At 64.7% G+C, this 56,330-nt stretch carries 54 protein-coding genes and 1 pseudogene (2 of these 55 only partly in view); 41 read left to right on the plus strand and 14 right to left on the minus strand.

Annotated elements, in window-relative coordinates; genetic code table 11:
- The 6 genes from AB3X98_RS23835 to fdhA all read left to right on the plus strand — a co-directional run.
- Positions 1-661, plus strand: the 3' portion of a protein-coding gene (locus tag AB3X98_RS23835; protein WP_042260300.1) for a sarcosine oxidase subunit beta family protein. The gene continues 584 nt to the left of window position 1, outside the view; the window shows 661 of its 1,245 coding nt (coding positions 585-1,245); its start codon lies off the left edge, out of view; the stop codon is at positions 659-661.
- Positions 662-729: 68 nt separating this feature from the next.
- Entirely contained in the window at positions 730-1,032 is a 303-nt protein-coding gene (locus tag AB3X98_RS23840) for a sarcosine oxidase subunit delta (protein ID WP_342946223.1), read from the plus strand.
- Positions 1,029-4,037, plus strand: coding sequence for a sarcosine oxidase subunit alpha family protein (locus AB3X98_RS23845; protein WP_368603528.1), 3,009 nt, complete (start codon positions 1,029-1,031; stop codon positions 4,035-4,037). Before AB3X98_RS23840 ends, AB3X98_RS23845 begins: the two co-directional genes overlap by 4 nt.
- On the plus strand, positions 4,027-4,662 hold the full coding sequence (locus AB3X98_RS23850) for a sarcosine oxidase subunit gamma (RefSeq protein WP_368603527.1): 636 nt from the start codon (positions 4,027-4,029) through the stop codon (positions 4,660-4,662). Before AB3X98_RS23845 ends, AB3X98_RS23850 begins: the two co-directional genes overlap by 11 nt.
- On the plus strand, positions 4,659-5,153 hold the full coding sequence (locus AB3X98_RS23855; protein ID WP_083245461.1) for a dihydroneopterin aldolase: 495 nt from the start codon (positions 4,659-4,661) through the stop codon (positions 5,151-5,153). The genes AB3X98_RS23850 and AB3X98_RS23855 overlap by 4 nt, the downstream gene beginning before the upstream one ends.
- A gap of 175 nt (positions 5,154-5,328) precedes the next feature.
- Positions 5,329-6,525, plus strand: coding sequence for a formaldehyde dehydrogenase, glutathione-independent (gene fdhA, locus AB3X98_RS23860; RefSeq protein ID WP_069267059.1), 1,197 nt, complete (start codon positions 5,329-5,331; stop codon positions 6,523-6,525).
- Between the two features lie 110 nt (positions 6,526-6,635).
- On the opposite strand, the gene AB3X98_RS23865 is transcribed toward fdhA, so the two are convergent.
- Positions 6,636-7,706 (minus strand): GlxA family transcriptional regulator, encoded by a 1,071-nt coding sequence (locus tag AB3X98_RS23865; RefSeq protein ID WP_368603690.1) that lies wholly within the window; start codon positions 7,704-7,706, stop codon positions 6,636-6,638.
- A gap of 418 nt (positions 7,707-8,124) precedes the next feature.
- Between AB3X98_RS23865 and AB3X98_RS23870 the strand changes: the two genes are divergently transcribed.
- The 13 genes and pseudogenes from AB3X98_RS23870 (at position 8,125) to AB3X98_RS23930 (ending at position 23,874) form a co-directional block, all read left to right on the plus strand.
- Positions 8,125-9,408, plus strand: a complete 1,284-nt coding sequence (locus AB3X98_RS23870; protein ID WP_368603526.1) for a serine hydroxymethyltransferase — start codon at positions 8,125-8,127, stop codon at positions 9,406-9,408.
- A gap of 50 nt (positions 9,409-9,458) precedes the next feature.
- Positions 9,459-10,430, plus strand: a complete 972-nt coding sequence (locus AB3X98_RS23875) for a dipeptidase (protein WP_368603525.1) — start codon at positions 9,459-9,461, stop codon at positions 10,428-10,430.
- Positions 10,431-10,524: 94 nt separating this feature from the next.
- Entirely contained in the window at positions 10,525-11,058 is a 534-nt protein-coding gene (locus AB3X98_RS23880; RefSeq protein ID WP_368603524.1) for a DUF5943 domain-containing protein, read from the plus strand.
- 64 nt (positions 11,059-11,122) lie between these two features.
- A complete protein-coding gene (locus AB3X98_RS23885) occupies positions 11,123-13,186 on the plus strand; it encodes an FAD-dependent oxidoreductase (protein ID WP_368603523.1) in 2,064 nt (687 codons plus the stop codon).
- A 3-nt stretch (positions 13,187-13,189) separates the two neighbouring features.
- Positions 13,190-15,118 (plus strand): (Fe-S)-binding protein, encoded by a 1,929-nt coding sequence (locus tag AB3X98_RS23890; protein WP_368603522.1) that lies wholly within the window; start codon positions 13,190-13,192, stop codon positions 15,116-15,118.
- Positions 15,119-15,122: 4 nt separating this feature from the next.
- A complete protein-coding gene (locus AB3X98_RS23895) occupies positions 15,123-16,292 on the plus strand; it encodes an FAD-binding protein (protein WP_368603521.1) in 1,170 nt (389 codons plus the stop codon).
- Positions 16,289-17,101 (plus strand): electron transfer flavoprotein subunit beta/FixA family protein, encoded by an 813-nt coding sequence (locus AB3X98_RS23900; RefSeq protein ID WP_368603520.1) that lies wholly within the window; start codon positions 16,289-16,291, stop codon positions 17,099-17,101. The genes AB3X98_RS23895 and AB3X98_RS23900 overlap by 4 nt, the downstream gene beginning before the upstream one ends.
- A 49-nt stretch (positions 17,102-17,150) precedes the next feature.
- Positions 17,151-18,392 carry an aromatic ring-hydroxylating dioxygenase subunit alpha gene (locus tag AB3X98_RS23905; RefSeq protein ID WP_368603519.1) on the plus strand — a complete coding sequence of 414 codons (1,242 nt, stop codon included), beginning with the start codon at positions 17,151-17,153 and terminating at the stop codon, positions 18,390-18,392.
- A 35-nt stretch (positions 18,393-18,427) separates the two neighbouring features.
- Positions 18,428-19,573, plus strand: coding sequence for an FAD-binding oxidoreductase (locus AB3X98_RS23910; RefSeq protein ID WP_368603518.1), 1,146 nt, complete (start codon positions 18,428-18,430; stop codon positions 19,571-19,573).
- Positions 19,574-19,685: 112 nt separating this feature from the next.
- Entirely contained in the window at positions 19,686-20,546 is an 861-nt protein-coding gene (locus AB3X98_RS23915) for a glycine betaine ABC transporter substrate-binding protein (RefSeq protein WP_368603517.1), read from the plus strand.
- 116 nt (positions 20,547-20,662) lie between these two features.
- A pseudogene (locus AB3X98_RS23920) lies at positions 20,663-21,948 on the plus strand (glycine betaine/L-proline ABC transporter ATP-binding protein); the annotation flags it as partial.
- Positions 21,941-22,837, plus strand: coding sequence for a choline ABC transporter permease subunit (gene choW / locus AB3X98_RS23925; protein WP_069267945.1), 897 nt, complete (start codon positions 21,941-21,943; stop codon positions 22,835-22,837). The pseudogene AB3X98_RS23920 and the gene choW, both read left to right, overlap by 8 nt.
- A 44-nt stretch (positions 22,838-22,881) precedes the next feature.
- The gene (locus AB3X98_RS23930) at positions 22,882-23,874 is read left to right on the plus strand and encodes a GlxA family transcriptional regulator (RefSeq protein ID WP_368603516.1); all 993 of its coding nucleotides are present in this window, start codon (positions 22,882-22,884) and stop codon (positions 23,872-23,874) included.
- Positions 23,875-24,465: 591 nt separating this feature from the next.
- Here the strand turns inward: AB3X98_RS23930 and AB3X98_RS23935 are convergent.
- Positions 24,466-25,569 carry a GlxA family transcriptional regulator gene (locus AB3X98_RS23935; protein ID WP_069267947.1) on the minus strand — a complete coding sequence of 368 codons (1,104 nt, stop codon included), beginning with the start codon at positions 25,567-25,569 and terminating at the stop codon, positions 24,466-24,468.
- A gap of 236 nt (positions 25,570-25,805) precedes the next feature.
- Between AB3X98_RS23935 and AB3X98_RS23940 the strand changes: the two genes are divergently transcribed.
- On the plus strand, positions 25,806-26,066 hold the full coding sequence (locus tag AB3X98_RS23940; protein ID WP_368603515.1) for a hypothetical protein: 261 nt from the start codon (positions 25,806-25,808) through the stop codon (positions 26,064-26,066).
- A 16-nt stretch (positions 26,067-26,082) separates the two neighbouring features.
- Here AB3X98_RS23940 and purU read toward each other — a convergent pair whose 3' ends face one another.
- Positions 26,083-26,964 carry a formyltetrahydrofolate deformylase gene (gene purU / locus AB3X98_RS23945; RefSeq protein ID WP_342946207.1) on the minus strand — a complete coding sequence of 294 codons (882 nt, stop codon included), beginning with the start codon at positions 26,962-26,964 and terminating at the stop codon, positions 26,083-26,085.
- 260 nt (positions 26,965-27,224) lie between these two features.
- Here purU and AB3X98_RS23950 point away from each other — a divergent pair, with 260 nt between their 5' ends.
- A complete protein-coding gene (locus AB3X98_RS23950; protein WP_368603514.1) occupies positions 27,225-27,743 on the plus strand; it encodes a hypothetical protein in 519 nt (172 codons plus the stop codon).
- Between the two features lie 10 nt (positions 27,744-27,753).
- On the opposite strand, the gene AB3X98_RS23955 is transcribed toward AB3X98_RS23950, so the two are convergent.
- Positions 27,754-28,353 (minus strand): LysE family translocator, encoded by a 600-nt coding sequence (locus AB3X98_RS23955; protein WP_069267951.1) that lies wholly within the window; start codon positions 28,351-28,353, stop codon positions 27,754-27,756.
- Positions 28,354-28,772: 419 nt separating this feature from the next.
- Here AB3X98_RS23955 and AB3X98_RS23960 point away from each other — a divergent pair, with 419 nt between their 5' ends.
- The 18 genes from AB3X98_RS23960 to AB3X98_RS24045 are packed head-to-tail and all read left to right on the plus strand — an operon-like array spanning position 28,773 to position 45,787.
- Complete coding sequence (locus AB3X98_RS23960) at positions 28,773-29,474, plus strand: beta-ketoacyl synthase chain length factor (RefSeq protein WP_069267952.1); 702 nt, start codon at positions 28,773-28,775, stop codon at positions 29,472-29,474.
- Entirely contained in the window at positions 29,458-30,252 is a 795-nt protein-coding gene (locus tag AB3X98_RS23965) for a lysophospholipid acyltransferase family protein (protein WP_368603513.1), read from the plus strand. Before AB3X98_RS23960 ends, AB3X98_RS23965 begins: the two co-directional genes overlap by 17 nt.
- The gene (locus AB3X98_RS23970; protein ID WP_069267954.1) at positions 30,227-30,526 is read left to right on the plus strand and encodes a phosphopantetheine-binding protein; all 300 of its coding nucleotides are present in this window, start codon (positions 30,227-30,229) and stop codon (positions 30,524-30,526) included. Before AB3X98_RS23965 ends, AB3X98_RS23970 begins: the two co-directional genes overlap by 26 nt.
- A gap of 3 nt (positions 30,527-30,529) precedes the next feature.
- Positions 30,530-30,781, plus strand: a complete 252-nt coding sequence (locus tag AB3X98_RS23975) for an acyl carrier protein (RefSeq protein WP_069267955.1) — start codon at positions 30,530-30,532, stop codon at positions 30,779-30,781.
- A gap of 8 nt (positions 30,782-30,789) precedes the next feature.
- On the plus strand, positions 30,790-31,446 hold the full coding sequence (locus AB3X98_RS23980; protein ID WP_368603512.1) for a hypothetical protein: 657 nt from the start codon (positions 30,790-30,792) through the stop codon (positions 31,444-31,446).
- Complete coding sequence (locus AB3X98_RS23985; RefSeq protein ID WP_368603511.1) at positions 31,404-33,158, plus strand: AMP-binding protein; 1,755 nt, start codon at positions 31,404-31,406, stop codon at positions 33,156-33,158. The genes AB3X98_RS23980 and AB3X98_RS23985 overlap by 43 nt, the downstream gene beginning before the upstream one ends.
- A complete protein-coding gene (locus AB3X98_RS23990) occupies positions 33,155-34,876 on the plus strand; it encodes a glycosyltransferase (protein WP_368603510.1) in 1,722 nt (573 codons plus the stop codon). The genes AB3X98_RS23985 and AB3X98_RS23990 overlap by 4 nt, the downstream gene beginning before the upstream one ends.
- Positions 34,863-36,440 (plus strand): histidine ammonia-lyase, encoded by a 1,578-nt coding sequence (hutH, locus tag AB3X98_RS23995; RefSeq protein ID WP_368603509.1) that lies wholly within the window; start codon positions 34,863-34,865, stop codon positions 36,438-36,440. Before AB3X98_RS23990 ends, hutH begins: the two co-directional genes overlap by 14 nt.
- Positions 36,437-36,877, plus strand: a complete 441-nt coding sequence (locus AB3X98_RS24000; RefSeq protein WP_368610324.1) for an acyl-CoA thioesterase — start codon at positions 36,437-36,439, stop codon at positions 36,875-36,877. Before hutH ends, AB3X98_RS24000 begins: the two co-directional genes overlap by 4 nt.
- Positions 36,878-36,918: 41 nt before the next feature.
- A complete protein-coding gene (locus tag AB3X98_RS24005) occupies positions 36,919-37,542 on the plus strand; it encodes an outer membrane lipoprotein carrier protein LolA (protein ID WP_368610332.1) in 624 nt (207 codons plus the stop codon).
- 59 nt (positions 37,543-37,601) lie between these two features.
- A complete protein-coding gene (locus AB3X98_RS24010) occupies positions 37,602-39,971 on the plus strand; it encodes an MMPL family transporter (RefSeq protein WP_368610333.1) in 2,370 nt (789 codons plus the stop codon).
- Positions 39,968-41,149 carry a beta-ketoacyl-[acyl-carrier-protein] synthase family protein gene (locus tag AB3X98_RS24015; RefSeq protein WP_368610334.1) on the plus strand — a complete coding sequence of 394 codons (1,182 nt, stop codon included), beginning with the start codon at positions 39,968-39,970 and terminating at the stop codon, positions 41,147-41,149. The genes AB3X98_RS24010 and AB3X98_RS24015 overlap by 4 nt, the downstream gene beginning before the upstream one ends.
- Positions 41,150-41,157: 8 nt before the next feature.
- Positions 41,158-41,643 (plus strand): hotdog family protein, encoded by a 486-nt coding sequence (locus AB3X98_RS24020; RefSeq protein ID WP_368610325.1) that lies wholly within the window; start codon positions 41,158-41,160, stop codon positions 41,641-41,643.
- Entirely contained in the window at positions 41,640-42,365 is a 726-nt protein-coding gene (locus tag AB3X98_RS24025) for a 3-ketoacyl-ACP reductase FabG2 (RefSeq protein WP_368607191.1), read from the plus strand. Before AB3X98_RS24020 ends, AB3X98_RS24025 begins: the two co-directional genes overlap by 4 nt.
- Positions 42,365-43,591 carry a beta-ketoacyl-ACP synthase gene (locus AB3X98_RS24030; RefSeq protein WP_368610326.1) on the plus strand — a complete coding sequence of 409 codons (1,227 nt, stop codon included), beginning with the start codon at positions 42,365-42,367 and terminating at the stop codon, positions 43,589-43,591. The genes AB3X98_RS24025 and AB3X98_RS24030 overlap by 1 nt, the downstream gene beginning before the upstream one ends.
- Positions 43,592-43,593: 2 nt before the next feature.
- Positions 43,594-44,838 carry a beta-ketoacyl synthase N-terminal-like domain-containing protein gene (locus AB3X98_RS24035; RefSeq protein ID WP_368610327.1) on the plus strand — a complete coding sequence of 415 codons (1,245 nt, stop codon included), beginning with the start codon at positions 43,594-43,596 and terminating at the stop codon, positions 44,836-44,838.
- Positions 44,839-44,873: 35 nt separating this feature from the next.
- Positions 44,874-45,329 carry a signal peptidase gene (locus AB3X98_RS24040; protein WP_368610328.1) on the plus strand — a complete coding sequence of 152 codons (456 nt, stop codon included), beginning with the start codon at positions 44,874-44,876 and terminating at the stop codon, positions 45,327-45,329.
- Positions 45,330-45,346: 17 nt separating this feature from the next.
- Positions 45,347-45,787 carry an excinuclease ABC subunit A gene (locus AB3X98_RS24045; protein ID WP_069267967.1) on the plus strand — a complete coding sequence of 147 codons (441 nt, stop codon included), beginning with the start codon at positions 45,347-45,349 and terminating at the stop codon, positions 45,785-45,787.
- 30 nt (positions 45,788-45,817) lie between these two features.
- Here AB3X98_RS24045 and AB3X98_RS24050 read toward each other — a convergent pair whose 3' ends face one another.
- Complete coding sequence (locus AB3X98_RS24050) at positions 45,818-46,555, minus strand: class I SAM-dependent methyltransferase (RefSeq protein WP_368605840.1); 738 nt, start codon at positions 46,553-46,555, stop codon at positions 45,818-45,820.
- Between the two features lie 183 nt (positions 46,556-46,738).
- On the opposite strand from AB3X98_RS24050, the gene AB3X98_RS24055 reads away from it, so the two are divergent.
- Entirely contained in the window at positions 46,739-48,007 is a 1,269-nt protein-coding gene (locus AB3X98_RS24055) for an NAD(P)/FAD-dependent oxidoreductase (protein WP_368605839.1), read from the plus strand.
- 67 nt (positions 48,008-48,074) lie between these two features.
- Here the strand turns inward: AB3X98_RS24055 and AB3X98_RS24060 are convergent, their stop codons facing one another.
- From AB3X98_RS24060 to AB3X98_RS24080, 5 genes are all read right to left on the minus strand, one after another.
- A complete protein-coding gene (locus AB3X98_RS24060; protein ID WP_368605838.1) occupies positions 48,075-48,494 on the minus strand; it encodes an ester cyclase in 420 nt (139 codons plus the stop codon).
- Between the two features lie 144 nt (positions 48,495-48,638).
- The gene (locus AB3X98_RS24065) at positions 48,639-49,205 is read right to left on the minus strand and encodes a MerR family transcriptional regulator (RefSeq protein WP_368605837.1); all 567 of its coding nucleotides are present in this window, start codon (positions 49,203-49,205) and stop codon (positions 48,639-48,641) included.
- Positions 49,202-49,618 (minus strand): hypothetical protein, encoded by a 417-nt coding sequence (locus AB3X98_RS24070; protein ID WP_083245546.1) that lies wholly within the window; start codon positions 49,616-49,618, stop codon positions 49,202-49,204. The genes AB3X98_RS24065 and AB3X98_RS24070 overlap by 4 nt, the downstream gene beginning before the upstream one ends.
- Before the next feature lie 241 nt (positions 49,619-49,859).
- Positions 49,860-50,066, minus strand: a complete 207-nt coding sequence (locus AB3X98_RS24075) for a hypothetical protein (RefSeq protein WP_368605836.1) — start codon at positions 50,064-50,066, stop codon at positions 49,860-49,862.
- The gene (locus tag AB3X98_RS24080) at positions 50,067-51,638 is read right to left on the minus strand and encodes an alpha/beta hydrolase family protein (protein ID WP_368605835.1); all 1,572 of its coding nucleotides are present in this window, start codon (positions 51,636-51,638) and stop codon (positions 50,067-50,069) included.
- A 280-nt stretch (positions 51,639-51,918) separates the two neighbouring features.
- On the opposite strand from AB3X98_RS24080, the gene AB3X98_RS24085 reads away from it, so the two are divergent.
- On the plus strand, positions 51,919-52,413 hold the full coding sequence (locus AB3X98_RS24085; protein ID WP_342946198.1) for a hypothetical protein: 495 nt from the start codon (positions 51,919-51,921) through the stop codon (positions 52,411-52,413).
- An 83-nt stretch (positions 52,414-52,496) separates the two neighbouring features.
- Here AB3X98_RS24085 and AB3X98_RS24090 read toward each other — a convergent pair whose 3' ends face one another.
- The 4 genes in view from AB3X98_RS24090 to tssH are tightly spaced (at most 37 nt apart) and all read right to left on the minus strand, a layout consistent with a single transcriptional unit that may run on beyond the window.
- Positions 52,497-52,892 carry a DUF4280 domain-containing protein gene (locus AB3X98_RS24090; protein WP_342946197.1) on the minus strand — a complete coding sequence of 132 codons (396 nt, stop codon included), beginning with the start codon at positions 52,890-52,892 and terminating at the stop codon, positions 52,497-52,499.
- A 33-nt stretch (positions 52,893-52,925) separates the two neighbouring features.
- On the minus strand, positions 52,926-53,471 hold the full coding sequence (locus AB3X98_RS24095) for a toxin-antitoxin system YwqK family antitoxin (RefSeq protein ID WP_368605834.1): 546 nt from the start codon (positions 53,469-53,471) through the stop codon (positions 52,926-52,928).
- A gap of 7 nt (positions 53,472-53,478) precedes the next feature.
- Positions 53,479-55,467, minus strand: a complete 1,989-nt coding sequence (locus AB3X98_RS24100) for a type VI secretion system Vgr family protein (RefSeq protein WP_368605833.1) — start codon at positions 55,465-55,467, stop codon at positions 53,479-53,481.
- A gap of 37 nt (positions 55,468-55,504) precedes the next feature.
- Positions 55,505-56,330: the 3' end of a type VI secretion system ATPase TssH gene (gene tssH, locus AB3X98_RS24105; protein ID WP_368605832.1), read on the minus strand. The gene runs 1,829 nt beyond the window's last position; the window shows 826 of its 2,655 coding nt (coding positions 1,830-2,655); its start codon lies off the right edge, out of view — the gene reads right to left on this strand; it ends in the stop codon at positions 55,505-55,507.

Consider the following 56,330-nt stretch of genomic DNA (forward strand, 5'->3'; position numbering starts at 1 on the left):
GCACGGCGTGGACATCATCCAGAACTGCCAGGTGACGGGCATTCGCCGCGACGGCGCGCGCGTGACCGGCGTGGATACGTCGAAGGGCTTCATCAAGGCGAAGAAGGTCGCCGTGGTGGCGGCGGGCAATACCACGACGCTCGCGGACATGGCCGGCGTGCGCCTGCCGCTGGAAAGCCACCCGCTGCAGGCGCTGGTGTCGGAGCCGATCAAGCCGGTCGTGAACACCGTGATCATGTCGAACGCGGTGCACGCCTATATCAGCCAGTCCGACAAGGGCGATCTCGTGATCGGCGCGGGCGTGGACCAGTACACCGGTTTCGGCCAGCGCGGCAGCTTCCACATCATCGAAGGCACGCTGCAGGCCATCGTCGAAATGTTCCCGGTGTTCTCGCGCGTGCGCATGAACCGGCAGTGGGGGGGCATTGTCGACGTTTCGCCGGACGCCTGCCCGATCATCAGCAAGACCGACGTGAAGGGTCTCTATTTCAACTGCGGCTGGGGCACCGGCGGCTTCAAGGCGACGCCGGGCTCGGGCTGGGTATTCGCGCACACCATTGCGAAGGACGAGCCGCATCCGCTCAACGCGCCGTTCTCGCTGGACCGCTTCTATACCGGCCATCTGATCGACGAACACGGCGCAGCCGCCGTCGCGCACTAGGCAACTTCGTTGCATGGGACCAGAGTAAGGCGCTGAAGCGCCAACTCTGGTCGACAGGAGATCCAAACATGTTGATCATTGAATGCCCGTGGTGCGGTCCCCGCGCCGAAGTCGAGTTCACGTGCGGCGGCGAAGCCGACATCGCGCGTCCGCTCGACACCGACAAGCTCACCGACAAGGAGTGGGGCGACTACCTCTTCATGCGTCACAACCCACGCGGCGTGCATAAAGAGCAGTGGCTGCACGCGCAGGGCTGCCGCCGCTGGTTCATGGCGACGCGCGACACCGTCACCTACGAGATTCAGTCTTACGAAACCTTCGGCGCAGCAAATGGGGCGCAAGGCGACAAGCAAGGGAGCACGCAGCGATGAGCCAGAAGAACCGCCTCGGCGCCGGTGGGCGCGTGAACCGCGCAATTCCGCTGAACTTCACGTTCAATGGCCGCACGTATCAGGGCTTTCAGGGCGACACGCTGGCCTCGGCGCTGCTCGCCAACGACGTGCATTTCGTCGCGCGCAGCTTCAAGTACCATCGCCCGCGCGGCATCATGACGGCGGACGTGGCCGAGCCGAACGCTATCGTGCAGCTCGAGCGCGGCGCGTATACGGTGCCCAATGCGCGCGCGACCGAAGTCGAGTTGTACCAGGGGCTCGTCGCGACGAGCGTGAACGCCGAGCCTAGCCTCGAAAACGATCGCATGGCGATCAACCAGAAGTTCTCGCGCTTTCTGCCGGCGGGCTTTTACTACAAGACCTTCATGTGGCCGCGTAAATGGTGGCCGAAATACGAGGAAAAGATTCGCGACGCCGCGGGTCTCGGCAAAGCGCCCGAAGTGCGCGACGCCGACCGCTACGACAAATGCTTCGCGCATTGCGATGTCCTCGTGGTGGGCGGCGGCCCCGCCGGCCTCGCGGCCGCGCATACGGCGGGCGCAACCGGCGCACGCGTGATTCTGGTGGACGACCAGCGCGAACTGGGCGGCAGCCTGCTGTCGTGCAAGGCCGATATCGACGGCCGTCCTGCGCTCAATTGGGTCGAGAAGATCGAAGCCGAACTCAAGCAGATGCCCGACGTGAAGATCCTGTCGCGCAGCACGGCGTTCGGCTATCAGGATCACAATCTCGTGACCGTGACGCAGCGTTTGACGGAGCATCTGCCGGTTTCCACGCGCCAGGGCACGCGCGAGCTGTTGTGGAAAATCCGCGCCAGGCGCGTGATTCTCGCCACCGGTGCGCACGAGCGTCCCATCGTGTTCGGCAACAACGATCTGCCGGGCATCATGCTGGCCTCGGCGGTCTCGACGTATATCCATCGCTATGGCGTGTTGCCGGGCCGCAATGCGGTCGTCTTCACGAACAACGACGCGGGCTACCGTTGTGCGCTCGATCTGAAGGCATGCGGCGCGACCGTCACGGTCGTCGATGGGCGCGCCCAGGGCAACGGCGCATTGCAGGCCACCGCGCGCCGCCAGGGCGTGAAGGTGATGTACAACGCGGCCATCAACTGTGCGCATGGCAAGCAGCGTGTGAGTTCAGTCGACGTGGTGGGCTACACGAACGGGCAGGCCGGCGCGCAGCAGGCCACGCTTGCATGCGATCTCGTTGCGGTGTCGGGCGGCGTCAGCCCGGTGCTGCACCTCTTCGCGCAGTCGGGCGGCAAGGCGCACTGGAGCGACGCGAAGGCGTGCTTCCTGCCCGGCAAGCGCGTGCAGGAGGAAGTGAGCGTTGGGGCGGCAGTGGGCGAATTCGGGCTTGGCCGCGCGCTCACGCAGGGCGTGGACGGCGGCATCGACGCGGCGAAGTCGCTCGGCTTCCCGCTCAAGCGGCCCGCTGTGCCCAGGGCAGCCGAGGTCGAAGAGACGCCGCTGCAGGCGCTGTGGCTCGTGGGCAGTCGCAAGGATGCGGCGCGCGGGCCGAAGCAATTCGTCGACTTCCAGAACGACGTCTCGGCAGCGGACATTCTGCTCGCCGCGCGCGAAGGCTTCGAGTCGGTCGAGCACGTGAAGCGTTACACGGCCATGGGCTTCGGCACCGACCAGGGCAAGCTCGGCAATATCAACGGCATGGCGATTCTCGCCAGCGCGCTCGGCAAGACGATTCCCGAGACAGGCACGACGACGTTCCGCCCGAACTACACGCCTGTCACGTTCGGCACGTTCGCAGGGCGCGAACTCGGCGACATGCTCGACCCGATCCGCAAGACCTGCATTCACGAGTGGCACGTGCAGCACGGCGCGGAATTCGAGGACGTGGGCAACTGGAAGCGCCCGTGGTACTACCCGAAAAGCGGGGAGAATCTGCACGCGGCCGTGAAGCGCGAGTGTCTTGCGGTGCGCAACAGCGTCGGTATTCTCGATGCTTCCACGCTGGGCAAGATCGACATTCAAGGCCCCGACGCCGCGAAGCTGCTCAACTGGGTCTATACGAACCCGTGGCTCAAGCTCGAAGTGGGCAAGTGCCGTTACGGCCTGATGCTCGATGAAAACGGCATGGTGTTCGACGACGGCGTGACGGTGCGCCTCGGCGAGCAGCACTACATGATGACGACCACCACCGGCGGCGCGGCGCGTGTGCTCACGTGGCTCGAACGCTGGCTGCAGACCGAGTGGCCCGACATGAAGGTGCGTCTCGCTTCCGTCACCGACCACTGGGCGACGTTCGCCGTGGTCGGCCCGAAGAGCCGCAAGGTGCTGCAGAGGGTATGCAAGGACATCGACTTCGACAACGCCGCGTTCCCGTTCATGTCGTATCGCAACGGCACGGTCGCGGGCGTGAAGTCGCGCGTCATGCGCATCAGCTTCTCGGGCGAGCTGGCCTATGAAGTGAACGTGCCGGCCAATGCAGGCCGCGCCGTCTGGGAAGCGTTGATGGAAGCCGGCGCCGAGTTCGACATCACGCCGTACGGTACGGAAACGATGCACGTGCTGCGTGCCGAGAAGGGCTACATCATCGTGGGTCAGGACACGGACGGCTCGGTCACGCCTTTCGATCTCGGCATGGGCGGTCTCGTCTCGCAGACGAAGGACTTCCTCGGCCGCCGCTCGCTCAAGCGCTCGGATACGGCGAAGGAAAACCGCAAGCAGTTCGTCGGGCTGCTGACCGACGATGCGCAATACGTGCTGCCCGAAGGCGGCCAGATCATCGCACCGGATGCGCAAGCGCGCGCCGACGGCACGACGCCGATGATCGGTCACGTGACGTCGAGCTACTACAGCCCGATCCTGCAGCGTTCCATCGCGCTGGCGGTCGTGAAGGGCGGCTTGAACAAGATGGGCGAGCGCGTGGTGATTCCCATGGCCGATGGCCGGCGCGTGAGCGCGCAGATCGCGAGCCCGATTTTCTACGACACGGAAGGAGTGCGTCAGCATGTTGAATGAAACGAAAGACCCCCTGCCGGTCGCGGAGCGCGTCGTCGGTGTGCGCCTGGAGTCGCCGCTCGCAGGTGCCGCGGATCTGGTCAAGGCGCAGGAGGGACGCGCCTCGAAAGCGTTCGCCATGCGTGAGCTGCCGTTTCGTGACCTCGTGAACGTGCGCGGCGAATTGAGCGACCCGGCGTTCGTCGCGGCGTTCGCCGGCGTGGTTGGCTGCGAGCCGCCGGCCGCGCCGAACACCGTCGCGCGCAGCGACCACTACGACGTGCTTTGGCTCGGACCCGACGAATGGCTCGTACGCTCGCTCGCGCCTGTGCAAACGGGCATGCTCGAAGCGAAGCTGACCCCCGTGCTCGGCGATGCCTATGCGGCGGCCGTGGACGTCGGCAGCGGCAACACGGTGATCGAGATCGAAGGCACGCGGGCGCGCGACGTGCTCTCGCGCGGCTGCCCGCTCGACCTGCATCAGCGGCTCTTCAAGCCGGGTCAATGCGCGCAGAGCGTGTATTTCAAGGCTTCGATCGTGCTGATTCCCACGGGTGACGACCGCTTCGAAATCGTCGTGCGCCGCAGCTTCGCCGATTATTTCTGCCGCATCATGGTCGACGCCGCGGCGTCGGTCGCGCCATGAAGATCGTCGATGCAGCGTTCGAGCCGGCGCTTGGCGCGCTGGGCGCAATCGGTGCGCTCGGCGCACACGACGCGCCGCTCGGGCGCGGCTGGAGCGTATTCGTCGAAGCGTTGAGCGTGCCGGCGCGCATCGGTATCTATCCGCACGAGCACGGTTCCCCGCAGCCGCTCGTGATCGACGCGCAGCTCGGCTACCGCTGCATGCCGCACGAAAAGAACGCGACGGGTGAAGCGGGCGACTGGATCGACTACGACGGCTATTGCACGCGCCTTGCCGACTTTCTCGGGCGCAAGCCGCATACGCGGCTGCTCGAAACGCTGGTGGCGGACATGGCGGCGTTTTCGTTTCGCGAATGGCCCGCGCTGGAAACGCTCAGGCTCGCGGTGCACAAGCCGAAGATCCGGCCGGGTACGCGTCGCGTGGGCGTGGGGCTCGACTGGACGCGCGCCGACTATCGGCAATGGATACGGGCCGACGGGAGTGGGCAGTAGCAGGCAAGACGCGTAGCCCGATGTCGGCGCAAAGCAAGGGCGCGTCGCTTTTTGCACATCGTCGTCTGCGGCGCTCAGGCTACGCTCGAAGCACCGTTGTCTTGCGTACAGTTTGCGCGAGGCAACGCCATCTAGTGAGCAGCGTTGCGAGCTGCATCGAACAGGAGACAGCGAGATGAGCGGTAATCGAGGCGTCGTGTATCAAGGGCCGGGCAAGGTCGAGGTGCAGAACATCGCGTATCCGAAGATGGTCGATCCGAGCGGGCGCTCGATCGGCCATGGCGTCATTCTGAAGGTGGTCAGCACGAATATCTGCGGCTCGGACCAGCATATGGTGCGCGGGCGCACGACGGCGCCCGTCGGCCTCGTGCTGGGTCATGAGATTACCGGCGAAGTGGTGGAGGTGGGCAACGACGTCGAAACGCTGAAGATCGGCGACCTCGTTTCCGTGCCGTTCAACGTGGCGTGCGGGCGCTGTGCGATGTGCCGCGAGCAGCACACCGGTGTTTGCCTGAACGTGAATCCGTCGCGCGCGGGCGGTGCTTACGGCTATGTCGACATGGGCGGCTGGATTGGCGGCCAGGCCGAATACGTGCTCGTGCCGTATGCCGATTTCAACCTGCTGAAGTTTCCGGACCGCGACCAGGCGATGTCGAAGATTCGCGATCTCACCTGCCTATCCGACATTCTGCCCACGGGCTATCACGGCGCGGTCACGGCGGGCGTGAAGCCGGGCTCGACCGTTTATATCGCGGGCGCGGGTCCGGTGGGGATGGCGGCTGCGGCGTCGGCGCGTTTGCTTGGCGCGGCCTGCACGATCGTCGGCGACATCAATGCGGAGCGGCTCGCGCATGCGAAGGCGATGGGCTTCGAAGTGGTCGATCTGTCGAAAGACGCGACGCTCGGCGAGCAGATCGAACAGATTCTCGGCAAGCCGGAAATCGATTGCGCGGTGGATTGCGTGGGCTTCGAAGCGCACGGGCATGGCGCTTCCGGTCACTCGGAAGAGGCGCCGGCTACGGTGCTGAATTCGCTGATGGAAATCACGCGGCCCGCAGGCATGATCGGTATTCCTGGGTTGTATGTGACGGACGATCCGGGTGCACGCGATGTGGCCGCGCAGCATGGCAGCCTGAGCATCCGGTTTGGGCTTGGTTGGGCCAAGTCGCATACTTTCCATACAGGGCAAACGCCTGTGCTCAAGTACAACCGGAATCTCATGCAGGCGATTTTGTTTGATCGGTTGCCGATCGCCAAGATCGTGAATGTTTCGGTTATTTCGCTTGATGAGGCGCCTGAGGGGTATAAAAAGTTTGATGGCGGTGCGCCGCGGAAGTTTGTGATTGATCCGCATGGGTTGTTGGCCGCTTAATTTTTGGTTTTGGCTTTTGGCCTTTTTTTGTGGTTTTCCTGTTTTCGCGTCGGTCTGCATGCGTTGCCCCGCACAGGGGCAACGCATGCAGACCAGCGCGAAAACAAGTTTCAAATATGAACAACAGGCGAAGGCCCAACAACAGCCGCCGCCACAGGCGAATCAGCACCAGAAAGCGGTGCAATCCGCTTCCTCCGCTCCCCAGTAGGCGCACTCCCAAAAGCATCCCGATAGCTCTTGCTAAAGTGACAAGCCGACTGAAACCCACAGGCCATCGTAATCTGCATGATCGACATATCGGTCTGCAGCAGCAGCTCACGCGCGCGCCGCAAGCGCAGCGTTAAATAGTAATGCGTAGGCGTCATGCCAAGATGCTCGTGAAAGAGCCGCTGCAACTGCCGCTGTGACATATTCGCAAGCCGCGCCAGCTCTTCACGTGAAAGCGGCTCTTCGATATTGTTCTCCATAAGAGAGATGACCTCGAAGAGCGACTTGTTCGCGGACCCGAGCCGCGCGACGAGCGGCATGCGCTGCTGGGCAGACGTATCGCGCACATGCTCGACAACGAACTGCTCGGCGATCTGCGTCACGCGAGCAGTGCCCACACGTGCCGTGATGAGATGCAGCATCATGTCGAGCGGCGCGACGCCGCCGGTGCACGTCACGCGGTCGCGGTCGATGACGAAGAGCTCCTTGAGAAAACGCGTCGAAGGAAACTCCTCCTTCAGCGCCGACATGTTCTCCCAATGGATCGCGCAAGCATACCCAGCCAGCAACCCAGACTTCGCCAGCGCATAGGTACCCGTGCAAAGGCTGCCCAGCGCAACACCCATGCGCGCAAAGCGGCGCAGCGCAGCGAGATGGCCGGGCGTGGTGGCCCGCTGCACGTCGATGCCGCCGCAGACGAACACGATATCGGGTTGCCCCACGCATTCTGCCGGGCCGGTGTCGATGGAAAGCCCGTTGCTCGACGCGACCGGGCCGCCCTCCGGGCTGATGATCGACCACCTGTAAAGCGGCTGTCCGCTCAGGTAGTTAGCCATACGAAGAACTTCGATGGCGTTCGTGAACGCGATCATCGTGAAGTCGGGCAGCGGCATGAACGCGAAGTGCGCTAACGACGCTGTGCGATCCGGCAGCATGGGGGACGATTCCTTGTGATCGGTAGCCTGATGCCCAATGGAGGCCCGGTGAGGCCCGGGGGGCCGGCTACGCTACCGCAATTTTCGAATTTGGCGGGTCCAGTGTGCCATGCGGCAAAACCCTGAGTCATCTGGTCAATAAAGCCGGACGCGGGAAATAGGACGAGAGTGCGGGATTGGTGCACTGCGATGCACGATAAATAATCTGGATTGGGAAACATGGGGCACGGGCGCACCGTTAGCGGGCGCTCTAACGTAGCCACTTGTGAAAAATGGACGCGAATGGCGGAAAAGGAAAAGAACGCGTCTGAATTTCGACGTTGAGCGCCAATTCGAACGACAAGAATAGAACCGTCGGTCCCCAGCCGGTCAAGCGGGTTCAAAGCCGCTCTCAAGCCAGTCGCGACGGGGCCTCCAGCCTTGCAGGAAGTCCTTCATTCATCGTCACGGAAGCCCTATGTCGAACACTCAACCTTTCTTCTCGCAAACGCTGGCGCAGCGCGATTCGGCAATCCGCAGCAGCATCCTGAAAGAACTCGAGCGGCAGCAGTCGCAGGTCGAAATGATCGCGTCGGAAAACATCGTGTCGCGCGCCGTGCTCGAGGCCCAAGGCTCGGTGCTGACCAACAAGTACGCGGAAGGTTATCCGGGCAAGCGTTATTACGGCGGCTGCGAATTCGCCGACGAGGTGGAAGCGCTTGCCATCAGCCGCATCAAGCAACTGTTCAACGCCGGCTTCGCCAACGTGCAGCCGCATTCGGGCGCGCAGGCCAACGGCTCGGTCATGCTCGCGCTCGCCAAGCCGGGCGATACGGTGCTCGGCATGTCGCTCGACGCGGGCGGCCACCTGACGCACGGCGCCAGGCCGGCGCTTTCCGGCAAGTGGTTCAACGCCGTGCAGTACGGCGTGAACCGCGAAACCATGCTGATTGACTACGACCAGGTCGAAGAACTCGCGCAGCAGCACAAACCCAGCCTCATCATCGCGGGCTTTTCCGCATACCCGCGCGCACTCGACTTCGCGCGCTTTCGCGCCATTGCCGATTCGGTCGGCGCGAAGCTGATGGTGGATATGGCGCATATCGCGGGCATCATCGCGGCAGGACGCCATCAGAACCCCGTCGAGCACGCGCACGTCGTCACCTCCACCACGCACAAGACACTGCGCGGCCCGCGTGGCGGCTTCGTGCTGACCAACGACGAGGAGATCGCGAAGAAGATCAACTCGGCCGTGTTTCCCGGCCTGCAGGGCGGGCCGCTCATGCACGTGATCGCGGGCAAGGCGGTGGCGTTCGGCGAAGCGCTCGAAGCCAGCTTCAAGACCTATATCGACAGCGTGCTCGCCAATGCAAAGGCACTGGGCGAGGTGCTGAAGGCTGGCGGTGTCGACCTCGTCACGGGCGGCACCGACAACCATCTGCTGCTAGTCGATCTGCGGCCCAAGGGCCTCAAGGGCAATCAGGTCGAGCAGGCGATGGAGCGCGCCGGCATCACCTGCAACAAGAACGGCATTCCGTTCGACGCCGAAAAGCCCACGGTGACTTCGGGCATTCGCCTCGGTACGCCCGCGGGTACGACGCGCGGTTTCGGCGTGGACGAATTCCGCGAGATCGGGCGACTGATTCTCGAAGTGTTCGACGCACTGCGCACGCATCCCGAAGGCGACGCCGCCACGGAGCAGCGCGTGCGCCGCGAGATCTTCGCGCTGTGCGAACGCTTCCCGATCTATACGCAAGCCTGATTCTTCACACCACCGTCTTTCAATTCCATTCGCGAGTTTCGGAGCGGCTAATGAGCACTCTGCACGACAACAGCATCATCATCGACGGCCTGAACATTTCGAAGTTCGAACGCTCGGTGTTCGAAGACATGCGCAAGGGCGGCGTCACCGCCGTCAACTGCACGGTTTCCGTCTGGGAGGACTTCCAGAAGACCGTGGACAACATTGCGCAGATGAAGCAGCAGATTCGCGAGTACAGCGAGATCATCACGCTCGTGCGCACGACCGACGACATTCTGCGCGCGAAGAAAGAGAACAAGACCGGCATCATCTTCGGCTTCCAGAACTCGTATGCGTTCGAGGACAACCTCGGCTATATCGAGGTGTTCAAGGAACTCGGCGTGAACGTCGTGCAACTTTGCTACAACACGCAGAACCTGGTCGGCACCGGCTGCTATGAGCCGGACGGCGGCCTCTCCGGCTACGGGCGCGAAGTGATCCAGGAAATGAACCGCGTGGGGATTCTCGTGGATCTTTCGCACGTGGGCGGCAAGACGTCGTCGGATGCGATCGCGTGCTCGAAGAAGCCGGTGACGTATTCGCACTGCTGTCCGTCGGGTCTCAAGGAGCACCCGCGCAACAAGACCGACGAGCAGTTGAAGGAGATTGCCGACGCGAACGGCTTCGTGGGCGTGACGATGTTCGCACCGTTCCTCAAGAAAGGCCCGGATTCGACCGTCGAGGATTATCTCGAAGCGATCGAATACGTGGTCGATCTGATCGGCGAGGACCGCGTGGGCATCGGCACGGATTTCACGCAAGGCTACAGCACCGAATTCTTCGACTGGATCACGCACGACAAGGGCCGTTATCGCCGCCTCACGAATTTCGGCAAGGTCGTGAACCCGGAAGGCATCCGCACGATCGGCGAATTTCCGAATCTCACGGCGGCCATGCAAAAAGCCGGCTGGAGCGAGACGCGCATCAAGAAGGTCATGGGCGAGAACTGGATGCGCGTGTTCGGCGAAGTCTGGGGCGGTTGATCCCCGGGCCTGACCGTGCAGCATGGAAAGGCCATCATTACCAATAAGAAACCCTAACTAAAAAACGCTCGTTGAGTCATTGGAGCCCCACGAAATGCAACCGCAACTGCCGATCGATGTCGATCCTGCCACCGGTATCTGGACCACGGACGCGCTGCCGATGCTGTACGTGCCGCGTCACTTCTTCACCAACAATCACACAGCTGTGGAAGAGGCGCTGGGCCGCGATGCGTACGCCGAGATTCTCTACAAAGCCGGCTACAAGTCCGCGTACCACTGGTGCGCGAAGGAAGCCGAGAAGCACGGCATTGCCGGCATGGCCGCGTTCGAACATTACCTGAAGCGTCTTTCGCAGCGCGGCTGGGGCCTCTTCACGATACGCGAAGCCGACCCGGCCACCGCGCGCGCGAAGATCGAATTGCGTCATTCGTCGTTCGTGCTGGCGCAACCGGGCAAGGAAGGCAAGCTTTGCTACATGTTCGCGGGCTGGTTCGCGGGCGCGATGGACTGGGTGAACGACACGACGGAAGGCGGAAAGAACGCGCCGCGTTCGCAATCGAAAGAAGTGCAATGCGCCGCCGAAGGCCACGCGCACTGCGTATTCGAAGTCTCGCCGATCGCCGCCTGAACGGCCGCGCGCCCCCCGCAATCCAGGTCACACCGAAAGACACGAACGCCAGAGGTCGTCTGCGATGCGCTACCCGAATCTGTTCAAACCCTTGACGCTCAATCAGCTCACGCTGCGCAACCGCATCGTCAGCACGGCCCACGCCGAGGTCTATGCGGAGCCGGGCGGCCTGCCGGGCGACCGCTATATCCGCTATTACGAAGAAAAGGCCAAGGGCGGCGTGGGCCTGGCCGTATGCGGCGGCTCGAGCCCGGTGTCGATCGACAGCCCGCAGGGCTGGTGGAAGTCGGTGAATCTCGCCACCGACAAGATCATCGATCCGCTCGCGCGTCTGGCCGAGGCCATGCACCGCCATGGCGCGAAGATCATGATCCAGGCCACCCACATGGGCCGCCGCTCCGCCTTTCACGGCGAGCATTGGCCGCATTTGATGTCGCCTTCGGGTGTACGCGAGCCCGTGCACCGCGGCAACGCGAAGATCATCGAGGTGGAGGAGATCCGCCGCATCATCGGCGACTTCGCGGCGGCTGCCAAGCGCGTGAAGGACGCCGGCATGGACGGCATCGAAATCTCCGCCGCGCACCAGCATCTGATCGACCAGTTCTGGAGCCCCCGCACGAACTTCCGCACCGACGAATGGGGCGGCTCGCTCGAAAACCGTCTGCGTTTCGGCGTGGAAGTACTCAAGGCCGTGCGTGAAGCGGTGGGCAAGGACTTTTGCGTCGGCCTGCGCATGTGCGGCGACGAATTCCACGAAGACGGCCTCGATCACGAGCAGCTCAAGGAAATCGCACAGGCGATGTCGGAAACGGGTCTCATCGATTATCTCGGCGTGATCGGCTCAGGCGCGGATACGCACAACACGCTCGCGAACTGCATGCCGCCCATGGCGCTGCCGCCGGAGCCGTTCGTGCATCTCGCGGCGGGCATCAAGTCGGTGGTCAAGCTGCCGGTCATGCATGCGCAGAGCATTCGCGACGCGGGCCAGGCCGAGCGTCTGCTCGCGAGCGGCATGGTCGATCTCGTGGGCATGACGCGCGCGCAGATCGCCGACCCGCACATGGTCATCAAGATTCGCGACGGCCGCGAAGACGAGATCAAGCAGTGCGTGGGCGCGAACTATTGCATCGACCGCCAGTACAACGGGCTCGACGTGCTGTGCGTGCAGAACGCGGCAACGTCGCGCGAAGCGACCATGCCGCACGTGATCGAAAAATCGCGTGGCCCGAAGCGCAAGGTCGTGGTGGTCGGCGCGGGCCCGGCGGGCCTCGAGGCCGCACGCGTGGCGCGGCTGCGCGGCCATGATGTCGTGCTGTTCGAGAAGAACGAGGCCGTGGGCGGCCAGATTCTGCTCGCTGCGAAAGCGCCGCAGCGCGAGCAGATGGCGGGCATCGTGCGCTGGTTCGACATGGAGACGAAACGCCTGGGCGTGGATCGTCGCCTTGGCGTGACGGCCGACGAGAAAACCATTCTCGCGGAAAAGCCCGACATCATCGTGCTCGCCACGGGCGGGTCGAGCTTCACGCAGCAGGTTCCGGCCTGGGGCGTGGAAGAGGGGTTCGCCGTGAGCGCGTGGGACATCCTCAGCGGCAAGGTCGAGCCGAAGCAAAACGTGCTCGTCTACGACGGCGTGAGCACGCATGCGGGCGCAGGCGTCGCCGATTTCATTTCGAGCCGCGGCTCGAAGGTCGAGATCGTGACGCCCGACGTGAAGGTTGCCGACGACGTGGGCGGCACCACGTTCCCGATCTTCTATCGCCGCCTCTATGCGCAAGGGGTGATTCATACGCCGAATTACTGGCTCGACCGTGTGTACGAAGAAGACGGCAAGAAGATCGCCGTGCTGCGCAACGAGTACACGGAGGAACAGGAAGAGCGCGCCGTCGATCAGGTGGTGATCGAAAACGGCAGCACGCCGAACGACGCCTTGTACTGGGCGCTCAAGCCCGAATCGGTCAATCGCGGGCAGGTGGACGTGCACAAGCTCTTCGCAGCCGAGGCGCAGCCGTGCCTTGCCGAAGAGCTCGGCAATGGCCGCTTCCTGCTCTTCCGCGTGGGCGACTGCATCTCCTTGCACAACATTCATGGCGCGATTTACGACGCGCTGCGGCTCGCCAAGGACTTCTGAACCATGAATCCGACCTGGCTCATTACCGCGCTGCTGTGGGTGTCGATGGCGGGGCTCGCGTTTGCGGTCGCGAAGCGTGCCGCCTTCTGGCGGGTGGGGCGCGCCGCTGCGCCCGGCTCCGTCGGCGTCGGCAAGCTGTTCAGTATCCCGAAGCGTTATTTCATCGATCTGCACCATGTGGTGGCGCGCGACCCGTACATCGCCAAAACGCACGTCGCCACCGCGGGCGGCGCCATCGCGGCGCTCGCGCTCGTGTTCGTCAACTACGGTTTCGTGCTCTATTCGCCGTGGCTCGACAAGCTGATCTTTCTCGCGGCCCTCGCCATGCTGATCGGCGTGGTGTTCGTGTGGCGCCGCCGTCACGCGAAGGCGGTGCCGGCACGCCTTTCGCGCGGGCCCTGGAATACGCTGCCGTGGCTGCTCGGTTCGTTCGCGCTGGGCGTGGCGCTCTTCATGGTCGTGCCGGCGGGCGCCATGTCGGGCGGCTTCGCGGTGCTCTGCGCGGTGCTGATCGCCGTGGGCGCGTTCGCGATGACGTTCGGTGCGGCGCGCGGCGGCCCGATGAAGCATGCCGTGGCGGGGCTGTTGCACCTCGCGTTCCATCCACGCCAGGAGCGTTTTTCGGCCACGCGCGAGGGCTGGACCGGCAACGGCACGGCCACGCCGCCCACGGCGCTGAAGCTCCCCGACATCGAAGAGAAGCAGGAATACGGCGTGGCGAAGCCCGTCGAGTTTCGCTGGAACCAGTTGCTGAGCTTCGACGCCTGCGTGCAGTGCGGCAAATGCGAGGCCGCGTGCCCCGCGTTCGCCTCGGGCCAGCCGCTCAACCCCAAGAAGCTGATTCAGGATCTCGTGGTGGGCATGGCGGGCGGCACCGATGCGGCCTATGCAGGCAGCCCCACGCCCGGCATCAAGGTCGGCCAGCATGCCGGCGCGCCGAATGCCCCGATCGTTTCAGGCCTGATCGAAGCGCAAACGCTGTGGTCCTGCACAACCTGCCGCGCCTGCGTACAGGAGTGTCCGATGCTGATCGAGCACGTGGACGCCATCGTCGATATGCGCCGCAACCAGACGCTGGTGCACGGCGAGGTACCGGGCAAAGGACCTGAGGTGCTTGCCAATCTGCGCGAAACGGGCACGGCAGGCGGCTACGACAAGGCCGCGCGCTACGACTGGTCGGTCGATCTCAACGCGCCCGTGGCGCAACCGGGCAAGCGCGTGGACGTCCTCGTGGTGGCGGGCGAGGGTGCATTCGACATGCGCTATCAGCGCACGCTGCGCGCACTAGTGAAGGTCCTCAACAAGGCGGGCGTGAACTACGCGGTGCTGGGCGCGCGGGAAACCGACACAGGCGACGTGGCACGTCGCCTCGGCGACGAAGCCACATTCCAGCAGATGGCGAAGCAAATGATGACGACGCTCGCCTCGCTGGACTTTGCGCGCATCGTCACGGCTGACCCGCACGTCATGCATAGCCTGCGCAACGAGTACCGCGCGCTTGGCGGGCGTTACGAAGTGCTGCATCACACGACCTACCTCGCGGAACTCGCCGCGACCGGGCGCATCGCGCCCAAGGCCCTGCAGGCGCTCGCGGAAAAGCGCACGACGTACCACGATCCCTGCTATCTGGGCCGCTACAACGGCGAGACCGAAGCACCGCGCAAGCTGCTCAAGACCATCGGCATCAAGGTCGTGGAGATGGAGCGCCACGGCATGCGAGCACGCTGCTGTGGCGGTGGCGGCGGCGCGCCGCTCACCGATATCCCCGGCAAGCAGCGCATTCCCGATATCCGCATCGCCGACGCGCGCGCCGTCAACGCCGAAGTCGTCGCCGTGGGCTGCCCGCAGTGCACGGCGATGCTCGAAGGCGTCGTGGGTCCGCGCCCCGACGTGCTCGACGTGGCCGAACTCGTCGCCGCCTCGCTGGAGTGAATCGATGAATACCCTCAAACGAATCGATCCGCGCCGCCCCTTCGTCATTACGGCTGCGGGCCTCAAGCGCATCACGCTGGGCGAAGCCGGCAGCGCGGACGCGAGCGATGCGCAGTGGCTCGCGCAGCACGCGCACGCGAGCGCAGCGAAGCCACGCCGCGTGGTGAGTCATCCCGATCATGTTCTGCTCGTCGTTGCGCACGCCGAACGCGGCGCGCTCGACGATCACGCGTGCCAGGCCATTGCCGCCGCCGCGCTGCTGGCCGATGCGCAAACCGAAGTCGCGCTGCTCGTGTTCGGCGAGCTGAAGGACGATCCCGGGGCGCTCGGCGTGGACAAGCTGATCGAACTGCCGGGTTTCGAGCGCCGCACGTTCGCGCCGGAAAGCCGGTTGCGTGCGCTGCAGGCCTGCGCGGCGGCGCTCGCGCCGAAGCACGTATTCCTGCCGGACAACGCCAGCGGCGACGGCGACCTCGGCCGCCGTTATGCGGCCGCCGCGGGTGCGAGCGTGGCAACTCACGTGGTCGAGATCGATGCGAAGCATGTGGGCGTGTATGAACAGGCGAAGCGCGCGTGGGCCGCACGCTCGCTGCCGGAAGTGATCCTGCTCGCGCCGAACGCCGTCGAGGCGAAGCTGCCTTTCGTCGGTGCCGGCGAACGCCTCGCGGGCGATTTCATCCGGCCGTCTACGGACCTCGCGTCCCCATACATGGATCTCGGCCTCGAATCCATCGACGCTGCCCAGGTCGCGCTCGAAGAAGCCGATTTCATCGTTTCGGCGGGCAACGGCGTGACTGACATCGCCGCGTTCGGGAGGCTCGCGGGCGCGTTCGGCGCGGCGATCGGCGCGAGCCGCGTGGCGGTGGACAACGGTCACTTCACGCGCGACAAACAGGTCGGCGCAACGGGCAAGACGGTCGAGGCGAGCGTGTATATCGCGTTCGGCATTTCGGGCGCCGTGCAGCACTTGCAGGGCATCAAGGACTGCCGCCATGTGATTGCCGTGAATCTCGACGGCAGCGCGCCGATTGCGAAGCGTGCCAACTTGACCGTGGTCGGCGACGCGCAGGGCACGATCGCCGCGCTGATCGAGCAGGTGCAAGCCGCACGCGCAAAGCGTGGCGAGGCGAGCGCCAACCGTGACGAAACGCATTCTGCAGGAGTCGCCGCATGAACGCACGCCATGATCCTCAAGGTGGAATCGAGCGCATTGCGGTGCTCGTTTCGGTGGGGCGGCACCCCGTGAGCGGCGCGCCGCGTTACAGCCGCAACGACGCGCTCGCGCTCGACCTCGCGCGCACGCTGGCCGAGCGGCATCGCGCGCGTCTCGACGTGCTGCACGCAGGCGACGCCGCCGATCCCGCGCTCGCCGAATACCTCGCGCTGGGCGCGCACGAAGTGGAGGTGCTGGCCTGCACGCCTTCCGGCGACGCGGCACGGGTGCTCGCCGAGCGCGTGCGCGGCTACGACCTCGTGCTGACCGGCACGCGCGCCGAGGGCACGCACGACAGCGGGATGCTGCCGTACCGTCTGGCGGCTGCGCTGGGCCTGCCGATCGTGGGCGGCGCGGTCGATATCGACGTCGACGTCACGACGCGCGCCGCCGTGGTGCGCCAGTTTCTGCCCAAAGGTCTGCGGCGCCGCGTGCAGACGGCGCTGCCCGCGCTGATCGCCGTGCATCCGCTCGCGAATGCCCAGCCCCGGTACGCCTATGCGCGGCTGCGCGCGGGCGCGGTACGGCCCGCGAGCGCAATGCGCGTCAGCGCCGCTGAATCGACTGACGCTTCCGCATGGACGGTTGGCCCGATCGAGCGTAAACCCGTGCGACTGGCCGCGGCGGAAAAACGCTCGGGCCACGCGCGCATGCTTTCGGCGACCACGACCGAAAGCCGGGGCGGCAACGTCGTAATTGAAGGGAGTTCGGTCGAAAAAGCACAAGTGATCCTCGCGTATTTGCGGGAGCATCAACTCATCGATTACTGATTTTGCTGGCCTGTCGGCAACGAACTGGGATGAAAAATCCGGAGCACACATGAAAGTAACGGCAGAGATTCGCGCGCTGATCGAGCGCCGCCAAGCGGGTTACAGCCTGGAGGCGCCTTTCTACCTGAGCGAGGAGATTTTTGCGCTCGATATGGAGACGATTTTCCGGCAACACTGGATCGAGGTCGCCACGGAAGCGGAAATTCCCGAACCGGGCGACTACGTGACCGTCGATCTGGCGGGCGACTCGATCCTGATCGTGCGCGACGACGACATGCAGGTGCGCGCGTTCCACAACGTCTGCCGCCACCGCGGCGCGCGCCTGTGCAACGAAGAGAAGGGATCGGTGGGCAATATCGTGTGCCCGTATCACAGCTGGACCTACAACTTGACCGGCGCGCTGATGTTCGCCGAGCACATGGGCGAGCAGTTCGACCGCTGCAAGCACAGCCTAAAGAACGTGCATGTGGAAAATCTCGCGGGCCTGATCTTCGTGTGTCTCGCTGAAGAGCCGCCCGCCGACTTCGCGGCGATGCGCGCCGAGATGGAGCCGTATTTGCTGCCGCACGACCTGGCTAGCTGCAAGGTCGCCGCGCAGGTGGACATCATCGAGAAGGGCAACTGGAAGCTCGTGATGGAAAACAATCGCGAGTGCTATCACTGCGTCGCGAATCATCCCGAGCTGACGATTTCGCTCTACGAATACGGCTTCGGCTACGCACGCACGGAAGCCAACGCCGAAGGCATGGACGCATTCGAGCGCACCTGCAACGAGCGCGCGAAGCAGTGGGAAGCGATGGACCTGCCGTCGGTCGAAATCGAAAAGCTGCTGGATGTCACGGGTTTTCGCACTCAGCGCCTGCCGCTCGACCGCTGCGGCGAGTCCCAAACGCTGGACGCGAAGGTCGCTTCGAAGAAGCTGCTCGGCGAATTCCGCACGGCCGATCTCGGCGGCCTCTCGTTCTGGACGCAGCCGAATTCGTGGCATCACTTCATGAGCGATCACATCGTGTCGTTTTCCGTGATTCCGCTTTCCGCCGGCGAAACGCTCGTGCGCACGCGCTGGCTCGTTCACAAGGACGCGCGCGAAGGCATCGATTACGACGTGGAGAACCTCACCGCCGTGTGGAACGCGACCAACAACCAGGACCGCACGCTCGTGGAGTACTCGCAGCGCGGCGCGACGAGCAGTGCGTATGAACCGGGTCCATATTCGCCGTACACAGAAGGGCTCGTTGAAAAGTTCTCGGCCTGGTATATCGGCCGCCTCGCCAGGCAGATTGGCGCATAACGCACACGCGTAAAGCAAAGAGAGCGGAGTTTGACATGATGCGAGACGCGGCCCAATTCAATCCACTCGACGCCAGCGACAGCCGGGTGACGCGCCCGGCGTTCTGGGGCGCGCTGCCCGAGCGATGGACGAGCGAGGTCGAGGAGACCCTCGTGTGCTGCCACGTATGGCAGGAAACGCACGATGTGAAGAGCTTTTTCCTGCGCTCGCCGCAGGGCCGCACGTTCTCGTTCGAGCCGGGGCAGTTCCTCACGCTCGAACTCGAGATCGACGGCGAGGCCATCAACCGGTGCTATACGATTTCGTCTTCGCCCGCACGGCCTCATACCATTTCCATTACGGTCAAGCGCGTGCCGGGCGGCAAGGTGTCGAACTGGCTGCACGACAACCTGCGGCCTGGCGTGTCGCTGCGCGTGCTCGGACCGGCCGGCGAATTCACCTGTGCGCGTCACCCCGCGCCGAAGTATCTATTCCTTTCCGCAGGGTCCGGCGTCACGCCGCTGATGTCGATGAGCCGCGCGCACCACGATCTCGCGGAGGACCGCGATATCGTTTTCGTGCATAGCGCCCGCACGCCCGACGACATCATCTTCGCGCGCGAACTGGAGCTGATCGCTTCGAGCCGCGCGAATTTCCGCACGTCGTTCGTCTGTGAACGGGTGGGCGCACGCACCGATTGGTCAGGCGTGACGGGTTTCCTCTCGCTGCCGCTCCTGAAGTTGATTGCACCGGACTTCATGGAGCGCGAAATCTTTACCTGCGGGCCCGCGCCCTACATGAAAGCCGTGCGCGATCTGCTCGACGAAGCGGGCTTTGCGCGCGAGCGCTATCACGAAGAGAGTTTTTCATTCGAAACGCTTACGGCGCAAGCCGAGGCGCCGGTGGAGCAGCCCCCCGCGGAATCGTCGGTCGAAACGGCCAGCTTCACGGTGACCTTCGCGAAGAGCCGCCGCGAGATTCAATGCGGTGCACGACAGACCGTGCTCGATGCTGCGCGTCAGGCCGGCGTGCGCCTTGCTTCGTCGTGCAGCCAGGGCATGTGCGGAACCTGCAAGGTCAAGCTCGTTTCCGGGCAAGTGGAGATGAAGCACAGCGGCGGCATACGCCAGCGCGAAATCGATCAGGGCATGGCGCTGCTGTGCTGCTCGAAGCCGCTGTCCGACCTCGTCGTCGACAAATAGCGCGCACGTCGCGCAACGACAAGAACACGTCGTAAATCGACGTTAGCGGCAGATTGTGGCGGGCGAATCTGCATAGGCACGGGGCGCTTGCCCATATCACAGGAGATCGACCATGAAGCTGGCTGGAAAACTCTTTTGGACCGGTGTGTTATCGGCGATGGTGGGCTTGAACGCCCCGGCGTTTGCCGACGGCAAGCCGACCTTGAAGATCGGTTATGTCGAAGGCTGGGACGACAGCGTCGCGACGTCCAACGTGGCCGCACGCATCATCGAGAAACGCTACGGCTATCCGGTGCAACTCGTGCCGGTGGCCGCGGGCATCATGTGGCAAGGCGTGGCGCGCGGCGACCTCGACGCGACGCTTTCCGCCTGGCTGCCCGTCACACAGGGCGCGTACTGGGCGCAATTCAAGGACAAGGTGGTCGACCTCGGCACGAATTTCACGGGCGCGAAGATCGGCCTCGTGGTGCCCGACTATGTGAGCGCGAAGAGCATCGCCGATCTGAACGCGGACAAGTCGGCGTTCGGCGGTCGCATCGTCGGCATCGACGCCGGCGCGGGCGTGATGCGCAAGACCGACGAGGCCGTCAAGCAATACGACCTCAGCTACAGCGTGATGCCGAGCTCGGGCAGCGCGATGACTGCCGAACTGGCGCGTTCGGTGGGGACGAAGAAGCCTGTGATCGTCACGGGGTGGACGCCGCACTGGATGTTCGCCAAGTACAAGCTGCGCTTCCTCGACGATCCGAAGAACGTCTACGGCGCGGCCGAGCACGTGGACAACGTGGCCAACCCCGAACTCGAGAAGAAGGCTCCGCAGGTGGTGACGTTCCTGAAGAACTTCCAGTGGAAGCCGGGTGAGATCGACAGCGTGATGCTTGCGATCCAGAACGGCGAAAAGCCCGACGCAGCCGCCGACACGTGGATCGCCGCGCATGGCGACCGTGTGAATGCCTGGGCGGGCACGCAGTAATCGCAGCAATAAAACGGCAGGGGGCTCGCCGCGGCCCCGCCAGATCAGCGCCCATCACGGGCCGCGCGCAGTGCGATTGTGCGCATGCAGCATGTGACCTTTCTGATGCGGCGCCGTGTCGCTTTTGCGCAAGCGTCTGTCGCAATTCGCCATCCCGGCAGGGATTTTTCTGGCAACTATGTAGACATACCGTGCGGGCCGGCGCCTGCCGTTCGAGGAGACGGAGTCGATGAAATCCCCCAAGATCGTGGTCGATGGATTATGCAAGGTGTTCGGGCCCAACCCGAAGCTTGCCCGTGAACTGCTCGCGAAGGGCGCGACGAAAGACGAGTTGTTCGCGAAGACCGGCTATGTGCTCGGCGTGAACAATGCGTCGTTCGAGGTGCACGAGGGCGAGATCTTCGTGCTGATGGGCCTCTCAGGCTCGGGCAAGTCCACGCTGATCCGGCTCATCAACCGGCTCGTGGAACCCACCGCCGGCAAGGTCGTCATCGACGGGCGCGATATCGCGGCCGTGCGCCGCTCTGAGCTGGTCTCGCTGCGCCGCACCGACATGAGCATGGTGTTCCAGTCGTTCGCGCTCATGCCGCAGCGCAGTGTGCTTGCGAATGCCGCGTTCGGCCTCGAAGTGGCGGGCGTGGGCCGCAAGGAGCGCGAGCGGCGCGCGCTGGCCGTGCTGGAACAGGTCGGCCTCGCGGCGTTTGCGCAGAAGCTGCCCGCCGAGCTTTCTGGCGGCATGCAGCAGCGCGTGGGCCTCGCTCGCGCGCTCGCGGTGAATCCTTCGCTCATGATCATGGACGAAGCATTCTCCGCGCTCGATCCGCTCAAGCGCAAGGAAATGCAGAACGTGCTGCTGCAACTGCAGAAAGAGCAGCGCCGCACGATCATGTTCGTTTCGCACGACCTCGAAGAGGCGCTGCGCATCGGCAGCCGTATCGCGATCATGGAAGGCGGACGCATCGTGCAGATCGGCACGCCGCAGGAAATCATCAGCAACCCCGCCGATGATTATGTGCGCGCGTTCTTCGACGGCGTGGACACGAGCCGCTACCTCACCGCCGGCGACCTCATGCAGCGCGAAGCCGTGCCGGTCATCCGCACGCTCGACGCGAAGAGCGTGGCCTCGTCGCTCAACGGCAGCGCCGACTATGCGTTCGTGCTGGACGCCCAGCGCCGCATCAGCGGTTGCGTCACGCGCGATGCGATCGGCGCCGCGCAGCCGTCGCTGAAGAAAGTCGAATGCATCACGCTTGGCACGCCGCTGGAGCAGGTGGTCTCGCGGGTGTGTGCGAACACGACGGCGCTGCCCGTGGTCGACGACGAGGGCCGCTATTGCGGCTCCATCGATCAGGCCGCCGTGCTGAAGGTCATTACGCGTAATCGAGGTGCCGCCCATGTCTGAGATCATTCCCGTCGGCCAGTGGGTCGATCAGTCGGTTCACTATCTGCTCGACCACGACGCCAACAGCTTCGACGCCGTCGGCAAGGCAATCGAGGGCTTCGCGGCGTTCGTCGAGCACGGCTTGCAGGCCATTCCCATGTGGGCGCTCATGGCGTTCTTCATCGCAATCGGCCTGTGGCGCGTGGGCTGGCGCTTCGCGATCTTCGCCACCTGCTCGCTATTGCTGATCTACGCAACCGGCTTTTGGGATCAGACCGTCGTGACGCTCGGCCTCACGCTCTCGTCAACGGTGATCAGCCTCGTGATCGGTATTCCGCTTGGCATCTGGACGGCGAAGAGCAAGCTCGTGCAAACCATCGTGCGGCCCATTCTCGACCTGATGCAGACCATGCCGGCCTTCGTCTATCTGATTCCCGCCGCGATGCTGTTCGGTCTCGGCCGCGTGCCGGGCATTCTGTCCACGGTGATCTTCGCCATGCCGCCTGCCGTTCGTCTCACGAGTCTCGGCATCAAGCACGTGAACCGCGAGATCGTCGAAGCAGGGCAGGCGTTCGGCTGCACGCCGTGGCAGCTGCTGTACAAGGTGCAGTTTCCGAACGCGCTGCCGTCCATTATGCAGGGCGTGAACCAGACCATCATGATGGCGCTTTCCATGGTCATCATCGCTTCGATGGTGGGCGCGGGCGGTCTCGGCAACGACGTGCTCGCAAGCATTCAGCGGCTGGATATTGGCCTCGGCTTCGAAAGCGGACTTTCCGTCGTGCTGCTCGCCATCATCCTTGACCGGATAACGGAGAGCTTTGGCCGGGCGCCGGGCGCGGTGAAAGCGCCGCTGTTCTCCGGACTGAAGCAACTGATGCGAGTGCGTCCCGCAGTCGTAGAGGCGTAAGCGTTGAAGTAACACGATCAACCGTCGTTCCCGAGGAGCGCAATGTGACGATCGACATCGCCGTGCCCGAGCCCGAAACGCGCACGGCATCGTCTCTCAGGCATTTCGGTTTCCTGACGTTGCAGAACTTCTCGATGATCGCGTTTTCGAGTGCGGTCGAGGTTCTGCGCATGGCGAACTACGTGGGGCGCGCGGACCATTACCGCTGGTCGATCTACTCGCTCGATGGCGCACCGGCCCGAGCAAGCAACGGCATCACCGTGCGCCCCGCGCAGGCGCTCGACCCGGCGTGCCTGCCCGACGTGCTGATTGTGTGCGGCGGCATACGCATACGCGAGATCATGAGCGACGGCGTGTGCGCCACGCTCGCCATGGTGGCGCAGCGGGGCGTGCCGCTCGGTGGTATCTGCACCGGTGCTTATGCGCTGATGGCGAGCGGGTTGCTGGACGGTTATCGCTGCGCAGTGCATTGGGAGGATCTCACGGTCCTGCATGAAGAGTTTCCGCGTGTGCGTTTCGCCGATGAGCTGTTTGTGGTCGATCGCGACCGCCTTACTTGCACGGGCGGCACCGCGCCGCTTGATCTGATGCTCGAACTCGTTGGTGCGAGTCTTGGGCAGAGTCTTGCCGCTAAGGTGTCCGAACAGTTCATTCTCGAGCGGATTCGCAGTTCGACGGATTTGCAGCCTATCCCCGTGGATGCGCGTGTGGGTTTTTCGCGTGCCGAGTTGGTGGAGGTCGTGCGGTTGATGGAGGCTAATATCAAGGAGCCTCTGTCGCTGGAGGAACTCGCGCGGCTCGTTCGGCTTTCGCAGCGGCATTTGCAGCGGATGTTCAAGGCGTATCTCAACGTTTCGCCGACGCATTATTACTTGACGTTGCGGCTGAAGCGCGCGCGGGAGCTGTTGCGGACTACCGATACTTCGATTTCTCGTGTGACCGCTATTTGTGGTTTTAATTCACCCTGCCATTTTAGTAAGGCGTATCGGGTGCAGTTTGGGCATGCGCCGAGTCATGAGCGGCGCGGCGCTGATTGATCGGATTTTTTTGTTTTTTTGGCCTTTCCTTGTTTTCGCGGCGGTCTGCCTGGGTTGCCCCTGTGCGGGGCGGCACCTACTTTCTTTGCGGCGGCAAAGAAAGTAGGCAAAGAAAGCCGCTCAAACCGCCAGCGCCTGCCACGGTTCACATCTCGCCGTACATGGTGAATGGCTCCGGAGCGTCTGTCACCACTCGCCCCAAAACGGAGTGACAAGGCGCTCATCCTTCCGGCGGCGCTGCGCGCGCCGAAGGGCATAACCTAAAACCAGTGGTGCGCGTGCATTCTCGCGAAGCTTGAAATGCCTCGTGGTTTCCCATGCAGACCCCACCGCAGCGCGCGAAGCGAGCAGCGGGATGAATGAGCGCCTTGTCACTGACATTGAAGGTGCGAGGCGACAGACGCTCCGGAGCCATTCACCATGTACGGCGAGATGTGAACTGTGGCAGGCATTAGCGGTTTGAGCGGCTTTCTTTGCCTACTTTCTTTGCCGCCGCAAAGAAAGTAGGTGCCGCCCCGCACAGGGGCAACGCATGCATACCGACGCGAAAACAAGGAAAGGCCCAAAAAAGCGCCCAACCGGCAAAAAAAGTCAATGCAACGAACCACTAACACCCACCTCAGCAAGCGCAGCACCCCCCTGCAATAGCGCATCGAGATCCGCCAACTGCACCGCATCCTGCCCACTACGTTGCGCACGAAACATAACCGGCGGCACCCCGAACTGCTTGCGAAACTCACGCCCAAGATGCGAAGCATCCGAAAACCCGCAACTAGAAGCAATATCAGCAACGGTGCGATCCGAACTCGTGAGTAACCAGGCGGCCGTCCTCAGACGCAACGCATTGGCAAACGCGCGCGGACTCTTCCCCGTCTCCGCCTTGAAAAGGCGTTCGAGTTGCCGCGGCGAGAGGTTCAGCTTGCAGGCCAGTTCTTCCAGCGGCACGTTGCGGCCAACCTGCTGCTCCATCAACAGTACGGCGCGCTTCACCTTCGGGTGCGTGGCAGGCTCGAGACCGGGCGGATGAGGCTGAGGCGCATTGCCCTTTTGCATTTCGCCGACCAGCAAAATGCGCAGCGCCTTCTGCACAGTCGCATGATCGAAGTGGCGCAGCAAAATGGCAGCGGCGACGTCGATCGACGCGCGGCCGCCCGAGCAGGTAATGCGGCGCCGGTCGATCGCGAACAGACGGTCGGCGACGATGGCATCGGCATTGACGTTGGGGAAGCGCTCGATGAAGTCCCAATAGTGGAACCAGCTCACGCAAATACGGTGACCATCGAGCACGCCGGCGCGCATGAGCGCGAAAACGCCTGTGCAGATCCCGACGACTGTCGTCTCGCCGCCGGCCGCGCGACGGATGTACTGAAGCGTCGCTTCGCTGGCGTGCGGGCCGGAGTGCAGCAGTCCGCCCACGACCACGAGATAGTCGACCGGTTCGGCTTCGGCGAAGGTTTCCCAAGGCGCGATCTGGATGCCGCAACTCGCACGCACGGGTGCGAGCGTTTCGCCAATCACGCGCCACGAGCAGCGCACTGGCTTGCTGTAGTCGCCTTCGTCGGCAGACAGACGCAGCATGTCGACGAAACCCGAGAACGCGGTCAGCGTGAAGTTCGGCAGCAGCACGATGCCGAAACGGATGCGCTCCTTGGGAGCGGCGTCGATGGAAACGGCGGTGGCGAGTGTGTCGGACATGGAGGCACAGGAAAGCGACGATGCGGTTTTAGCCAAGCTTCCCCGATAAGGCCCCGAGGCGCTTGTCGATTTCCGCCATCGATCTTCGCAAAAGCGAAGTTTTGAAGGAATACACGCAGCATGGCGGGGCGGTTCCGCCGCTCTGGCGCGTTCATTCTAGCGGCGGCGCCGCCGCTTTGGTCAACTCCCTAGCGGGCACACGCCCCACGCTGCCCCTGTCCACGAGGCCTGCTGTCATGCCGCGCACCGCAACCGTCGAACTCAACAAACGCGCCTGTCACGGCGACGCCGAAGCCGCGCTCGCCCTGCTGGAGCAGAGCATGGCGCGCGGACACGGGCGTATCGGGCTGCTGCGCTATCTGCAGGCGCGTTGCGTGGGCGCGCCGCTCGCGCAGCGGCATCACGACTATGCAGAGCGGGTGGCGAGCAGGATGAGCGAGGGCGCGTTCGCGGCGCTCGCGGCACAGGCGCAGCGCCGCCACAGCATGGCGGCGTGAACGCTCATACGCTTGCTTACAGTACGACGGTGCGGCCGTCGTTGATGAAGACCCGGCGCTCGAGAAATACGCGCACGGCGCGCGCGAGCGTCACGCATTCCACGTCTCGGCCGACGGCCAGCAGGCGCTCGGGGTTCAGCGAGTGGTCCACCCGCTGCACTTCCTGCTCGATGATCGGGCCTTCGTCGAGATCGTCGGTGACGAAGTGCGCCGTCGCGCCGATCAGCTTGACCCCGCGCACGTGCGCCTGGTGATACGGGCGCGCGCCCTTGAAGCCGGGCAGGAAGGAATGGTGGATGTTGATGGCGCGGCCGGCCAGCCTCCGACTCGTTTCGTCTGAAAGAATCTGCATGTAGCGCGCGAGAATCAGCAGTTCCGAACCGGTCGAATCGAACAAGTCGAGGATGGCGGCTTCCTGTTCACGCCGCGTTTCAGGCGTGACGGGGAGATAGTGAAACGGCAGGTCATGCTGTTTTGCGAGCGGCTCGAAATCGCGGTGATTCGAGGCAATGCCCGCAATGTCCATCTGCAGCTCGCCCATGCGCCAGCGAAACAGCAGGTCGGCGAGGCAGTGTTCGAGCTTGGACACCATGATGAGCACTTTGGGACGCACCCGCAGGTCGTGAATGGCCCAGGTCATTTCGTGCTTGCGCGCGACGCTCGCGAACTCGTCCCGCAGGCCCGCGAGATCGAAGCGCTCGCCCGCGCCGGGCTGCACGACCTCGTGAAAGACGCAGCGCAGGAAGAAGCGCGTGCTGATGTCGTCGTCGAACACCGTGAGCTCGTCGATATAGCCGCGGTGCGCGTCGAGAAAGCCGGCGACCGCGGCAACCTGCCCCGCGGCGGCGGGGCAGGATAGCGTGAGCACGTAGCGGTGCTGCGGGTCTTCGGTGGGCATGCGCGTTCTCCTCGTGTCGTGGTGCGCCCGCTGCATCTTGCGCGTCGTGCGGGGGCGCTGGCTTGATGGCGCAAGTAAGCCACCAATCGGCATGCCGCACATAGAACCCACGCGCTGTATCGAGAGAATGAATACGCCAACCCAACGCCAAACCTGCACCAGCAACAAGAAGGTCGTTTTTGCCCCTATGGCTGTCGCGTTCCTCCTATCCGCCGCTTTTTTCTCCGGCAAGCATGGGCTGCGGCGATACGGGAGCGGAGATGGAGAGTTATCTGGGTCTGCAGGCTAGGGCGTTGAACGGGCAGTGTGCCGCGCTTTTTCGCGTGCGCACATCGGTCACCGATGTGTATATGTCGGTGAGCCGCTCAAACTACGGCAACGACGAACGGGCCGTGGTCGAAGTCGACTGCGCGCGCTTCCTGAGGCTCTGGCGTGCCGACCCGCGCAGCGAGCACGCCGGGCTCGCAGACGGCAATCCGCAAATATGGCGTGCCGACCCGCGCTTCGAACTGGCGGCCGAAGGTTTCAGTTTCGGCGAAGAAGATCCGGTGCCGCTTGCGGAAGTCAGTTGCCCGGCGAGCGCCGCCGTGCCGTATGTTGCGTTCACCGATGGCGTGATGCGGACCCTCTGGCTAGCCGCTTACTCAGCGAAGTCCTTTCCGGTGGAATGCGGCGTGAAAGACGCCGAGGCGCTGCAGCGCCTGGCTGGCACGCCTGGCAGCCGCTGGTTCAGCGTTGCCGAACTCGTTCCGCCGCAAGCCGCTCGAGCCCGTGAATGACGCGATAGCGTCAGTGTGCGAGCGCCCACATGAGCGACACGGAGAAGGCGCCCACCACGACGGACGCGCAGCGCTGGAAGAACGCGGGACGAATGAACGGTGCACGACCGTTGCGCGGCGCGGCGCCAATGGCGATCCACGTCAGGCCGATGGGAATCAGCAAGACCGCGAAGATCGCCATGGCCTGGGACCACGTCATGACGCTCGCGAACGCCGCGGGCGGGAAAATCGAGCCCGCGAACAAAATGGCCTTGGGATTGAGCACCGTGGCGCTGAACAGCGTGCGCGTGCTCACTACGCCCCTGGCCGAGGTTTCGATCGAGTTGGCCGTGAACCAGAGGCGCAAGGCGAGCCACGCCAGATAGAGGCTGCTGGCCACACGCAGCACCTTCGGCAGCCAGCCCAGCGAATGCGATGCATGGGTGAAGCAAAGCCCCCAGACGGTAATCGACACCAGGTAGCCGGCCAGTTCGGCTGCGGTCAGATGCGCGGAGCGGCGCAGGCCCTGCCGCAACCCGGCGGCAGCGAGCAGCGTGTTGGTCGGCCCCGGCATGAGCAGCACGATCGCACAGCCCGAGACCATCAGCCCGATGGTGGAAATGGAAAGCATGGGAGCGACTGGGGAATAGGGTGTTCGGATGATTGAAAGCCGACTGTAGGGCGTTATGGCAGCCAGTGACGAAAACTGTCCCGCGGCGCCCGCATTCTACGGCTTGCGCCGATATATGCCTATTTCAGCCGGGTTCGATGCGCTAAACCATCGGCCGATATTCGTGATGTTGAGAGCGGCATCTGCTTTGTCCAAATGCGTGCTTATGCCACGCGCCTAAATTATTGATTTCAATGCATCTCTTGATGCGTAACAAATCATTTCAAAATATTTCTTGTTTCACCCTAAATAATTCGCGACGCCCGCCGTTAAAGCACGCACGAGAACTTTGCCCAGAAAATTTTGCGGGTCGAGGAAAAATAAACATACGCCGTTCGGGGTCGAGAGCCCGCACGCTGCGGCCGCTATCGTCAACCCCTATGCCTGATTTGTCGTGGACCATGCCCGTGGCGCGCTGGTCCTTCTGGTCTTCCGCATCGGAAAGTGTGCCTGAGGTTGCGTTCGTCGATCCGATGATGCGCCGCCGCCTGAGCGCGCTTTCGCGGATGGCGCTGAAGGTGGCGGGCGACTGCGTCGATGCGCAAACCAGGCCGCGCCTGGTCTTCGCATCACGGCACGGCGAGTTGCGCCGCACGACGGACATTCTGCGCGACATCGAAGCACACAAGCCCGTTTCACCGAACGCCTTCAGCCTTTCCGTGCTCAATGCGATGACGGGGCTGTTCGGCATCGTGCGCGGCGACCGTTCGCCGGCTACGGCCCTCTCGGCAGGGGCACAGACGCTGGGCTACGCGCTGCTCGAAGGCCATGCGCTGCATACGGAAGACCCCGAAAGCCCGGTCCTGGTCGTCTACGCCGACGAACCCGCCGACGCGCGCTACGGCACGGTCGAGCAGGAAGTGCAGCGCGGCGCGTTCGCGTTGCTGCTCGATGCGAGCGAGGCGCCGCAAGGCCGGCTCGCGTGCTCCATCGCGGAAAACAAGCCGGGCTCGGCAGCACAGGCACGCCAATTCGCTACGCAAAGTGAAGCGCTGCATCACTGCCTGAGCGGCGGCGAAAGCGCCGCGTGGCAGGGCAGCGGCGGCACATGGCAATGGAGCTGGCATGTCGGCTCGGCTTGATCACGGCTGGCGGCTCTTCGCCACCGGCTTCAGTCTCGCGTTTTTCGGCGCGTGCGGGCTGCTCTTCTCGGTGATCGTATTTCCGCTCGCAGCGGTCTGGCCGCATCGCGCTTCGCGGCAGCGCGCGGTTACCACCGTCATTCACTGGTTTTTCCGCTCGCTCGTGGCCGCCTTGCAGCGCGCGGGCGTCATGAAGCTCGACGTGGCCGGCGCAAACGCGCTGCGCTCGGGCGCACCCGCCATCGTTGTCGCGAACCATCCCACCTATCTCGACGTGGTGGTGCTGCTCGCGCTCACGCCTTCGGCCTGTTGCGTCGTGAAGAACGCGCACTGGCGCAACCCGTGCTTCTGGGGCATCGTGCGCGCGGCCGAGTACGTGAGCAACGCCGATCCCACAGGCTTCGTGCAGGACTGCGCGCGCCAGCTCGCGAACGGCTACAGCATGATCATTTTTCCCGAAGGCTCACGCAGCCCCGCGCCGAATCGCCTGCATGCGTTCTCGCGCGGCTTCGCGCATACGGCGCTCGAGGCCGGCGCGCCGGTTCTGCCTGTGCTCATGCACTGCGATCCGCCCGCCTTCACCAAGCAGATGCGCTGGTATCACGTTCCGCAGCGGCCCTTCCGCATGAGCGTGAACGTGCTGGCGCCCATCGGCATCCAGCCGCTCGCGCCGCGCGACATGCCTTCCGCACTCGCCGCGCGCAACGTTACGCGCACCATCGAGGCGCAAATCACACAGCACCTGTTTGACTATGGATACTTTAAAACTGGAAATTAAGCGGCTCCTGATCGAGGCGCTCGATCTCGAGCATCTCACGCCCGCCGATATCGACGACGACGCGCCGCTGTTCGACACCGACGGCGTGGGGCTCGACTCGATCGACGCACTGGAGATCGGCATCGTGCTGCGCCAGCGCTATCAACTGACCATCAACGCCGACGACGAAAACGTGCGCGGCTACTTCCGGTCGATCAACACGCTCGCGGCGCTCGTCGCGGGGCACACAAACGAAAACGAGGCGCTGGAAGCCACTGCAGGGAAAGGGGATTGAATCATGAACGAAGCTGAAATTCTCGACCGTATCCGCGAGATCTTTCACGAGAACTTCGATATCGATCCGGCGCGCGTCACGCCGGAGGCGCACCTGTTCGAGGAACTGGATCTGGACAGCATCGATGCCGTCGATCTGGCCATCAAGCTCCAGGAAATGACGGGCCGCCGCATCAAGCCGGAAGAGTTCAAGCAGGTGCGCACGGTGGGCGACGTGATCGTCGCGGTCGAGACGCTGCTCGTGACCCAGGCTTGAGGCGATTCGTGACGGTTCTTCGCGGGCACGGCGCGGCTGAGCCTGCCGGTGCAGGTGAAAGCGACGCAGCAGCTGGCCGGGCACGCAGCAAGTGGCGGTTGCTGGCCAGTCTCGCCTACCCGGTCGTGATCCTCTGCGCGTGGCGCTGGGATTCGCCGCGCTTCGTGGGCTTGCTGCTGCTCGTTCTGCTCTGGATGCAGCGCGTGGCCGGCACGGGCGCGCTCGCGGCAACGCTGCGCAAGCTCACGCCGGTGGACTGGGCCGTTGCCGTCATGCTCAATGTCGCCTCGGTGGCGATCGTCATCACCAATAGCGAACGGCTCATGCGCCTGTATCCTTCGCTCGTGAATATCGGGCTGCTCGTCGCCTTCGGCGCGACCCTCGTGAAGGGCCCGTCGATGGTCGAAAAATTCGCACGCCTGACCTATCCCGATCCGCCCGCGCACATCGTGTGCTATACGCGCCGCGTCACGCAGCTCTGGTGTATTTTCTTCGCTTTGAACAGTGCGTTTTCTGCCTGGACGGCGCTTGCCTGGCCCACGCGCGCCTGGTCGCTCTACAACGGCATGCTCTCCTATCTGATCATCGGTGCGCTGCTCGCCGGCGAGTTCGTCTGGCGCAAATGGATCATGCTGCCGCGTGCTGCGCGACGGGAGGCGGTGTGATCGCATTGCACGAGCTTCTCGTGGCGCGTCGCCGCGAGCCGCGCAGCGCCGTTGGCGTCGATGGCGCGAACGTAACGGACTTCGATACATTCCGTGCGCATGCGCTTGGCATCGCTGAGCGCCTGCGCACGCGGCCGGGCCTGCGCTTCGCGCTCTGGAGCGACGACCCGTATCTGTTCGCCTGCGCTTTGTTCGGACTGCTTGCGGCCGGCAAAGTGCCCGTGATACCGGCGAACGCGACGCCGGGCTATCTCGCCGAACTGAGCGACGCGTACGACGCGGTGCTCGACGAAAACGAGCTTGCCGCCTGGTGTGCCGATACCCCTGCGGATCAACCCGTCGAGCCCGGCATGGCGATCGACGCGAACGCATTGCTCACGCTCTTCACGTCGGGCAGCAGCGGCACGCCGAAGCCCGTACACAAGACGCTCGCGCAGTTCGACGCGGAAGTGCATACGCTCGAAGCCGCGTGGGGCACGCTGCTGGGCGACGCGGCCGTGCTCGCGAGCGTGCCGCATCACCACATTTACGGGTTACTGTTCCGCGTCTTCTGGCCGCTGGCCGCGGGCAGGCCGTTCGCCCGCGCGACCTGTGCCGACCCCGCTCAATTGCAGGCGCGTATCGCCGAATGTTCGGCGCAATGTGCCGCGACTGTCGTCGTCTCGACGCCTGCACAGCTCTCGCGCTGGCCCGATCTGCCGGGGTTCGCGACACTCGCTGCGCAGCCGCGCGCGTTTTTCTCGTCGGGCGGCCCGCTGCCGCTCGACACGGCGAAGCAATATGCCGCCACGTTCGGCGCCGCGCCGCTGGAGATCTACGGCAGTACGGAAACGGGCGGCATCGCCTGGCGCAGACAAACCGAAGCGCAAGCGTGGACGCCCATGCCGGGCATCGCCGTGCGCGCGGCCGCAGCGGAAGAGGGCGGCGCGCTCGAAGTGCGCTCGCCGCACCTCGGCCACGACGGCTGGCATCGCACCGACGACAAGGCCGCGTTCGATGAATACGGCCGCTTCGTGCTGCAAGGGCGTCTCGACCGCGTGGTCAAGCTCGACGGCAAGCGTGTGTCGCTCAGCGAGATGGAGAGCAAACTGCTGCTGCATCCCGGCGTTGGCGAAGTGAGGACGGTACTGCTCGAAGGCGGCTCGCGCGAGCGCATCGGCGCGCTCGTGGTGCTCACCGCAGAGGGCCGCGAAACACTGCGTCGCGATGGCCGCGTTCTGCTCCTGAAAGCATTGCGCCGCCATCTCGCCGCCTGGTTCGACACTGTCGTTCTGCCGCGCCACTGGCGCATTCATCGCGCGCTGCCAGCCGACTCGCGCGGCAAGGTTCAGGCACAAGCGGTTGCCCGCGCGTTCGCGGCCAGCGAAGAAGGGTTCGAGCTGCTCGCTCAATGGGACGACGCAGAAGGGCGGGCATTCGAATTACGCGTGCCGCACACGCTCGTTCATTTCGCGGGCCACTTTCCGGGGCTGCCGATTCTGCCGGGCGTCGTGCAGGTGGACTGGGCGATGCGTTTCGCACGCGACTGGGTGCCCGGCGTGCGCGCGCTCGCCTCGATCGATCAACTGAAATTCACCATGCCGGTGCCGCCGGGCGTGCTGCTCAAGCTCGTGCTCAAGCACGACGCCGCGCGCCGGCGCATAGCGTTCGCGTGGCGCGTCGGCGAGCGTGACTGCGCGTCCGGCGCTTTCGTATACAGGGAGCCCGCATGAGCCTCGCGGCCTGTATCGTCATTCCGATCTACAACCACAAGGACGCGATCGGCGGCACCGTGGCGAACCTGACCGTCCACGGCCTGCCGCTCATCGTCGTCGACGACGGCAGCGACGAAGCCACCCAGCAGGTGCTGGCGGACCTCGCGCGCCGCTACGCCGGCAAGCTCACGCTGCGGCGCCTGCCCGTGAACGGCGGCAAGGGCGCGGCGGTGATGGCGGGGCTGCGCGTCGCGCGCGACGCCGGCTATACGCACGCGCTGCAGATCGACGCCGACGGCCAGCACGACGCCGCGGACGTCCCGCGCTTTCTCGCCGCCGCGCAGGCCAATCCGCGCGCGGTCGTGATCGGCCAGCCCGTGTACGACGAGAGTGTGCCGAAAGCGCGCCTCTATGGGCGCTATCTGACCCACGTCTGGGTGTGGATCGAGACGCTCTCGTTCACGATTCGCGATTCGATGTGCGGCTTTCGCCTCTATCCGCTCGACCTCGCGTGCGCGCTGATCGACAGCGTGAAGCTGCCCGAGCGCATGGACTTCGACATCGAGATTCTCGTGCGCCTGCACTGGCGGCGCGTGGCGTTCGTCTCGATTCCGACCGCCGTCACCTACGCGGCCGATGGCGTCTCGCATTTCGACGTGCTGTGGGACAACGTGCGTATCAGCCGCAGCCATACGCGGCTCGTCGCAGGCATGCTCGCGCGTCTGCCGCTGCTCCTCGTGCATAAGGTCCTGCCGCAGGTTCTGGCACGGACGGCGGCTGCGGGCGACGGCAACGATCCGTGGTGGCGCACTGCCGAACGCGGCAGCCGGCTCGGCATGGCGCTGCTCGCCTGGAGTTGCGGCCTGTTCGGGCGGCGCTTCACCGCGCTTTGGCTGCATCCGATCGTCGCGTACTTCCTTGTGACGGGCCGCCCCGCACGGGACGCCTCGCGGCGCTATTTCGACCGGCTGCAGCAGTGTTCTCCGGAGCGCGAGACGCCGCGCCCCGGCTGGTTCACGGCCTACCGCCATATGCTCTCGTTCGCGCAATCGGGCTTCGACAAGCTGGCCGCCTGGACGGGGCGCGTCGGCCCGGCCGACGTGGAGATCGACGACCCACGCGCGTTCGACGCGTTGATCGCGAGCGGCCGCGGCGCGCTCGTGATCGGCTCGCACCACGGCAACCTCGAGATGGCGCGGGCGCTGGCCGTGCGCGGCGCGCAGACGAAGGTGACGGCCATCGTCTACACGGAGCACGCGAAACGCTTCAACAGCGTGCTGGCTACCGCCCATCACGATTTCGCGCAGCATCTCGTGCCGGTGAGCGACTTCGGCCCGCAAACGGCGCTGATGATGCAGGAGCGCATCGAGCGCGGCGAGCTGCTCGTCATCGTCGGCGACCGCACGCCTGCGCGCGAAACGGGCCGTACCACCGAGGCGCAATTCCTCGGCGAGACCGCCGCGTTTGCTCAGGGACCCTATGTATTGGCGCATGCGCTCGCGTGCCCCGTTTATCTGTTGTTCTGCCTGAAAGAGCGCACGGGCTACCGGCTTTACTTCGAGCCGTTCGCCGAGCGTATCGAGCTGCCGCGGCGTGGCCGCGCCGAGCATATTGCGGCATGGGCGCAGCGCTTCGCGTCGCGCCTCGAACACTATTGCCGCAAGGCGCCTTACCAATGGTTCAACTTCTACGATTTCTGGGCGCGCCCCAGTGGGGGAGCGAATGGCAGAGACTGACCTGAAGGATGCCGGAGTCAAGGCGGATGCCGTGGTATTCGGCGGCCGCCATTTGACGATCGAGGACGTCGTGGCGGTGGCGCGTGGCGGCGCCGCCGTGCGGCTCAACGATGACCCGGCCTGGCGCGAACGCATTGCGCGCGGCGCGGAGTTTTTGCGCCGCCATCTCGAAGCCGGTGCGACCGTGTACGGTGTCAATACGGGCTACGGCGACGCCTGCGTCGTCGACGTGCCGATGGCGCTCGTCGAGGCCCTGCCGCTGCAGCTCACGCGCTATCACGGCTGCGGCATGGGCGAGTATCTCGACGACGCCTCGGCGCTCGCCGTGATCGCCGCGCGTCTGAATTCGCTGGCGTTCGGGCTTTCGGGCGTGCGACCGGTGCTGCTCGAACGTCTCGCCGATCTCATCAATCATCGCGTGTTGCCGCGGATTCCCGCCGAAGGCTCGGTGGGCGCAAGCGGCGACCTCACGCCGCTTTCGTATGTCGCAGCGGCGCTGGTTGGCGAGCGCGGCGTGCAGTTTCGCGGCGCGCCCTGCGAGGCACGCGACGCGTGGTTCGCGCTTGGCCGCGAACCGCTCACGCTCGCGCCCAAGGAAGGCCTCGCGCTGATGAACGGCACGGCGGTCATGACGGGCCTCGCGTGCCTCGCGTTCACGCGCGCGGCGCAGCTCTCGCGCCTCGCCGCGCGACTCACCGCGCTCGCAACTGTAGCGCTCGACGGGCGTGCCGCGCATTTCGACGCGTTCATCTTCGAAGCCAAGCCGCACGCCGGGCAGGGCGAGGCGGCGGCCTGGATCCGTGCGGACCTCGCTGGCCGTCCGGACACGCCGGGTCACCGCTTGCAGGACCGCTATTCGATCCGCTGCGCGCCGCACGTGATCGGCGTGGCGAACGACGCGCTCACGTGGATGCGCCGCGACATCGAGAACGAACTGAACAGCGCCAACGACAATCCGCTGATCGATCCCGACGGCGATCGCGTGCTGCACGCCGGCAACTTCTACGGCGGCCATATTGCGTTCGCCATGGACGGCCTCAAGACGGCCGTGGCGAATCTTGCCGACCTGATGGACCGGCAGCTCGCCTTGCTCGTCGACGACAAGTTCAACAACGGCCTGCCGCGCAACCTCACGGGCGCGACGACTGCGCGCGCGCCGATCAATCACGGCTTCAAGGCCGTGCAGATTTCGTCGTCGGCGTGGACGGCGGAGGCGCTCAAGCACACGATGCCCGCGAGCGTGTTCTCCCGTTCGACGGAAGCACACAATCAGGACAAGGTGAGCATGGGGACGATCGCGGCGCGCGACTGCTTGCGCGTGCTGCAACTCACGGAGCAGGTCGCGGCCGCCCATGCGCTCGCCACCGTGCAGGCCGCGCGACTGCGACTGCGCGGCAATGCCGAGACCGTCATTCCCGAGCCGCTTGCCGCATTCATGGAAGACGTGGCCGCGACGTCGCCATTCGTCGACGAGGACCGCGCGCTCGAACACGAACTTCGCGCCATGACGGAGCGAATCGCAACCGGCGATTTCCTCGTGCCGAACGCGGAGGGCAGGCCATGAGCGAATCACGCAAGGTTGCGCCGGTGTTGAGCGCGAGCGCGAACGTGGAAGTGCCGTTCCATGACGTGGACGCGATGAATGTCTGCTGGCACGGCCACTATCTTAAGTATTTCGAGTTCGGCCGCGCGGCGCTGCTGCGCAAGTTCGACTACGACTATCGCGAGATGCAGGCGTCGGGGTACGTGTGGCCCGTGGTCGAAGCGCATTTGAAGTATGTGCGGCCCGCCGTTTATGGGCAGCAGCTCGAAGTCTGCGCACATCTGCTCGAGTACGAAAATCGCCTGAAAATCGGCTACGAAGTCTACGATCGCGAATCGCGCACGCGGCTCACGAAGGGCTACACGATCCAGGTCGCCGTGAGCGCCGCCACGCAGGAGCTGCAGTTCGTCTCGCCACCTGTCGTGTTCGAAAAGCTGGAGCGTGCATGGGCGCGTTGAAACGATGCGCGGCGGGGGCCGCACTGCTTGCGCTTCAGTCGATGTGGATGCCGGCGCAGGCCGCGACGGTACCTGCGAACGTGAGCACGGACGCCGGCGACGCGGCACTCGTCTCGCAGATCGCGTCGCGTCTTGCGCGCGCGAGCGGCGTGCGTGCGCATTTCACGCAAACGCAGACGCTTGCCGCGATGAAAGCCCCGCTCGTCAGCACGGGCTCGCTGCTGTTCTTTCGCGAGCGCGGCGTGATCTGGCAGGTCGAAACGCCGTACAGGAAAACGTGGGTCATGCGCGACAGCGGTGTCACCGTTATCGATGCCAACGGTCAACCCGATCAGCGCACCCGGAACGGCGGCGCGCAGGGCGCGCGCGGTGCGGCAGAGATTGCGAAGATGATGCGGGCGATGCTCGGCGGCGACCTGAGCGGGTTGTACTCGCAATTCGACGTAGCGGCGCGCGGCACGCCTTCGCAATGGCAGATGCGCCTCGTGCCGCGCCAGCCGCAGATCGCGCAGGCGCTGCGCGGCATCGAGATGGAAGGCGGCGACTTCCTGCGCAGCTTGCGCATCACGTTCGCCAACGGCGACGTCACGCAGTATGACTTTAGCGGCAGCGCGCAGGTGTCCGAACTCTTGCCCGCCGACCAGAAACTTTTCGGAACGCCATAGTGAGTTCCTCGGAGCTTCGCACCGCAACCCAGCCGTGGCGGCAGTGGACGCTGCGCGCCATGTGGCTGCTGCTCGCGCTCGCGGCGGCGCTGTATTGCGCCTGGCGCTTTGCGGGGCCGACGCCCCTGCAGACGAACCTGCTCGCACTGCTGCCGGCAACCGAGGCCGACCCCGTGGCCGAAGAGGCCGTTGACCAGCTCGCGAGCGCGCTCGGCAACCGCGCCGTGCTGCTCGTGTCGAGCAGCGACGCGGCGCACGCGAAAGCGGCAGCGGGCCAACTGGGCGCGGTGCTGAGCGCGAGCCACGCGTTCGCCTCGGTGACGGCACAAGTTCCGCCATTCGATCTCGGCCGCATTACGCGTTTCTACCTGCCATACCGCTTTGGCCTGCTGACCGCGCAAGACCGCACGACTGCCTCGGGGAGCACAGAAACGCTGCGCGGCGCGCTCGCCGAGCGCCTCTATGGCCTGCCGAACGCGGGTCTCGCAACGTCGCTCGCCGACGATCCGTTCGGCTGGCTTCAGCACTGGCTCGCAGGGCTGCCGCTCGCGGCATCGAATCTCACCATCGAGGACGGTTTCCTCGTTGCGCATCGCGGCAACACCACGAGCGTGCTCGTGATCGGCACGCTGCCTGGGTCTGCCTACGAATCCGACGTTCAACGGGGCGTGCTGCTTGCCGTCGCAAACGGCGAAGCGGCGCTCAAAGCTTCTTGGCCCGATGTGACCGTCGCGCGCACGGGCGCCGTGTTCTATGCCGAGTCTGCGCGGCGCGCCTCGGAGCGCGACGTCCATGTGATCGGCATCGTTTCGGCCGTGGGCATCGCGCTGCTCATGCTCTGGATCTTCCGCTCGCCTCGGCTGATCCTGCTCGGTTTCGTTTCCACCGCGCTCGGCATCGTGTGCGCGCTCGCGGCCACGATGCTCGTCTTCGGCAAGCTGCATCTGCTGACGCTGGTGTTCGGCGCGAGCCTGATCGGCGAGGCGGTCGATTACTCCATTCAGTACTTCGTCGTCTACCTCGGCACGCGGCACGGCTGGGATTCGCGGCGCGGCGCGCGGGAGGTGCTGCCCGCGCTCACGGTGGCGCTCAGCACGAGCCTGCTTGGCTACGCCATTCTGACGTTCGCGCCGTTTCCGGCGCTCAGGCAGATCGCGTGCTTCGCCATCGTCGGCATCTTCACGGCTTTCGCTTCTGTTGTCTGGCTGCTGCCGAGCCTCTTGACGCAGCCCGCGCGCCGCAGTCCGCATACGCTCTTCGCGGTGGCCGCGGCCTCGCTCGCGAAATGGCAGGCGCTGATCGGCGGCCGTCGCGCGTGGGGCGTCGCGCTGGCGCTCGTTGTCATCGCCGCGCCGGGCTGGCTGCAACTGCGCAGCGACGACGACATTCATCTACTGATCCAACGGGACCCGGCGCTCGTCGCGCAGGAGCGCGTGGTGTCGAGCGCGGTGGGGGCCGACAACAGCGCGCAGTTCTTCGTCGTGCGCGGCGCGTCGCCCGAGGCCGTGCTCGAGCGCACCGACGCGTTGTGCGCGCGGCTCGGCACGCTCACGGGCGCGTCCGCGCTGAGCGGCTGGCAATCGGTGACGTCGTTCGTGCCATCCGAAGCGCAGCAGCGGGCCGATCGCGCGCTGCTCGGCGCGCATGTGTTCGCCGATCCCGCCGCCTTGCGCACGCTGCTGGGCGCAGCGGGCTTTCGTGACGAGGTGGCGCAAACGTGGCTCGATGCCTGGGCGCACTCGCGCGCTTCCATGCTGCACGTGGACGACTGGCTTGCCGAACCCTGGTCGCAGCCGTTCCGCCACTTGTGGCTCGGCCGTTCCGCGAGCACGCCCGGTGCATTCGCGGCGATCGTGATTCCGCAGGGTGTGTCCGCTGCGAACGCACCTGCGCTGCTCGACGTCGCGCACGCGTTGCCCGGCGTGAGCTTCGTCGACAAGGCGGCGAGCGTGTCGCGGCTCTTCGGCGTGTATCGACAGGACGGCGCGATCTGGCTCGCGGGCGCGCTCACGCTCGTGCTCGCGTTGCTGATGTTCCGCTATGGCTGGCGCGGGGCCATCGCGGTCGCGCTGCCGGTGTGGCTCGCCATCGGCGTCACGCTCGCAGCGTTCGGCTATGCGCACCTGCGCATCAATCTCTTCAACATGCTGGCGCTGATGCTCGTGCTCGGCGTGGGTGCGAACTATGCCGTCTTTCTGCGCGAAGGCGCGATGCGCGCTGCCACCGATCGCGGCGCCGTATGGACGGGCGTGCTGCTGTCCGCCGCGACCACGCTGCTCTCGTTCGGCATGCTCGGCATGAGTTCCATGCCCGCGCTCAAGAGCTTCGGCGCCACCCTGTCGCTCGGCATCATGGTGTCCGTCATGCTCGCGCCTATCGGCATAAGCGGAACAAGCGGCATGCCCACGAATCAACGGAGAAAGGCCTGATGGCGCTCCCTGTCTATTTGCATGCGCTCGGCATGGCCAACGCGCTAGGCGACGATGTACCTGCGATCGTCGCAGCGCTCGCGCGCGGCGAGGCGCCCGGCATGGGGCCGATCGCGACACGCACCGGTACGGCGTTCGCGGGCAGCGTGAAGGCGCCGCTCAACGTCGCGCCGCCCGCATCGCTCGCCTGCTACGACTGCCGCAACAACCGGCTTCTGCTCGCTGCACTGGCACAGGTCCGCAGCGCCATCGAAGCCGCGCGCGAACGCTTTGGCGCGGGCCGTATCGGCGTCGTGCTGGGTACGAGCACGTCGGGCATCAGCGCCGCGGAAATGATGTTCACGCAGCCTGTGCAGCAAGAAGCCGCTTCGGCGTTCGATTACCGCCAGATGGAGATCGGCACGGCCGCGCCGTTCGCCGCCGCGGCGCTCGATCTGCGCGGCCCGGCGTACACGATCTCCACGGCGTGCACGTCGAGCGCGAAGGCATTCGTCGCAGCGCGCCGTCTGCTGCGGGCGAACCTGTGCGATGCCGTCGTCGTGGGCGGCGTCGACTCGCTTTGCGAACTCACGCTGCAAGGCTTCGCCTCGCTCGAATCGACGAGCCCCGTGCGAACCAATCCGATGAGCGCGCAGCGTCGCGGCATCAACATCGGCGAAGGCGCGGCGGTGTTCCTGATGACCCGCGAGGAAGGGCCGGTGATGCTCGCGGGCGCGGGCGAGTCGAGCGACGCCCACCATATTTCCGCGCCCGACCCGCAAGGCGCGGGCGGCGAACTCGCCTTGCGTGCGGCGCTCGCCGACGCGGGCATCGGCGCGGCCGCGATCGGCTACGTCAACCTGCACGCAACGGCCACGATCAAGAACGACCAGATGGAAGCTCATCTGATGGCGCGCGTGTTCCCCGACGGCGTGGCCGCGAGCGGCACGAAGCCGCTCACGGGCCATACGCTCGGCGCGGCGGGCGCGAGCGAACTGGGCCTGGCATGGCTCGCGCTCGCCCGCGACGACGTCGCGCTGCCGCGCCATCTGTGGGACGGACAAGCCGACCCGGCGCTGCCCGCGCTCGACCTGATCGAAGGCGTGCGGCATTTGCCGCGCAACGGCGTGCGCCAATACGTGATGAGCAACTCTTTCGCGTTTGGCGGCAGCAACGTTTCACTCATACTCGGACGGTGATCGAGGCCATGAATTCCGCTCTTTCCTCCCCGACGGATGCGTTCCCGCCGATCGAGACGATCATCCCGCACCGCGGCACGATGCTGCTGCTCGATTCGGTCGCCGCATGCAGCGACGAATCGCTCACGGCGCTTGCCAGCGTGCGCGCCGATGCATGGTACGCCGACGAGCAGGGCGCGATGCCCGCATGGATCGGCATCGAACTGATGGCGCAGGCGATCGCCGCCCACGTCGGCCTGCTGTCGATGCGCGAAGGCAAGCCCGCGCGCCCAGGCGTGCTGCTCGGCACGCGCCGCTATGAGGCGGCTCAAGCTGCGTTCGCAGGCGGCGCGCCACTCAGCGTGACGGTTGGCGAACTGCTGCGCAGCGATGAAGGCCACGGCGCATACGGCTGCACCATCAATCAGGAAGACAAACTATTGGCCGAGGCCACCGTGAAGGTGTATCAGCCGCGCGATTTCCAGACTTTCATCGAGGAGAATTCCAGATCATGAGCCGGCGTGTTCTCGTTACCGGCGCGAGCCGCGGCATTGGTCGCGCGATCGCCTACCATCTTGCCGCGGACGGCTTTGCCGTCACCGTGCATTGCCGCACGGGACGCAACGAAGCGGATGCCGTCACGGCAGGCATCGTCGCACAGGGCGGCACGGCCAGCGTGCTGCAGTTCGACGTGCGCGAGCGCGCCGCATGCCGCGCGGCGCTGGAAGACGACGTGGCGGCGCACGGCGCCTACTACGGCATCGTCTGCTGCGCGGGCGTAACGCGCGACGCCGCGTTCCCCGCACTGACCGACGAAGACTGGGACATCGTGCTCGAAACGGGCCTCGACGCGTTCTACAACGTCGTCCATCCGCTCGTCATGCCGATGGTGCGTGCGCGCAAGGGCGGCCGGATCGTGACGGTGGCGTCCGTGTCGGGCGTGACGGGCAATCGCGGGCAGGTCAACTACAGCGCCGCCAAGGCCGGGCTGATCGGCGCGACGAAGGCGCTCGCGGTGGAACTGGCCACCCGCAACATCACGGTCAACAGCGTCGCGCCCGGGCTCGTCGATACGGGCATGCTCGACGACGTGCCGCTCGAACACGCGCTCAAGGCCGTGCCGATGAATCGCGTGGGGCAGCCCGCCGAAGTCGCGGCCGTGGTCGGCTTCCTGATGTCCGACGCGGCGTCTTATGTCACGCGCCAGGTCATCGGCGTCAACGGCGGGATGGTCTGATGAAGCGCGTCGTCATTACCGGCATGGGCGGCGTGACCGCGCTCGGCGATCAGTGGGCGCAGGTCGAAGCCGCGCTCAAGGGCGGCGTCAACGCCGTCAAGCGCGTGCACGACTGGGACTATATCGAGGCGCTGCATACGCGCCTTGCGTGCCCGCTGCCGGCGTTCACTGCGCCTGACTATTACCCGCGCAAGAAAACGCGTTCGATGGGCCCGGTCTCGCTCTACGCCGTGCGTGCGAGCGAGCACGCGCTGGCCGACGCGGGCCTGCTCGACGATGCGTCGATCAAGGACGGCCGCATGGGGGTGGCGTACGGGTCCTCGGCGGGTTCGGTCGAGCCGGTGCGCGCGTTCGGCAAGATGCTCGAAACGGGCTCGATGAGCGATGTGACGTCGAACAGCTACGTGCAGATGATGCCGCACACCACGGCCGTGAACGTGAGCCTCTTCTGGGACCTCAAGGGGCGCATCGTGCCGACGTCGTGCGCGTGCGCTTCGGGCAGCCAGGCAATCGGCTACGCCTACGAGATGATCGCGAACGGCAAACAGACGCTGATGCTCGCGGGCGGCGCCGAGGAACTCTCGGAGCCCGGCGTGGCGGTGTTCGACATGCTCTATGCCACGAGCACGCGCAACGACGAGCCGCAACTCACGCCACGTCCGTTCGATGCCGCGCGCGACGGGCTCGTGGTGGGCGAGGGCGCGGCGACGCTCGTGCTCGAGGAATACGAGCATGCCGTGGCGCGTGGCGCGCGCATTCATGCGGAAGTGGTGGGCTTCGGCTGCAATTCGGATGGCGCGCATATCACGCAGCCCACGGCGGCGACGATGGCGGTCGCGATGCGTCAGGCACTCGACGACGCGCAGTTGGCCCCCGAAGCGATCGCGTATGTGAATGCGCACGGCACCTCCACGGATCGCGGCGATGTGGCCGAGAGCCAGGCCACGGCGGAGACCTTCGGTGCGCGCATGCCGATCAGCTCGCTCAAGAGCTATATCGGCCATACGCTCGGTGCCTGCGGCGCGATCGAGGCGTGGTGGACGATCGAGATGATGAAGCGCAACTGGTACGCGCCCACGCTCAACCTGACCCAGGTCGATCCGGCCTGCGCGTCGCTCGACTATATCCAGGGCGAGCCGCGCACGATAGACGCCGAATACGTCATGAGCAACAATTTCGCGTTTGGCGGCGTGAACACGTCGCTGATCTTCCGGCGCGCGCGTTGAGCATGCGGACATCGCTATCAGCGCGCAGCTTGCAGCGCGTCGTCGTGACGGGCATGGGCATCGTCTCGTGCCTCGGCAATACGCTCGACGGCGTTTCCTCGCGCTTGCGCGACGGACGCGGCGGCATCACGCGCGTTCAGGCGTGGCGCGACCGTGGTTTCGCGAGCCAGGTGGCGGCCGTGGCTTCGGTTGCGGGCGAAACGCCGTTCGAGCGCAAGGCCGAACGCTTCATGGGCGACACGGCGCGCTTCGCCTGCCACGCCGCACACAGCGCCATCGCCGATGCCGCTCTCGACGCACACGCGCTGCTCAGCCCTCGGGCCGGCGCGGTGGTGGGCTCGGGCGTCGGAACGATGTCCGCGTACGACGCGGCCATGGAAAGCGCGAACACCCGAGGGGTCGACCGCGTGCCGCCCTATACGGTGCCGCAGGCGATGAGCAGCACGACATCGGCGAATCTTGCGCACGTGTTCGGAATGCAAGGCGTCACGTATTCGCCTTCGTCGGCGTGCACGACTTCCGCGCTCGCGATCGGCCAGGCCATGCAGCTGATCCAGACGGGCCGCCAGGACATCGTGCTCGCGGGCGGCGCCGAAGGCCTGCACGACAACATGACGCTGATGTTCGACGCGATGGGCGCACTCTCGCGCGGCTTCAACGACACGCCGGAGCGGGCGTCGAGGCCCTATGACGCGCAGCGTGACGGCTTCGTGATCGGCTCGGGCGCTGGCATCCTCGTGCTCGAATCGCTCGCGCATGCGCAGGCGCGCAACGCGCGCATCTACGCGGAGCTGACCGGCTACGGCCAGTGCACCGACGGTGCGCAGATGGTCGCGCCGCAGGCGGCCGGCATTGCGCGCGCAATGCGCGAGGCGCTCGTCGAGGCCGGCTGCCGCCCGGACTACATCAACACTCATGCGCCTTCGACGCCCTCGGGCGATATCGAGGAGCTGCTCGCGTTGCGCGCCGTGTTTGGCGGCGAGGTGCCTGCGTTCTCGTCGACGAAGGCGCTCAGCGGCCATCCGCTCGGCGCGTGCGGTGCGCACGAAGCCATTTACACGCTGCTGATGATGCGCGATCGCCGGATTGCGGGTGCCGCGGGCATCGAAGCGCTCGATGCGGCTGCCGCCGGCATGCCGCTCGTGCGTGAAACGCGCGACGCACGCATCGATACGGCGATGTCGGTTTCATTCGGGTTCGGCGGCAGTTGCGCCAGCCTGGTGTTTCGCGCCTGGAACGCAGTCTGAAGTTTCGGGCAACCCTGAAAATAATGAGGATTCCAATGAAAAAGACTTACCTCACGCTGAGCATGGCCGCGATCGTCAGCCTGACGTTGGCCGCTTGCGGATCGCAGCGCCTCACGCTGCCGATCCAGCCCGCAGCTTCGCTCTCGACGGCGAAAGCCGCGTCCAGCGCGGACCCCGCCGCAAAGATCGCCGTGTATTTCGGTGCGCAGCCGCATCCGGAAGTGGTGCGCCACGTCGGTGATGCCTCGCACTCCTTGCGTGTCGCCCGCGCGACCGACGGCGCCGAGGCCAGCTGCAACAAGGTGCTCGCCATGGCACTCGACAAGCTGCGCGCGGACGCCCACAACAAGGGCGCCAACGCCGTCATCAACCTGACCACGCGCTTTCACGGCAGCGAAACCGGGTCGGCCACCGAATACACCTGCGGCGTGAGCCAGAGTGCAGCGGCCATCGCCGTCACAGGCGACCTCGTGGTGCTGCAAGCGAACTGAACCAACGGAGAAAAGCAATGAAGAAACTGTGGATGTTCGCCGCGCTGTGCGCGGCCTTCGCGACGTCGCACGCCTACGCACGCAATACCGTCGACACCTATTCGGTGGATGTGGCGCTGCAGAGCGAGCCCGGCAAGGTGAGCGACGACATTGCGTTGTACTTTGCGGGCCAACCGCATCCGGCGGTGAAGAAGACGCTGGGTCAGTTCTCCACGAACAAGAAGACGAACGCATTTGGCAAGAGCGACGAAGCGGCCTGCCAGCACGTGTTCCTTTCGGCCGTGCAGGAGCTGCAGGAACGCGCGCGCAAGGAAGGCGGCAACGCGGTCATCAACATCAAGAGCAACTACAAGAACGAACTGCGCGAGAGTGCCACGGAGTTCACCTGCGGCGCGGGCGCGATGATCGCCGGCGTGGCGCTCGTCGGCGACGTGGTGACGCTCAAGGGCGGCAAGTAACCCGCAGCAGGCGGCGGCGGGCGACCCGGCTCACGCCGCCTTCACGGCGGCTACGTTGACCAGGGTTTCGCGCCGCTTCCCAGGCTTGGGATGATGCAGGCAGAGGCGCTCGAAGAGACCGAAATCGGCGGCACGGCTCCACCACAGATAGGGCAGCGAAACATTGCGCTCCGAAAAGCGGAAACCCGCTGCGCGAATCATTTCGAGGTAGCCGTTGGCGCTCTTCTGCACGTGCATGGGATGGCGGAACAGCAGGCGGATGACCCACGAGCGGATATAAGCCTCAGTGGATTCGGCGAAGAGCAGCACGCCGCCCGGCTTGAGCACGCGGTGGAATTCCGCGAGCGCGCGTTCCTGCTCGACGAGGTGATGGAAAGTCTGGTGGCAGAAGACGATGTCCGCGCTGGCCGTGGGTAACGGCAGGCTCGCGCAATCGCCGTGCAGCAGTTCGAACGCGGTTTGCGTCTGCAATTCGTCCTGACAGGTGCGCGCGGCACGCGCCGCCAGTTCGAGCGACGCCTCGTGATAGTCGACCCCGACGATGCGGCGCGGGCGGAAAGCCTCGGCCAGCAGGCGGAACGACTTGCCCTGGCCGCAGCCGACATCGACGATTTCGGGCGCGTCGGGCAACGGCACGTCGACGAGCCGCTTGAGGTCGTTGATCGCCACGCGCAGCACGTGGTGCTCCCACGTATGGGTGCGGAGAAACCAGATACCGAAGGCCGTTTCCGGGACGAACGGCACGTAATTTGATTCGGAAACCGACATATTTTTTTACCCGTTGCCAATGCGGTCATGGACGCGAATGGGCATTGTAAATGCAAGGGCGCAGCGAGGGGTGTCAGAATCACGGTTTCGCGCAGCAAAGTGCACTTGCATTGGGCATACAGTCGTAACAGGACGTGACAGGACGTAACAGAGCGCGTCAGGACGCAGAGAAGGGAAAGGACTATGGAAAAGAGCATTGGAGAAGCCGTTACGCCGTCCACGCGACGCGAAACCGTCGACGTGGCGATCATCGGCGCGGGCCCCTCGGGCGCAGTCGCTGCGACCCTATTGCGCAAGGCCGGACGCTCGGTGCTCGTACTGGAGCGCCAGCATTTCCCGCGCTTTTCGATCGGCGAGAGCCTCTTGCCGCAAAGCATGGCGTACCTGGAAGAGGCCGGCATGCTGCAGGCGGTGGTGGAAGCCGGCTTTCAGTACAAGAATGGCGCGCATTTCGTGTGGCGCGACGAGGTATCGTCGTACGACTTCCGCGACAAACACTCAGAGGGCTGGGGCACGACCTACCAGGTCGAGCGCGCGAAGTTCGACGATCTGTTGATCGGCTGCGCCGCGAAGCAGGGCGCCGAGGTGCGCTTCGGCCACACGGTGACGGGCATGCGCACGGGCGACGCGCCGGTGCTGGAGGCGATCGACGAAAACCAGGCGCGCTATGAAGTGCACGCGCGTTTCGTGCTCGACGCGAGCGGATTTGGTCGCGTGCTACCGCGCCTCCTGGATCTGGAGGCGCCCACCGGCATGCCGACGCGTGCCGCGATCTTCAGCCACGTGCGCGACGGGCTGCCGCTTGACGCCTTCGACCGCAACAAGATTTGCATCGCGACACACCCCGAGCACCGCGACGTCTGGTTCTGGATGATCCCGCTCGCGGGCGGGCGCTCGTCGGTGGGCTGTGTTGCCGATGCCGCTTTCCTCGACATGCCGCAAGCGGAACGCGAGGCGCGGCTGCGCGCGCTCATTCGCGAGGAGCCGACACTGAACCGCCTGATCGGCGACGCGCCGTTTCTCATGCCGGTGAACCAGATTGGCGGTTATTCGGCCAACGTCGAACGATTGCATGGCCCGGGCTTCGCGCTGCTCGGCAACGCGGGCGAGTTTCTTGACCCGGTGTTTTCTTCGGGCGTCACCATCGCGCTGCGTTCGGCGCACCTGGCCGTGAAGGTACTCGAGCGCGCGCTCGGCGGCGCGGCCGTGGACTGGCAGGCCGAATACGACGTGCCGCTGCGCAAGGGGATCGACACGTTCCGCGCCTTCGTCGAGCGCTGGTACACGGGCGAGCTGCAGGACATCATTTACTACCCGCGCCAAACACCCTTGATCCGTCGGATGATCAGCTCGGTGCTGGCGGGCTACGCGTGGGACGAGAGCAACCCTTATGTAGCGGAGCCCGTGCGCAGACTCACTTCGCTGCATGAGGCGTGCAAGCTGTCGTTGTAACGAGCGAAGAGGGGCGCACTGGGTTGGTCCTGCAGCGGGACGCGGGACCAACCAGGTTATCGCGGTTTCACTGGCCCGGTGGAGGAACCGCGCCTAGCTGGATCATCAGCCCGAGCGTGTCCATGATGAGGCGGGTTTCCTTGATCCTGCCGTCCTGAAAGCGATCGATGACCATGCCCCAGACCTTGACGGCGCGCCCCGTAGCGTCCACGCCGAGGAACGCGCCCCTGTGCGTGCCCGTCCACTCGAAGCGGGTCAGCACGCGGTCGCCTTCCGTGAGTTGTTCCTCGACGCGCCAATGCATGTCCGGGAACGCGGCTCGCATCCCTCGTACGACATCCTTGAGGCCCTCGATACCGGGACCCTGGCCGGGGAACGGCACCTGCTCGACCATGTCCTCCCAGAAAAACCGCTCTGCGGCGTCGATCTGCCCTTGATTCAGGACTTCCTCGATGAATGCGCGAACCCTATCGCTTGTTTCATGCATGGAATGAACGTCTCCTGGTTGGCGAAATTGGGAAGTGAAAGCCGGTTGCTGCAGAGTAGACGGCCAAGCGCGACGACGTGCGTCGGAGTCACGCGAGAACGTGCGGTGGCGCACATTTCCAGGTTTGACTGTCAATGACTTTCATCAGGCTGCGTGGCCGATGGCTGCGTTGCCTGTGAGCTTCGCGCGCCGGCGGATGGCATTCACCTCTTTGGGCGTCAGCCCGAGCGAAGCCAGAAACGCTGCATGCGAGTCGGGGTTTTCTGCCTCGAACTCTGCATGCCACCTGTCCATCTCCGCATCGTCGAAGCCGGCGCGACGCAGCATCGCCACCCACGCGTCTTTGCCACGCTTCTTTCCTCTCCGACGAAACGATGGTTGCGCGAGCAACGTCGCAATTGCATTCTGACGCTGTTTGAGACGCGCGATTTCCTCCGTTAGCACCATCAAATGCCTTTCAAGGATCTGGGCGGCTGCGTCTGCCTCGTTCGCGAGGACGTCGCGTATTGCGGCTAGTGGTAATCCGGCGGCCCGGTACGCGCAGATTGCGCGTAGACGTTCGCGTTGCGTCTCATCGTAGAGCCGGTAGCCCGCGGTGCTGCGTGCGACCGGCACGAGCAAGCCCAGCGTTTCATAGTGCAGCAGCGAGGAACGCGAGAGTCCCGCCTCGCGTGCCAGTCGTCCGAGAGTGAAACGAGCGAGACGTGTCATGACGGCAAGGGAAGTCTATCGGGTGAGAGAAAGAACAAGCGCGCTTCGGGCCGGTTCAGTTTGGCGGGCGAATAGTACGCGGCGACAAGCGCGCGGCAATCGCCGGAAAAGGCTGGTGCGTGTGCGAGAAACTCATCGAACGTGTGCAATGAATCCGATGCGCCCGCATGCGCCATCAGCCGGACCAAAGCTTCCGTAATTGTACGGTGGTATCGGCCCGGCGCGCCGAGATGCGTGGCGTATTGCGCGATACCGGCACAGGTGCGCTCGATCGCCTGGTCCAGCGGGAAGCGCTGCAGGTGTATCCACGCCACGCGCAGATGATTGCGATGATTGAACGCGGCCGGTGGCAACCTGCAGCTTAGAAAGGCTTCGAGGAAGGCGTCGTCGGTGAGATCGCGGGCGGTTTCCATTTCGATCGATACCCTGTCCGTTGAACAGGGTATCGATCGTGAAGGTGACTACGGTAGTCGAGTCAAGCGCCTTCGTGCCGCTTCGGCTCACTGGTGCCGTCGAACGCTCAGGCTCATTGTGTTGCATGAGGCGTGAAAGCCCTTCTAGCCCATCGAAAGTGGCGCATGGCGGCTTGTTGGCTGCAAGCGCCCCATGTCCGGTCTGAGGGAGCGATGAAGCATTATGTCAAGCGGCTCTCGACTAAAAATTGGTATAGGTCTCGCCAAGAATGTCGGCCGCAATGGCACCACTATCTTTAACGCCGGAGACTGAAACGGTTTCGTGCTTTTTCGAGTCATGCCAATTCGTACCCGCAAAGCAATGGACCTTGGCGTTTTGACTATGCTCCCCCTTATGAGGCTTGAACGCCGGATTGCCCTTGATCGCGTTCTCGATCGCGGCCGCCAATCATAAATTGCCGAAGAACCCGCGCGCCGCGACCATGCAGAACGGCGCGACGATGTCGGCGTGGTAGACCTGAAGCACTGCGGAAAGCCCACCATCCGTTGCACCACCCTGAACCGCCTGCGCGGCGACTGCCGCCTTGGCCTGAGCGAAGCCAGCTTTGACCGCGGCAAACGGATCGTTCGCGGCTGGCGCCGAGTCGACGTCGAGCACGCTGGTCAGGCCCGGCGCGACGTTGGCGTTCTTCCAGTAGGCCTCCTCGATCGCCGCATTGAAAAAGAACACCATCGGGTCGAGGTGGCCGCCGCATAGCAGCACGGGCGAGCGCGGCACCCAGTTGCGCAGATCGTTGCGCCTGAACGCCTGGCGCAGCGGCTGGGCCGGGCTCGCAGCGGGGGCCATCGCGGCGGTCGGCGTGGGAAAGGCGCCATCGGGATTGGCGATGGCGTCTTCGAGCATGCTCAGGCGATAGGCATTGCGCACGAGATTCGCGGTGCCGAATCCCATCGCGAAGAGCGGCGTCAATTCAGCGGGCGCCAGGGGCGGCGCGAGAGGCGGCGTCAACGAAGCGAACTGTGGCGCAGGCGGCGTGCTGCTGAAGAGCTGCGTTGCGGGCAGTTTGCCTTTGGCGAATAGCGTGTCCATTGACGTGACGCTCGGCAGCAGGTTCTCTATCCCAGGGGCATAGGGCGCCTCGAAAAAGTCGCCCGGCTTGCGATAGATATTGCCGTAGGCGTGCTGGTAGCTCGTGGTCACCAGCACCGTAAAGATCGTCGAGCCGAGGTCGACCTCGCCCTGGACGAGGGCATCCGCCATGGCGCCCAGCGCATACGGACCCGAGCCCGGCGCGGAAGCCGTGACGTTGATGCCGGCCGCCTGCAGCGCGCGGTGGGTCGCGAGCGCCACGTAGCCGCCTTGCGAATATCCAGTGACGAACAGCTTGCCGTTCTCACGCGTCTTGTTTGCCGGGTCGGGAAGGGCCATGGCGAATCGGGCCGCGCGCAATGAGTCGATCATGTCGGCGGATTGCTGGTCGCCGTTCAGATAGGGGTGATACGGCAAGGGGGAGCCCGAGTAGCCGGCATAGTTGCTAGCCACGACGAGATAACCTTGCGCCGCGTAGATCGCCGCCACCGCAATGCCTTCGCCCGCGCCGTCACCGTTGGCCGGGTCCGCTTGAGTAATGTCGGCGATGTTGTAGTTCCGGTAGGTCGTAGTGCCGTGTGCGTACAGCATGAGCGGACGCGGCCCCGTACACGAGGCGCCGCCGCCGGGGATCATCAGCGCGGCGCTCGACATGGTGGGTTCGCCTGCGCCGCCTATCGTGAGGTAGCGGAAGTACTTGATTTCGATGTCGCAGCGCGGCGTGCCGGCGACTTGCAGCAATTGCTGACCCGTTGCGTTCGTGTTTAGCAGTTTCGTGAAGTCGCTTGCGCTCAGGCGCAAGCTTGTTCTCTGCTCGACTAGCTGGCCGCGGAAAAAACAACTCAAGCCGCTGCATGTCGAGGCGGCCTGCGCGACAACACTGGCACTCGACAAAAGGAAAGTCAGCAGTAGCCAACCCGTCTTAAGCATCGCTCCTCGCATTTCACGCTCCGTTTTTGCTGGTGTTCGGAAAATGGGGCTGCCTTGCAGAGTGAAACGAGTATAGGTAAACGAATTCGGCATTTGCTACTGGTTGTGGGAACAATTTTCCAGTGAAGTGCTTGATGAAGAGTGCGCGCAGGTGTTTTCCGGATGATTGGGATCCTATGTAATAAAACGTCTATTGTTCATAAAATAAAAGGCGAATTGCGATCCGACGGGCTACTATCTACTCAGAAGGATCACACATTCAACTACCAGGAGATTGGCAATGCCTCTCGTTTTCTCGAACATCAAGACAGACTGGGACAATGCGGTCGCATTAGGCGGAATCCTCCCCGCGGCAGCTACCTACGATGACGCGACAGACGAAGGCGGCACCCTTATTTACTTGCCATTCGAGATTCAGAACGAGGAGTATCACATCACCGTACCGCTCGCGAATGGTGGCGTGGCGAATTCCTGCCACGTAACCGCAGAGCGGCCGGCACCTATTCATCTCGATACCAAAAAAGGGAAGAAAGCCGGGACGACATACACCGTGAAGAACAAGCCGAGCGCGTATTACGATTTTGTTATTAGTGGGGGGGCGGTGCCGAATGTCGTGTTTTCGCACACAAGCAAAGTCGAGATCCTCGGAAAGGGGCCTCAGAAAGTCTTCAGTGCTAGTTTTACAGGCGTCCTGACCAACGCGGTGCAGGATATCATGCGCGCCTTTGCGCTACATATGCTCGGCCTCGGATCGGCGCACGCAACGCCGGGCTGACATTCAGATCGAAGCGAGCGATTTCGGACGTATCGCTTTCCCTTTGGCGTAGCGCCGGGCGTCCTTGCGTCGCCGACCGCGCCCTACGGCACAAGCGTAGTTACCTGCCCCGGCTGCACCACTTTGATCACGCCGCCCCAAATGCAAACGAGCGTACCTTGAGCATCCAGCGCCGGCATGGCGCCCAGCGTCACGGTTGGCGCACCGCCGGGAATCCACGGCGACGGTGTAGCCGGAACGCAGGGCATCGGCGTAAACACACCCAGCGCCGCGGCGGTCGCGGCGATCACTGTGGGATTCGCCGGGCTTTGGCACAGCGCGAACGGCGTGATATTGGCGACGGGAATCGAGTCGGCAATCGTCGCGGCGGGCACGCCGCTCACTAGCACGCGATTGACGGGGAGAACGTTCAGCGTGCCCGGCGCGCCGCCGAACGAGCATTGCAATGTGGCACCGGCGCAGACTTGCGGACTGGTCATGATGTACCTCCTTGTGCGTTGCCTGCGCGAGGATCAGGCCGAAGACGGATTGGCGAGCGACTGCCACCATTGTTTCCAACGCGGCAGCGGCTTGCCGTCCGCCGCTAGCGGGCGGTTGTCGTCGGTATAACGTTTCGCCGCTTCGAGCGGTTTTCCGGCACTGAACGGCTGCCGCAGAGCGAGGCAACCATTCGGATGGAATCGTTGCAAGACCCCATGCAGCTTGCCGTTGCGGTAATGCGCTTCTTCGAGCAGCGTGCCGTCGGCCAGCCAGGTGCGCGATACGCCGTACAGGACGCCGTTCGCGTAGTGCTCCTCGCGCTGGATCTTTCCATCGGGGTGGTAGAAAAGCGCCTTGCCGTCGAGCTTTCCGTTCGCATACTGCACTTGCGCTGAGGAATTGCCCTCAGGATAGAAATAGGTAGCCGGGCCGCTGAGCACGCCATTCGCGTAACGCATCATCGCGACGGGGCGTCCTTCCGTCTCGATGCGCACGGGGCCGTGCAGCGCGCCGCCCAGCGTCGCGCCTTCAATGCGCGTGTCGTCGCGTTCTATCGTGACCGGTCGAATCGTCTCCATGCTCGCCTCAGTTGATCTTCACGATGCCGCCCTTGACCACCAGCATGCCGCCGCCGTCCACCGTCTGCTGCACGGCGCCCTTGTTCGTCACGCTCTGCGCCTCGTTCGAAAGCGTGCCGTCCGACTTGTTGGTCAGCGACGTCCCGGCCTGATTCGTGAGCGACACGGCGGCCTGATTCGTCAGCGACGCGTCGCTCTTCGCCGTGAGGTTGCCCGTGCTCTGCAGCGTTAGCGTGCCGCTCACCTTGATGGTGAGGTTGCCGTCCACAGTGAGCGTCATGTTGCCCGTCACTGTCTGATCGAGATTGCCGCCCACGGTCCGCGTCTCGTTGCCGCCGGCTTTCACGGTGCGTGCGCCTTTGATGTCGACGGTTTCGTCGCCCGTCTTGACGGTCGTGATGCGGTTGCCCTGTTCGACCGTGAGCGTATCGTTGCCTTCCTTGATCGTATGCGCGCGGTCGTTCTTGATCGTGCTCGTTTCGTTGTGGTCTATGGTCCACGTCGCGTCGTTGATCACCTTGGCGTTCAGGTCCTTTTGCGCCTGCAGGAAGATTTCCTCGCTGTCCTGTTTGTCTTCGAAACGCAATTCGTTGAAACCGTTGCCGCCTTTCGAGGTATTCGTCTTGATGCCGGATTGCGTCTGGTTGTCGGGCAGCGTATAAGGCGGCAGGTTCGCGCCGTTATACACGCTGCCCGTAATGAGCGGCCGGTCTGGATCGCCGTCGATGAAAGTCACCACGACTTCGTCGCCCACGCGCGGCATGAACTGCATGCCAAAGCGCTTGCTCGCCCATGGCTGTGCCACGCGAATCCAGCACGAACTCTGTTCGTCGTTCTGGCCGTCGCGGTCCCAGTGAAACTGAACCTTCACGCGGCCGTACTGATCCGTCCACAACTCCTCGCCGCTTTTGCCCACCACCGTCGCGGTCTGCGTGGGCATGAAGGGGCGCGGCGTGATACGCGCGGGCCGCCATGTCGTCGCGAACGGAAACGCTTCGAAGCGGTTGCGATAACGGTTGTGGTCGGCTTCGTGAATCACGCTGCGTACGACCCATTCGATGTTGGCGTCGCTCGATTCGTGATCGGCCAGCGTAAAGCGGCAACCCGGCGCCAGCGCGCGGCAGTCGCTTTCGCCAATGAGGATTCGTGTGGGCGCACGCAGCGCGTCCACGCGGTGCCTGGAGAGTGTGGAGCCGTCGCCACTGGTGGCATAGCGCCCTGGGTACTCGTACACGCTATGCCCGTTCGACGCCGCCTGTGCCTGCGAATAGAGCTGCGCGGTCGGCGTCTCCCACGCGTAGTCGGTATGCGAGAAGAGCCCGGTGGCCGTCTCTTCGACGACCTCGCAATGGACGATCTGCGTCGATTCGCGTGTGCCGCTCGTGCCGCCTGTGTAGTGCAGTGTTGCGTCGCCGGGCAAGGGCGTGAAGGCGTCGTTGCTGTCGGCAATGACGAGCGTATGGCTGCCCGTATCGTGGCGGAAGAAATAGAACCAGCCTTCCTCTTCGCAAAGGCGGCTCACGAACGCAAAATCCGATTCCGCGTACTGCGCGCACCATTCGCGCGTAGCCGGCGTGCCCGTGATGGAGATGGAGTAGTCCGTCAAGCTGTGCCCCCCGAATACGGCCTGGATGATCTCCTGCGCGTTTTTGCCCTGAAATATGCGGTTGTTTCGCGAGAGGGTGAGCAGCCACAACCACGAACGCAGTTCCAGGGTGAAGTGGCTGGCATCTATCGTCGAGGGCAGCTGCGCGGCGCGCGTGCAAACGGCGTCGATGAGCCGAGGCGACTCGCCCCACGCGAGCGAGAGCGTTGCATGGTTGGCCGTCATGCCCGAGGGCGCGGGCGGCGGCAATCCGCCGTGAGCGTGCAGGGTCAACGTGGTGGGAGCGTCCAGTGCCTCGCGCGCTTCGAAGCTGGCGGGAAAGAGGGTGCTGAACGCGTTGCCGGTGAGGCTGATGCGCGCATCGGTGTCGGCGGAGATGGGGCGGTTCATCGCGAGGGTAGTGTTTCGTGGCTGGTGGTGTGCATCGTCATTCGAGCGCCCACTGCGCGAGCGTGCCGACCAACTCGTTCATGAGCACGTTGTCGATCTCGCGCGCACCACCCGCGGCGCGGCAGCGCGCGAGCACGGCGTCGATGATCCTGCTGTCGAAGGCGAACTGTTTGCCCGTCGCATCGCGGTAGCGCATGCGCAGTTGTTCGAGCTTCTTTTCGATGATGGCGCGTAGCACCGTGTCGTCGAGCGCCGCATAAGGCACGGCGGTCATGCGCGCGAGAAACGCCGGGCGAAACGCGTGCAGCAGTTCTTCGTGCAGCCGCCGCGCAAAGGCGTCGGTGGCAAGCGTTGCGGCAGGCGTATTGAGCAGCAATTCGGCGCTGACGTTGCTGGTGGCGAGGATCACCGTGTTGCGAAAATCCACCACGAGCCCGGTGCCGTCTTCCATGACGCCCTTGTCGAAGACGTTGTAGAAGGCTTCGAGCACGTCGACATGCGCTTTTTCGATTTCGTCGAGCAGGACGACGCTATAAGGGCGCCTGCGCACCGCCTCGGTGAGCTGGCCGCCGCTCGCATAGCCCACATAGCCCGGCGGCGCGCCGCGCAGCTGCGAGACGGCATGCGCTTCCTGATACGCGGCGAGGTCGATCACGATGAGATTGCGCTCGCCGCCATAGAGTGCATCCGCAAGGGCGTAGGCCGTCTCTGTCTTGCCGACCCCCGTTGGTCCCACGAGCAGGAAAACGCCTACCGGGCGCAACGGGTCGGCGAGCCCCGCGCGCCAGGCCTGGATGCGCATGGCGATGCGGTCGAGCGCCCCGTCTTGCCCCACGATACGCTGCGCAAGACGGCCCTTGAGC

It is taken from the genome of Paraburkholderia sp. BR14312, assembly GCF_040948675.1.
Taxonomy (GTDB): Bacteria; Pseudomonadota; Gammaproteobacteria; order Burkholderiales; family Burkholderiaceae; genus Paraburkholderia; species Paraburkholderia nodosa_A.

Bases quoted from the DNA above. Each gene is read 5' to 3' on its own strand.
- AB3X98_RS23840 (WP_342946223.1), top strand. From the start codon at position 730: ATGTTGATCATTGAATGCCCGTGGTGCGGTCCCCGCGCCGAAGTCGAG.
- AB3X98_RS23845 (WP_368603528.1), top strand. From the start codon at position 1,029: ATGAGCCAGAAGAACCGCCTCGGCGCCGGTGGGCGCGTGAACCGCGCA.
- AB3X98_RS23850 (WP_368603527.1), top strand. From the start codon at position 4,027: ATGTTGAATGAAACGAAAGACCCCCTGCCGGTCGCGGAGCGCGTCGTC.
- AB3X98_RS23855 (WP_083245461.1), top strand. From the start codon at position 4,659: ATGAAGATCGTCGATGCAGCGTTCGAGCCGGCGCTTGGCGCGCTGGGC.
- fdhA (WP_069267059.1), top strand. From the start codon at position 5,329: ATGAGCGGTAATCGAGGCGTCGTGTATCAAGGGCCGGGCAAGGTCGAG.
- AB3X98_RS23870 (WP_368603526.1), top strand. From the start codon at position 8,125: ATGTCGAACACTCAACCTTTCTTCTCGCAAACGCTGGCGCAGCGCGAT.
- AB3X98_RS23875 (WP_368603525.1), top strand. From the start codon at position 9,459: ATGAGCACTCTGCACGACAACAGCATCATCATCGACGGCCTGAACATT.
- AB3X98_RS23880 (WP_368603524.1), top strand. From the start codon at position 10,525: ATGCAACCGCAACTGCCGATCGATGTCGATCCTGCCACCGGTATCTGG.
- AB3X98_RS23885 (WP_368603523.1), top strand. From the start codon at position 11,123: ATGCGCTACCCGAATCTGTTCAAACCCTTGACGCTCAATCAGCTCACG.
- AB3X98_RS23890 (WP_368603522.1), top strand. From the start codon at position 13,190: ATGAATCCGACCTGGCTCATTACCGCGCTGCTGTGGGTGTCGATGGCG.
- AB3X98_RS23895 (WP_368603521.1), top strand. From the start codon at position 15,123: ATGAATACCCTCAAACGAATCGATCCGCGCCGCCCCTTCGTCATTACG.
- AB3X98_RS23900 (WP_368603520.1), top strand. From the start codon at position 16,289: ATGAACGCACGCCATGATCCTCAAGGTGGAATCGAGCGCATTGCGGTG.
- AB3X98_RS23905 (WP_368603519.1), top strand. From the start codon at position 17,151: ATGAAAGTAACGGCAGAGATTCGCGCGCTGATCGAGCGCCGCCAAGCG.
- AB3X98_RS23910 (WP_368603518.1), top strand. From the start codon at position 18,428: ATGATGCGAGACGCGGCCCAATTCAATCCACTCGACGCCAGCGACAGC.
- AB3X98_RS23915 (WP_368603517.1), top strand. From the start codon at position 19,686: ATGAAGCTGGCTGGAAAACTCTTTTGGACCGGTGTGTTATCGGCGATG.
- choW (WP_069267945.1), top strand. From the start codon at position 21,941: ATGTCTGAGATCATTCCCGTCGGCCAGTGGGTCGATCAGTCGGTTCAC.
- AB3X98_RS23935 (WP_069267947.1), bottom strand. From the start codon at position 25,569: ATGTCCGACACACTCGCCACCGCCGTTTCCATCGACGCCGCTCCCAAG.
- AB3X98_RS23940 (WP_368603515.1), top strand. From the start codon at position 25,806: ATGCCGCGCACCGCAACCGTCGAACTCAACAAACGCGCCTGTCACGGC.
- purU (WP_342946207.1), bottom strand. From the start codon at position 26,964: ATGCCCACCGAAGACCCGCAGCACCGCTACGTGCTCACGCTATCCTGC.
- AB3X98_RS23950 (WP_368603514.1), top strand. From the start codon at position 27,225: ATGGAGAGTTATCTGGGTCTGCAGGCTAGGGCGTTGAACGGGCAGTGT.
- AB3X98_RS23955 (WP_069267951.1), bottom strand. From the start codon at position 28,353: ATGCTTTCCATTTCCACCATCGGGCTGATGGTCTCGGGCTGTGCGATC.
- AB3X98_RS23960 (WP_069267952.1), top strand. From the start codon at position 28,773: ATGCCTGATTTGTCGTGGACCATGCCCGTGGCGCGCTGGTCCTTCTGG.
- AB3X98_RS23965 (WP_368603513.1), top strand. From the start codon at position 29,458: ATGTCGGCTCGGCTTGATCACGGCTGGCGGCTCTTCGCCACCGGCTTC.
- AB3X98_RS23970 (WP_069267954.1), top strand. From the start codon at position 30,227: ATGGATACTTTAAAACTGGAAATTAAGCGGCTCCTGATCGAGGCGCTC.
- AB3X98_RS23975 (WP_069267955.1), top strand. From the start codon at position 30,530: ATGAACGAAGCTGAAATTCTCGACCGTATCCGCGAGATCTTTCACGAG.
- AB3X98_RS23985 (WP_368603511.1), top strand. From the start codon at position 31,404: ATGGATCATGCTGCCGCGTGCTGCGCGACGGGAGGCGGTGTGATCGCA.
- AB3X98_RS23990 (WP_368603510.1), top strand. From the start codon at position 33,155: ATGAGCCTCGCGGCCTGTATCGTCATTCCGATCTACAACCACAAGGAC.
- hutH (WP_368603509.1), top strand. From the start codon at position 34,863: ATGGCAGAGACTGACCTGAAGGATGCCGGAGTCAAGGCGGATGCCGTG.
- AB3X98_RS24000 (WP_368610324.1), top strand. From the start codon at position 36,437: ATGAGCGAATCACGCAAGGTTGCGCCGGTGTTGAGCGCGAGCGCGAAC.
- AB3X98_RS24005 (WP_368610332.1), top strand. From the start codon at position 36,919: ATGTGGATGCCGGCGCAGGCCGCGACGGTACCTGCGAACGTGAGCACG.
- AB3X98_RS24010 (WP_368610333.1), top strand. From the start codon at position 37,602: ATGTGGCTGCTGCTCGCGCTCGCGGCGGCGCTGTATTGCGCCTGGCGC.
- AB3X98_RS24020 (WP_368610325.1), top strand. From the start codon at position 41,158: ATGAATTCCGCTCTTTCCTCCCCGACGGATGCGTTCCCGCCGATCGAG.
- AB3X98_RS24025 (WP_368607191.1), top strand. From the start codon at position 41,640: ATGAGCCGGCGTGTTCTCGTTACCGGCGCGAGCCGCGGCATTGGTCGC.
- AB3X98_RS24030 (WP_368610326.1), top strand. From the start codon at position 42,365: ATGAAGCGCGTCGTCATTACCGGCATGGGCGGCGTGACCGCGCTCGGC.
- AB3X98_RS24035 (WP_368610327.1), top strand. From the start codon at position 43,594: ATGCGGACATCGCTATCAGCGCGCAGCTTGCAGCGCGTCGTCGTGACG.
- AB3X98_RS24040 (WP_368610328.1), top strand. From the start codon at position 44,874: ATGAAAAAGACTTACCTCACGCTGAGCATGGCCGCGATCGTCAGCCTG.
- AB3X98_RS24045 (WP_069267967.1), top strand. From the start codon at position 45,347: ATGAAGAAACTGTGGATGTTCGCCGCGCTGTGCGCGGCCTTCGCGACG.
- AB3X98_RS24050 (WP_368605840.1), bottom strand. From the start codon at position 46,555: ATGTCGGTTTCCGAATCAAATTACGTGCCGTTCGTCCCGGAAACGGCC.
- AB3X98_RS24055 (WP_368605839.1), top strand. From the start codon at position 46,739: ATGGAAAAGAGCATTGGAGAAGCCGTTACGCCGTCCACGCGACGCGAA.
- AB3X98_RS24060 (WP_368605838.1), bottom strand. From the start codon at position 48,494: ATGCATGAAACAAGCGATAGGGTTCGCGCATTCATCGAGGAAGTCCTG.
- AB3X98_RS24065 (WP_368605837.1), bottom strand. From the start codon at position 49,205: ATGACACGTCTCGCTCGTTTCACTCTCGGACGACTGGCACGCGAGGCG.
- AB3X98_RS24070 (WP_083245546.1), bottom strand. From the start codon at position 49,618: ATGGAAACCGCCCGCGATCTCACCGACGACGCCTTCCTCGAAGCCTTT.
- AB3X98_RS24080 (WP_368605835.1), bottom strand. From the start codon at position 51,638: ATGCTTAAGACGGGTTGGCTACTGCTGACTTTCCTTTTGTCGAGTGCC.
- AB3X98_RS24085 (WP_342946198.1), top strand. From the start codon at position 51,919: ATGCCTCTCGTTTTCTCGAACATCAAGACAGACTGGGACAATGCGGTC.
- AB3X98_RS24090 (WP_342946197.1), bottom strand. From the start codon at position 52,892: ATGACCAGTCCGCAAGTCTGCGCCGGTGCCACATTGCAATGCTCGTTC.
- AB3X98_RS24095 (WP_368605834.1), bottom strand. From the start codon at position 53,471: ATGGAGACGATTCGACCGGTCACGATAGAACGCGACGACACGCGCATT.
- AB3X98_RS24100 (WP_368605833.1), bottom strand. From the start codon at position 55,467: ATGAACCGCCCCATCTCCGCCGACACCGATGCGCGCATCAGCCTCACC.